52 protein-coding genes are annotated in these 56,040 nt (G+C 61.0%); 28 read left to right on the plus strand and 24 right to left on the minus strand.

Annotated elements, in window-relative coordinates:
• The first annotated feature begins 186 nt into the window (after positions 1-186).
• Positions 187-1,077, plus strand: a complete 891-nt coding sequence (locus tag AC07OF_RS05705; RefSeq protein WP_157191458.1) for a formate/nitrite transporter family protein — start codon at positions 187-189, stop codon at positions 1,075-1,077.
• Positions 1,078-1,086: 9 nt separating this feature from the next.
• Here the strand turns inward: AC07OF_RS05705 and AC07OF_RS05710 are convergent, their stop codons facing one another.
• On the minus strand, positions 1,087-2,187 hold the full coding sequence (locus tag AC07OF_RS05710) for an MBL fold metallo-hydrolase (RefSeq protein ID WP_495072654.1): 1,101 nt from the start codon (positions 2,185-2,187) through the stop codon (positions 1,087-1,089).
• A gap of 126 nt (positions 2,188-2,313) precedes the next feature.
• On the opposite strand from AC07OF_RS05710, the gene AC07OF_RS05715 reads away from it, so the two are divergent.
• Both AC07OF_RS05715 and AC07OF_RS05720 read left to right on the plus strand, forming a co-directional pair.
• Entirely contained in the window at positions 2,314-3,390 is a 1,077-nt protein-coding gene (locus AC07OF_RS05715) for a diguanylate cyclase (RefSeq protein WP_495072655.1), read from the plus strand.
• Between the two features lie 56 nt (positions 3,391-3,446).
• Positions 3,447-6,035 (plus strand): bifunctional diguanylate cyclase/phosphodiesterase, encoded by a 2,589-nt coding sequence (locus AC07OF_RS05720; RefSeq protein WP_495072656.1) that lies wholly within the window; start codon positions 3,447-3,449, stop codon positions 6,033-6,035.
• A 23-nt stretch (positions 6,036-6,058) separates the two neighbouring features.
• Here AC07OF_RS05720 and AC07OF_RS05725 read toward each other — a convergent pair whose 3' ends face one another.
• Positions 6,059-6,382 carry a DUF2025 family protein gene (locus AC07OF_RS05725; RefSeq protein WP_157191454.1) on the minus strand — a complete coding sequence of 108 codons (324 nt, stop codon included), beginning with the start codon at positions 6,380-6,382 and terminating at the stop codon, positions 6,059-6,061.
• A 210-nt stretch (positions 6,383-6,592) separates the two neighbouring features.
• Between AC07OF_RS05725 and AC07OF_RS05730 the strand changes: the two genes are divergently transcribed.
• Entirely contained in the window at positions 6,593-7,807 is a 1,215-nt protein-coding gene (locus tag AC07OF_RS05730) for a GAF domain-containing sensor histidine kinase (RefSeq protein WP_157191453.1), read from the plus strand.
• On the opposite strand, the gene AC07OF_RS05735 is transcribed toward AC07OF_RS05730, so the two are convergent.
• The gene (locus AC07OF_RS05735; RefSeq protein WP_342624478.1) at positions 7,746-8,663 is read right to left on the minus strand and encodes a LysR family transcriptional regulator; all 918 of its coding nucleotides are present in this window, start codon (positions 8,661-8,663) and stop codon (positions 7,746-7,748) included. The genes AC07OF_RS05730 and AC07OF_RS05735 overlap by 62 nt on opposite strands.
• Positions 8,664-8,784: 121 nt before the next feature.
• Here AC07OF_RS05735 and AC07OF_RS05740 point away from each other — a divergent pair, with 121 nt between their 5' ends.
• Complete coding sequence (locus AC07OF_RS05740; protein ID WP_495072657.1) at positions 8,785-9,543, plus strand: SDR family NAD(P)-dependent oxidoreductase; 759 nt, start codon at positions 8,785-8,787, stop codon at positions 9,541-9,543.
• On the opposite strand, the gene AC07OF_RS05745 is transcribed toward AC07OF_RS05740, so the two are convergent.
• On the minus strand, positions 9,540-10,328 hold the full coding sequence (locus tag AC07OF_RS05745) for a LysR family transcriptional regulator (RefSeq protein ID WP_495072658.1): 789 nt from the start codon (positions 10,326-10,328) through the stop codon (positions 9,540-9,542). The two genes, AC07OF_RS05740 and AC07OF_RS05745, sit on opposite strands and share 4 nt — an antisense overlap.
• 100 nt (positions 10,329-10,428) lie before the next feature.
• Between AC07OF_RS05745 and AC07OF_RS05750 the strand changes: the two genes are divergently transcribed.
• Positions 10,429-11,154 carry an SDR family oxidoreductase gene (locus AC07OF_RS05750; protein ID WP_495072659.1) on the plus strand — a complete coding sequence of 242 codons (726 nt, stop codon included), beginning with the start codon at positions 10,429-10,431 and terminating at the stop codon, positions 11,152-11,154.
• On the opposite strand, the gene AC07OF_RS05755 is transcribed toward AC07OF_RS05750, so the two are convergent.
• From AC07OF_RS05755 to AC07OF_RS05780, 6 genes are all read right to left on the minus strand, one after another.
• On the minus strand, positions 11,155-12,024 hold the full coding sequence (locus AC07OF_RS05755; RefSeq protein ID WP_495072660.1) for an efflux RND transporter periplasmic adaptor subunit: 870 nt from the start codon (positions 12,022-12,024) through the stop codon (positions 11,155-11,157).
• Between the two features lie 11 nt (positions 12,025-12,035).
• Positions 12,036-12,242: a DUF1656 domain-containing protein gene (locus tag AC07OF_RS05760; RefSeq protein ID WP_038607973.1), complete on the minus strand. Its 207-nt coding sequence runs from the start codon at positions 12,240-12,242 to the stop codon at positions 12,036-12,038.
• Positions 12,229-14,217 carry an FUSC family protein gene (locus tag AC07OF_RS05765; protein ID WP_495072661.1) on the minus strand — a complete coding sequence of 663 codons (1,989 nt, stop codon included), beginning with the start codon at positions 14,215-14,217 and terminating at the stop codon, positions 12,229-12,231. The genes AC07OF_RS05760 and AC07OF_RS05765 overlap by 14 nt, the downstream gene beginning before the upstream one ends.
• A gap of 178 nt (positions 14,218-14,395) precedes the next feature.
• Positions 14,396-14,512, minus strand: coding sequence for a cytochrome c oxidase subunit CcoM (gene ccoM, locus AC07OF_RS05770; protein WP_038616278.1), 117 nt, complete (start codon positions 14,510-14,512; stop codon positions 14,396-14,398).
• A 134-nt stretch (positions 14,513-14,646) separates the two neighbouring features.
• Positions 14,647-14,808: a hypothetical protein gene (locus AC07OF_RS05775; protein ID WP_198325402.1), complete on the minus strand. Its 162-nt coding sequence runs from the start codon at positions 14,806-14,808 to the stop codon at positions 14,647-14,649.
• A 79-nt stretch (positions 14,809-14,887) separates the two neighbouring features.
• Positions 14,888-15,217 (minus strand): aspartate-semialdehyde dehydrogenase, encoded by a 330-nt coding sequence (locus tag AC07OF_RS05780; RefSeq protein ID WP_157191447.1) that lies wholly within the window; start codon positions 15,215-15,217, stop codon positions 14,888-14,890.
• Positions 15,218-15,419: 202 nt separating this feature from the next.
• Between AC07OF_RS05780 and rapA the strand changes: the two genes are divergently transcribed.
• Both rapA and AC07OF_RS05790 read left to right on the plus strand, forming a co-directional pair.
• A complete protein-coding gene (gene rapA, locus AC07OF_RS05785) occupies positions 15,420-18,266 on the plus strand; it encodes an RNA polymerase-associated protein RapA (RefSeq protein WP_157191446.1) in 2,847 nt (948 codons plus the stop codon).
• A 240-nt stretch (positions 18,267-18,506) separates the two neighbouring features.
• Positions 18,507-20,783, plus strand: a complete 2,277-nt coding sequence (locus AC07OF_RS05790) for a putative bifunctional diguanylate cyclase/phosphodiesterase (protein WP_495072662.1) — start codon at positions 18,507-18,509, stop codon at positions 20,781-20,783.
• Here AC07OF_RS05790 and AC07OF_RS05795 read toward each other — a convergent pair.
• Positions 20,683-21,570, minus strand: a complete 888-nt coding sequence (locus tag AC07OF_RS05795) for an NAD(P)-dependent oxidoreductase (protein ID WP_038607960.1) — start codon at positions 21,568-21,570, stop codon at positions 20,683-20,685. The genes AC07OF_RS05790 and AC07OF_RS05795 overlap by 101 nt on opposite strands.
• 199 nt (positions 21,571-21,769) lie before the next feature.
• Here AC07OF_RS05795 and AC07OF_RS05800 point away from each other — a divergent pair, with 199 nt between their 5' ends.
• Positions 21,770-23,953, plus strand: a complete 2,184-nt coding sequence (locus AC07OF_RS05800; protein WP_157191444.1) for a hypothetical protein — start codon at positions 21,770-21,772, stop codon at positions 23,951-23,953.
• 181 nt (positions 23,954-24,134) lie between these two features.
• Here AC07OF_RS05800 and AC07OF_RS05805 read toward each other — a convergent pair whose 3' ends face one another.
• Positions 24,135-24,440: a DUF2288 domain-containing protein gene (locus AC07OF_RS05805; protein WP_038607954.1), complete on the minus strand. Its 306-nt coding sequence runs from the start codon at positions 24,438-24,440 to the stop codon at positions 24,135-24,137.
• 321 nt (positions 24,441-24,761) lie between these two features.
• On the opposite strand from AC07OF_RS05805, the gene AC07OF_RS05810 reads away from it, so the two are divergent.
• From AC07OF_RS05810 to AC07OF_RS05835, 6 genes are all read left to right on the plus strand, one after another.
• Complete coding sequence (locus AC07OF_RS05810) at positions 24,762-25,889, plus strand: branched-chain amino acid ABC transporter substrate-binding protein (protein WP_157191443.1); 1,128 nt, start codon at positions 24,762-24,764, stop codon at positions 25,887-25,889.
• A gap of 228 nt (positions 25,890-26,117) precedes the next feature.
• Positions 26,118-27,041, plus strand: coding sequence for a high-affinity branched-chain amino acid ABC transporter permease LivH (gene livH, locus AC07OF_RS05815; RefSeq protein WP_028943524.1), 924 nt, complete (start codon positions 26,118-26,120; stop codon positions 27,039-27,041).
• A complete protein-coding gene (locus tag AC07OF_RS05820; protein WP_191830842.1) occupies positions 27,038-28,294 on the plus strand; it encodes a high-affinity branched-chain amino acid ABC transporter permease LivM in 1,257 nt (418 codons plus the stop codon). Before livH ends, AC07OF_RS05820 begins: the two co-directional genes overlap by 4 nt.
• Positions 28,291-29,058, plus strand: a complete 768-nt coding sequence (gene livG / locus AC07OF_RS05825) for a high-affinity branched-chain amino acid ABC transporter ATP-binding protein LivG (protein WP_038607946.1) — start codon at positions 28,291-28,293, stop codon at positions 29,056-29,058. The genes AC07OF_RS05820 and livG overlap by 4 nt, the downstream gene beginning before the upstream one ends.
• Positions 29,059-29,760: an ABC transporter ATP-binding protein gene (locus AC07OF_RS05830; RefSeq protein ID WP_038607943.1), complete on the plus strand. Its 702-nt coding sequence runs from the start codon at positions 29,059-29,061 to the stop codon at positions 29,758-29,760. It abuts the gene before it with no gap.
• A 138-nt stretch (positions 29,761-29,898) separates the two neighbouring features.
• On the plus strand, positions 29,899-30,144 hold the full coding sequence (locus AC07OF_RS05835) for a hypothetical protein (protein ID WP_495072663.1): 246 nt from the start codon (positions 29,899-29,901) through the stop codon (positions 30,142-30,144).
• A 3-nt stretch (positions 30,145-30,147) separates the two neighbouring features.
• Here AC07OF_RS05835 and AC07OF_RS05840 read toward each other — a convergent pair whose 3' ends face one another.
• Positions 30,148-31,056, minus strand: coding sequence for a LysR family transcriptional regulator (locus tag AC07OF_RS05840; protein ID WP_157191440.1), 909 nt, complete (start codon positions 31,054-31,056; stop codon positions 30,148-30,150).
• 108 nt (positions 31,057-31,164) lie between these two features.
• On the opposite strand from AC07OF_RS05840, the gene AC07OF_RS05845 reads away from it, so the two are divergent.
• The 3 genes from AC07OF_RS05845 to AC07OF_RS05855 all read left to right on the plus strand — a co-directional run bounded on the left by AC07OF_RS05845 (position 31,165) and on the right by AC07OF_RS05855 (position 34,229).
• Positions 31,165-31,764 (plus strand): short chain dehydrogenase, encoded by a 600-nt coding sequence (locus tag AC07OF_RS05845; RefSeq protein ID WP_157191439.1) that lies wholly within the window; start codon positions 31,165-31,167, stop codon positions 31,762-31,764.
• A 70-nt stretch (positions 31,765-31,834) separates the two neighbouring features.
• Entirely contained in the window at positions 31,835-32,509 is a 675-nt protein-coding gene (locus AC07OF_RS05850) for a COG3650 family protein (protein ID WP_157191438.1), read from the plus strand.
• 106 nt (positions 32,510-32,615) lie between these two features.
• Positions 32,616-34,229, plus strand: a complete 1,614-nt coding sequence (locus AC07OF_RS05855; RefSeq protein WP_495072664.1) for an NAD(P)/FAD-dependent oxidoreductase — start codon at positions 32,616-32,618, stop codon at positions 34,227-34,229.
• Between the two features lie 62 nt (positions 34,230-34,291).
• Here the strand turns inward: AC07OF_RS05855 and AC07OF_RS05860 are convergent, their stop codons facing one another.
• Positions 34,292-35,386, minus strand: a complete 1,095-nt coding sequence (locus AC07OF_RS05860; protein ID WP_157191436.1) for a PLP-dependent cysteine synthase family protein — start codon at positions 35,384-35,386, stop codon at positions 34,292-34,294.
• Between the two features lie 220 nt (positions 35,387-35,606).
• Here AC07OF_RS05860 and nhaA point away from each other — a divergent pair, with 220 nt between their 5' ends.
• Positions 35,607-36,785 carry a Na+/H+ antiporter NhaA gene (gene nhaA, locus AC07OF_RS05865; RefSeq protein ID WP_157191435.1) on the plus strand — a complete coding sequence of 393 codons (1,179 nt, stop codon included), beginning with the start codon at positions 35,607-35,609 and terminating at the stop codon, positions 36,783-36,785.
• Between the two features lie 69 nt (positions 36,786-36,854).
• Here nhaA and AC07OF_RS05870 read toward each other — a convergent pair whose 3' ends face one another.
• Entirely contained in the window at positions 36,855-37,319 is a 465-nt protein-coding gene (locus tag AC07OF_RS05870; protein WP_157191434.1) for an outer membrane lipoprotein, read from the minus strand.
• Positions 37,320-37,464: 145 nt separating this feature from the next.
• Between AC07OF_RS05870 and AC07OF_RS05875 the strand changes: the two genes are divergently transcribed.
• A complete protein-coding gene (locus tag AC07OF_RS05875) occupies positions 37,465-37,701 on the plus strand; it encodes a hypothetical protein (protein ID WP_157191433.1) in 237 nt (78 codons plus the stop codon).
• On the opposite strand, the gene pdxH is transcribed toward AC07OF_RS05875, so the two are convergent.
• The 5 genes from pdxH to dinG form a co-directional block, all read right to left on the minus strand.
• A complete protein-coding gene (gene pdxH, locus AC07OF_RS05880) occupies positions 37,698-38,345 on the minus strand; it encodes a pyridoxamine 5'-phosphate oxidase (protein WP_157191432.1) in 648 nt (215 codons plus the stop codon). The genes AC07OF_RS05875 and pdxH overlap by 4 nt on opposite strands.
• Positions 38,346-38,363: 18 nt before the next feature.
• The gene (locus AC07OF_RS05885) at positions 38,364-39,335 is read right to left on the minus strand and encodes an OmpA family protein (protein WP_157191431.1); all 972 of its coding nucleotides are present in this window, start codon (positions 39,333-39,335) and stop codon (positions 38,364-38,366) included.
• A gap of 99 nt (positions 39,336-39,434) precedes the next feature.
• Positions 39,435-40,580: a serine hydrolase domain-containing protein gene (locus tag AC07OF_RS05890; RefSeq protein WP_157191430.1), complete on the minus strand. Its 1,146-nt coding sequence runs from the start codon at positions 40,578-40,580 to the stop codon at positions 39,435-39,437.
• A 139-nt stretch (positions 40,581-40,719) separates the two neighbouring features.
• Positions 40,720-42,975 (minus strand): beta-agarase, encoded by a 2,256-nt coding sequence (locus AC07OF_RS05895; protein WP_157191429.1) that lies wholly within the window; start codon positions 42,973-42,975, stop codon positions 40,720-40,722.
• An 81-nt stretch (positions 42,976-43,056) separates the two neighbouring features.
• On the minus strand, positions 43,057-45,201 hold the full coding sequence (gene dinG, locus AC07OF_RS05900; protein ID WP_157191428.1) for an ATP-dependent DNA helicase DinG: 2,145 nt from the start codon (positions 45,199-45,201) through the stop codon (positions 43,057-43,059).
• Positions 45,202-45,298: 97 nt separating this feature from the next.
• Here dinG and AC07OF_RS05905 point away from each other — a divergent pair, with 97 nt between their 5' ends.
• On the plus strand, positions 45,299-45,763 hold the full coding sequence (locus AC07OF_RS05905; protein ID WP_157191427.1) for a CopD family protein: 465 nt from the start codon (positions 45,299-45,301) through the stop codon (positions 45,761-45,763).
• Positions 45,764-45,855: 92 nt separating this feature from the next.
• On the opposite strand, the gene AC07OF_RS05910 is transcribed toward AC07OF_RS05905, so the two are convergent.
• The 4 genes from AC07OF_RS05910 to AC07OF_RS05925 all read right to left on the minus strand — a co-directional run bounded on the left by AC07OF_RS05910 (position 45,856) and on the right by AC07OF_RS05925 (position 48,468).
• The gene (locus tag AC07OF_RS05910; RefSeq protein ID WP_157191426.1) at positions 45,856-46,614 is read right to left on the minus strand and encodes a collagen-like protein; all 759 of its coding nucleotides are present in this window, start codon (positions 46,612-46,614) and stop codon (positions 45,856-45,858) included.
• On the minus strand, positions 46,607-46,882 hold the full coding sequence (locus tag AC07OF_RS05915) for a DUF1145 domain-containing protein (protein WP_157191425.1): 276 nt from the start codon (positions 46,880-46,882) through the stop codon (positions 46,607-46,609). Before AC07OF_RS05915 ends, AC07OF_RS05910 begins: the two co-directional genes overlap by 8 nt.
• Positions 46,883-46,977: 95 nt before the next feature.
• Positions 46,978-47,688: a PA1041 family peptidoglycan-binding anchor lipoprotein gene (locus AC07OF_RS05920; protein ID WP_476446648.1), complete on the minus strand. Its 711-nt coding sequence runs from the start codon at positions 47,686-47,688 to the stop codon at positions 46,978-46,980.
• 90 nt (positions 47,689-47,778) lie between these two features.
• On the minus strand, positions 47,779-48,468 hold the full coding sequence (locus AC07OF_RS05925; RefSeq protein ID WP_157191423.1) for a PA1041 family peptidoglycan-binding anchor lipoprotein: 690 nt from the start codon (positions 48,466-48,468) through the stop codon (positions 47,779-47,781).
• 160 nt (positions 48,469-48,628) lie between these two features.
• Here AC07OF_RS05925 and AC07OF_RS05930 point away from each other — a divergent pair, with 160 nt between their 5' ends.
• The 7 genes from AC07OF_RS05930 (at position 48,629) to AC07OF_RS05960 (ending at position 55,970) form a co-directional block, all read left to right on the plus strand.
• The gene (locus AC07OF_RS05930) at positions 48,629-49,123 is read left to right on the plus strand and encodes a DUF6231 family protein (protein WP_157191422.1); all 495 of its coding nucleotides are present in this window, start codon (positions 48,629-48,631) and stop codon (positions 49,121-49,123) included.
• A gap of 4 nt (positions 49,124-49,127) precedes the next feature.
• Positions 49,128-49,604, plus strand: coding sequence for a YchJ family protein (locus tag AC07OF_RS05935; RefSeq protein WP_157191421.1), 477 nt, complete (start codon positions 49,128-49,130; stop codon positions 49,602-49,604).
• Between the two features lie 5 nt (positions 49,605-49,609).
• Positions 49,610-50,080, plus strand: coding sequence for an LEA/WHy family protein (locus AC07OF_RS05940; RefSeq protein ID WP_157191420.1), 471 nt, complete (start codon positions 49,610-49,612; stop codon positions 50,078-50,080).
• A 6-nt stretch (positions 50,081-50,086) separates the two neighbouring features.
• On the plus strand, positions 50,087-50,281 hold the full coding sequence (locus tag AC07OF_RS05945; RefSeq protein WP_031321030.1) for an SEC-C metal-binding domain-containing protein: 195 nt from the start codon (positions 50,087-50,089) through the stop codon (positions 50,279-50,281).
• 110 nt (positions 50,282-50,391) lie between these two features.
• A complete protein-coding gene (locus AC07OF_RS05950; RefSeq protein ID WP_157191419.1) occupies positions 50,392-52,833 on the plus strand; it encodes a penicillin acylase family protein in 2,442 nt (813 codons plus the stop codon).
• Between the two features lie 186 nt (positions 52,834-53,019).
• Entirely contained in the window at positions 53,020-55,068 is a 2,049-nt protein-coding gene (locus AC07OF_RS05955) for a c-type cytochrome (RefSeq protein ID WP_495072665.1), read from the plus strand.
• Between the two features lie 119 nt (positions 55,069-55,187).
• A complete protein-coding gene (locus AC07OF_RS05960) occupies positions 55,188-55,970 on the plus strand; it encodes a transporter substrate-binding domain-containing protein (protein ID WP_157191417.1) in 783 nt (260 codons plus the stop codon).
• Positions 55,971-56,040 lie beyond the last annotated feature (70 nt).

The raw sequence follows: 56,040 nt of genomic DNA on the forward strand, positions 1-56,040 counted from the left end.
AGTTTTCCGTTCCGACTGCGCCGGAAGTGGGGCGAATTATAGAGAGATCCACAGGCACGTCAAGGACTTATTTCAAATTGGTTTCAGATAGCTATATATAGGTACTTCAACCAATACCCTGCAAGCAGGCAACTAAACGGGTTCGGCGCTGATCTGTAGTAGAGGCACCCCATGTGAGCCACTGCCATGAGCGAGACCGAAAGCAGCAAAACCCCGGGCCTGTCAGCGGATGAAGAGCAGGAAGTCAGCCAGAATCAACCGCCCCGTGCCGCCGTGTTACACGAGATCATCCGCTATCAGGGTGACCAGGAGCTGGAACGCACCCTGGCCGCCCTCTGGTGGTCGGCGCTAGCCGCCGGGCTGAGCATGGGGCTGTCGATGATGGCGATGGGACTGTTCTATGCGCGGCTGCCGGAAGGCGACAGCAGCCAGGTGATTGCCAGCCTGGGTTATTCGGCCGGCTTTCTGGCGGTGATTCTGGCGCGCCAGCAACTGTTTACGGAAAACACCCTGACTGCCGTGCTGCCAGTCATGACTGAACCGACGCTGAACAACCTCGGACGTCTGCTGCGTTTATGGTCTGTGGTTCTGCTCGGCAACCTGGCTGGCACCATATTGGTGTCTTACGTGATGCTGAACCTGCCGATCTTCGACAGCAAGACCGACCAGGCCTTTCTCGATGTCGGTCGCAAGGTGATGGAGAACGACCTGAGCCAGATGTTTGCCAAAGGCATCATCTCTGGCTGGATGATCGCCACCATGGTCTGGATGATTCCCTCCATGGAGCACGCCAAGATCTGGATCATCTTGATGATCACTTACCTGATGGCGCTCGGCGACTTCACTCATATCGTCGTAGGCTCGGTGGAAGTCTCTTACCTCGCCTGGGCCGGAGAGGTCAGCTGGCAGGTGTTCTGGCTGGACTTCGCCGCCCCTACCCTGGTTGGCAACATTATCGGTGGCAGCTTCATCTTCGCCCTGATCAGTCATGCCCAGATACGCAGCGACAGCGGCAAGCCCCCTTCTCCACCCGCGACACAGAACAAGGAAAAAGCGCGCGAACGCTCACGACAGTAACCGGCGCGCCTACAGCTCCTTCATCGCCATCACCCGCTCGCCAGCCGAATGCGGTTGGCGCTGCGGTTTGGGCAACCACCAGGCCGGACCGCTATGGGGCTGGTCGAGGCTGACCCGCTCACCCATCTGCGGAGTACTGAGCGACACCTGAGCGGCATTGGCCAAGGCCAGAATACGATCGAACGGCTCATGCCAGCTGTGAACCGAGAGATCGAAGGTGCCGTTATGCACCGGCAGCAGCCAGCGCCCGCGCAAGTCTTTATGCGCCTGCAGGCTTTGCTCCGGCTGCATGTGCACATTAGGCCACTCAAGGTTGTAGGCACCGGTTTCGATCAGGGTTACATCGAACGGGCCATATTGCTCGCCAATCTGTTTGAAGCCGTCGAAGTAGCCGGTATCGCCGCTGAAGAACAGCCGCAGGTTTTCCTCCAGGATCACCCACGACGCCCACAGGGTGCTGTTGCTGTCGAACAGCCCACGTCCGGAAAAATGCTGCGCCGGGGTGGCAACGAAACGGATGCCCTCGACCTGGGTTTCCTGCCACCAGTTCAGCTGGCGAACTTTGGACGCCGGAACCCCCCACTCGATCAACAGGTCGCCAACGCCCATCGGCGCCAGAAAATGCTCGGCCCGATCGGCCAGCTGGCGTATCGCCTGTTCATCGAGGTGATCATAGTGATCATGAGAAAGGATCACTGCGGTCAGCGGCGGAAGCTCTTCAAGTTTGAGTGGTGGCTGGTGAAAGCGCTGGGGGCCGGCCCATTGCACCGGCGAGGCGCGTTCGGCAAATACCGGGTCGGTGATGAAGAAGCGCTCGTGCAGTTTCAGCAGTACCGTGGAGTGCCCCAGGCGCCACAGGCTGCGATCCGGCGCTTCGAGCAATTGCTGACGGCTCAGAGGCTGCACGGCAATCTCTACATCCGGTCGGGTTCCCGGCGGCTTGCCAAGGAACAGGAACTTGAAGCCGATGCGCAGTTTTTTAAACACGCTGTCTTGCGGCAAGGCCCGCTGGTTGTGGTATCGCCCATCCTGGCGCTGCGCCGGTTCACCGGCCTCGGGGAGCAAAGGGGCCATGAGTAGAAGCACTCCAAGGATAAGGGCTAATTTCATGTTACCCCAAGGTGGCTGCATCAACCGTGAAATGGCTTGTAAGGCCATTTTTCAATAGCCTGCGATTGTTCAACAATATTCACACGTTTTATGCGATAAACGGCGCCCCGGAATAGACCAGCTACCATGATGGATAATAGAAGCGGCAAGGGACTTTCATTTGTCAGGAGAATATACCTGCCGCGCATTATCGGCCTGGGCATCGGCATGCTCAGTGTCATGGCCGGCATTTCAACCCTGCAGATGCCAGTGTGGGTCTGGGGCCTGCTGCTGTTCAATGGCCTGATCTGGCCACACCTGGCGTTTCAACTGGCTCGACGCGCCGCCGTCCCCTATCACGCCGAATACCGCAACTTGCTGGTCGATTCGTTGATGGGTGGATTCTGGACTGCCGCCATGCAGTTCAACCCACTGCCCAGCGTGACCATCCTGGCAATGATGGCGATGAACAACTTCGCCGCGGGTGGTCAGCGCCTGTTCTTCAAGGGGCTCTTTATCCAGGGCCTGGGTGCAGGGCTTTCGATTGCCCTGCTCGGTGCCGGTTTGCAGCTGCAGGCGACGCCTCTGCAGGTTTACGCCTGCCTGCCAATGCTGACCCTGTATCCGATGGCGGTCGGCTGGGTCTGCTACCGGCTGGCAATGAATCTCTCCGAGCATAAACGCCGCCTCAGCGCCCTGAGCCGCACCGACAGCCTGACCGGCCTGCTCAATCACGGTTCATGGAAAGACCTGCTGCAGCTCAAGTTCCAGACCTGCCAGCAACAACATTGCCAGGCGGTGATCGCGCTTATCGACATCGATCACTTCAAAGCCATTAACGATACTTACGGACATGTGGTGGGCGACTGCGTACTGAGTCAGCTCAGCAATGAGCTCAAACTCGGCTTGCGCGAGGACGATCTGGCCGGCCGCTATGGCGGCGACGAATTCTGCCTGATCCTGCCCAACACCAACCTTGAGCAAGCCAGCCTGGCCATGGAGCGCCTGCGCGAGCGGGTTGGCAGCTACCGCAATCCACAGTTGCCGGAACTGCGTATCAGCTTGAGCATCGGCCTTGCCAGCTGCCGCGAGGGTCTGGCTGACGCCCAGGACTGGCTCAACGAAGCCGACAAAGCCCTGTATACGGCGAAGAAAAGCGGACGCAACCAGGTCAATTTCGCCCAACCGGACCTCACAGCGCTGAAGCTGGCCTATCCTGATTGAACGTTCGCCCGGCGGCGCAGCCGCCGGGACGCAACTCACCAAGGATCAGGATGCGTATGGACAGGATCGTCGAGGTTTCGTCTACCAGCCCGCCCCCCACCCTGCAAACGCGTAAGCTCATCGCCAGTATCGCCACGCTGTTTGCCCTGGCCTGCCTGATTGCCCTCGGGGCCTTGTTCAACATTGCCACCTCGCTCAACGCCGACGAACGTGAAAAAAGCAGCTTCTACGCGCACAAAGCACTGGAGCAGCGGCTTGAGGCGGCCAGGCAGTTCCTCTCCAGCTACGCCGTATGGGATGCCGCCTACGAGCACCTCAATGGCGCTGCAGACCTGAAGTGGGCCCATGAAGAAAAGAACGTCGGAGACTCGCTGTACACCGCCAGCGGCTTTGAAGGGGTGTTCGTGGTCGATGACCACAGCACCAAATACGCCTTGTTCAAAGGCCAGCTCAGCAGTGCACCGGCCAGCACCTATATAGATGACGCGCTGGCACCGATCATTGCCCAGGCCCGGAACGTTGCCGCCGAGCGCCAGCAGATCACCCGGCACATATTGTTCAATGGCTGGCCGGCAGTGCTGTCGGCCGCTGCCATCCGTCCTGACGATGAAGAGCTGGGCATTGACCCGCAAACCACCTCGGTAATGATTTTCGTCGACCAGTTGACCCCGGAAAAACTGGCCAATCTGAGCGCCGGCGCTGGACTGACAGGGATGCGCATCGAAAAAACCGGGGCCTTGGCGGCCGACGAGTCGAGCCTGCCCCTGGGCACTACCGGCTACCGTCTGGAGTGGCTTACGCCGCGCCCAGGCGATCAATTGCTCTGGGCTGTGCTGCCGCCGTTGCTCGGCGCCATGCTGGTGCTCGGGCTGTTGATGGTCTACTTCTTCCGCTACGCCTTGCGTACTTCGCGGGAAATCGACGGTACCCTGCAGCGCCTGCAGGCCAGCAACCTGGCTCTGGAAGCCAGCGAACAACGTTTTCGAGCAGTAGCCGAGGCCGCCTCGGACTGGATCTGGGAAACCGACCGCCACCATCGTTTGAGCTACCTGTCCCAGCGTTTTGTCGCGGTGACGGGGTTCAGCACCGAGGACTGGCTGGGACAACCGATCAATCAACTGCTCAGTTGCGAAACCACCCCCCTGACCCTCTGGCTCGACAACCAGGCCGATTCCGACCCGGGGCAAATGGCCAATCTGCGTTGCGGCTATCGCGACCAGAATGGTCAGCTGCGTTTTTGCCGGGTGTCGGCGCGCTCGATCATGATCAAAGGCAAGCTCGCCGGGTTTCGCGGCACCGCCAGTGACATCACCGATGAAGTGGCAGCCCACGCCCGCATCCAGCACCTGTCCATGCACGATGCACTGACTGGTCTTGCCAACCGTAACAAGCTGTCACGCTTTCTCGAACAGGCGCTGCTCAAAGGCCAGGACGCCGCCCCCTTGACCTTGTTGCTGCTGGACCTGGACAGCTTCAAGCCGATCAACGACTCCCTCGGCCATGCCGCCGGCGATGCGGTGCTGCTGGAAGTCGCCACCCGCCTTCGCGAATCGACCCGTGACGGTGACCTGGTGGCGCGCCTGGGCGGAGATGAGTTCGTCCTGGTCATGAACGGCATGGACAGCCGCAACGAAATCGACCGCTTTTGCGCGCGCCTGATCGACAATCTGCACCAGCCGATCCACTTCGAGGAGCAGATTCTGCACGTCGGCGCCAGCCTGGGTGTCGCCCAGACCCGCCTGCAGGGTTTTGATGCCGGCGAGCTGATCCGCTGCGCCGATATCGCCCTGTACCAGGCCAAGGCCGATGGCAAAAACACCTGGCGCTACTTTTCGCCGGAGATGAACGAACAGATCCAGTACCGCCGTCAGCTGGAAAACGACCTGCGCAAAGCGCTGAAGAACAACGAATTCGTCCTCCACTATCAACCGCGCTATCGCCTGGATACCTTGCAGATCGTTTCGGTCGAAGCCCTGGTGCGCTGGCAGCATCCGGTCGAGGGCCTGCTGGGGCCGGATACCTTCATTCCGTTGGCAGAACAGACCGACCTGATCGTGCCTCTGGGGCGCTGGGTGTTGCGCGAGGCCTGCGAGACCGCACGCAGTTGGCCGCAAGAGCTGCTGGTCTCGGTCAATCTGTCGCCCGCACAGTTTTCCCGCAGTGATGTGGTCAGCGACGTCTACAAGATTCTCGTCGACACCGGCTTTCCCGCCCAGCGCCTGGAACTGGAGATTACCGAGAACGTCATGCTCAACGATATCGAAGGCGCGCTGGGCACCATGACGGCGCTCAAGGAGCTGGGCGTGCGCCTGAACATGGATGACTTCGGCACCGGCTATTCGTCACTGGGCTATCTGCGCACCTACCCCTTCGACAGTATCAAGATCGACAAGCGCTTCATTGCCGGCCTGAGCAGTGACGGTAACGACCGTGCCGTGGTCCAGGCGATCATCAACCTGGGTAAGGCCATGGGCCTGACGGTTACCGCCGAGGGGGTGGAAACCGAGCAGCAACTCAAGGCCCTGAGCAAGGAAAAATGCCACGAAGTTCAGGGCTTCTACCTGAGCAGGCCGATCGACAAGCAGGCTTTCGAACAACTGTTGCGCCAACCTGTGGGAGCGGGCTTGCCCCGCGATGCGATGTAGCTGACAGCCCGCTCCTACCGGGATTACGTGCGCAGGCGCCGTTGCGCGGCAATCTCCGGCAGGTCGCGGCGACGCAGGTAAATCCGCAATGGCTCGCTGACATTGAGTCGCTCATCAACATTCTGCGCCAGGAGAATTTCGATCAGTGCGCGGCTCAGGGTCATGACTTCGCCCTCGCCGTCCTGCCAGACGAATTCGCTGCTGGGGGTGATGCTGTCATCGGCGACGTCCATGCCGAAGGAGTCTTCGCTGAAGCGCACGATATGCTTGCCCAGCTTGCGGTGAAAGCCGACAAAACCCTTGAGCTGGTCGGCGGCGGCACAGATATCCTGTGATGTGATGTGCATGTCAAACCTCACTGAAGCATCCACAAGGACGCAGGACGAAAGGGATTGGCACGCGGGGCGATTGTGGTCTCTCTCTGCTGGAGCGACTCGAGGTCCAAGGTTAATGGAAAATCCTGGCCGACGGGTACGGATTTTTTCGGCCGATCCAGGCCGGCTCGCCAGACTTGACCCACACTGATTGTTCAAGTCGCCAGCTGCCGTGAATGATCGATGAACAACGCTATTACCGCCGATATCGCCACGATAGGCCGGATCAACGTGGTGCCGGCCATCTTGCAGGTAATCTGTGAATCCACCGGCTTGCGTTTTGCCGCCGTGGCCCGGGTCAGTGACAACAGCTGGACCGCCTGTGCGGTGCTCGACACCCTGGGCTTTGGCCTCAAAGTGGGCGGCGAGCTGGACCTGACCTCTACCCTGTGCCACGAAATTCGCGGCACTCACCGGACCATAGTGATCGACAAGGCCAGCGAGGACGAGCTGTACTGCAACCATCCCACGCCGCGAATCTACAGGTTCGAAAGTTATATTTCGGTACCGGTGTTTCGTACCGATGGTAGCTTTTTCGGCACTATCTGCGCATTTGACCCCCAGCCTGCAGCGCTCAAAGGCAGTCCCATCCAGCCGATGATGGAGTCCTTCGCACGCTTGCTGTCGATCCAGATAGAAAGCGAGGAAAACGCCCAGAAAACCGAGCAGGCCCTGCAAAAGGAACGGGCCATGGCCGAGCTGCGCGAGCAGTTCATTGCCGTGCTCGGCCATGACCTGCGCAATCCGCTGTTTGCGATCACGGCCGGGGCCGAACTCTTGACTAAACGCCTGCCGGATGAAAAAAGCCGGACCATTGCCCAGCACATCCTCACCAGCGGTCGGCGCGCTACACAGCTGGTGCGTGATGTTCTGGACTTTGCCCGTGGGCGCCTGGGCAATGGCATCACCGTCAATATCCAGCCGTGCCCGGACCTGGGCGATGCCCTCAGGCACGTCGCCTCGGAACTGCAACGTGTTCACCCGCAGCGCCAGATCAGTCTGCACATCGGCGACTTGAGCGGCGTCAATTGTGATCGCGAGCGGGTCTCCCAGTTACTCTCCAACCTGATAGCCAATGCCCTGACCCACGGTGCCCAGGACCAGCCGGTAGACGTCAGTGCACAGATTCGTGATCGAGCCTTCGTGCTCGGCGTGCATAACGTTGGCGCACCGATTGCCCCGCAGGTTCTGGCGCAGCTGTTCCAACCGTTTTCTCACCCGCTGAACGACACGGTGCAATCCGGCCTGGGGCTGGGTCTGTACATCGCCAACCAGATCGCCCTGGCCCATGGTGGGCGAATGGAGGTGATCTCGAGCCAGGAAGCTGGAACCCTGTTCAGTTTCCGCCTGCCGCTTGATCCAGACGAGGCTCAAGCAACGCTGCCAGCCAATCCATGAACGCACGCAGGCGCGGCGGCACATGTTGCTGCCTGGCATAAAGCAACGAAACCGGCATCGGCGGCGGAACGAAATCCGCCAGCAGCGCCACCAGTTCGCCGCGATCCAGATAGCCTTGCAGCCCTGCCGCTGGTGCCTGAATCAGACCAAGCCCGGCCACACAGGCACTTTCATAGGCCTCGGTACTGTTGACAGTAACGGCCCCGGCCATGGGCTGAACCTGCAAGGCACCGGCTTGCAGGTACTCGAAACCCGGACTGCGGCTGCCCAGGTTCTTTACATAGTGGATCAACTGGTGGTGATGCAGGTCGGCCAGACTCTCTGGCACGCCATGACGCTGTAAATAGCGTGGACTGGCGCAGTTGATCTGAGCGAGGAAACCCAGCGGCCGGGCAATCAGGTCCAGGTCACTCAAGGTGCCGATGCGCAGCACACAGTCGAACCCCTCACGCAACAGGTCGACCTGACGATCCGTGCAACTGATCTCCAGCTCGATCCCCGGGTGACAGTCAATGAACTGCGGCAGGTTGGGCAGAATGATACGTCGCGCCATCAAGGTCGGCAGATCGATGCGTAAACGACCGATCAGCGCGGCCTTTTCACTGTGGAACAGGCCTTCGATCTCATCCATGCGCGACAACAGGTCTTTGCTACGCTCGTACAGATGCAAGCCATCCTGAGTGGCCTGGACCCGCCGCGTAGTGCGATTCAACAAGCGCGTACCGAGCAGGCTCTCCAGGGCCCTGACCTGCTCGGAGACCGTTGATCGCGGTAGCCCCAGACTTTCCCCGGCGAGGGTGAAACTCGACAGCTCGCTGACCCGGACAAAGGTACGCAGCAACTCCAGCTTGTTCATGGTTGCAGGCTCGATTGTTCGCAAGTACCGACCAGTATTTCCGAAAACCGTGGATTTATCAGCATTCAGCCGACCAATAGACTTTCTTCGACTTCTCCCCTCTCACCCCGAGGTACAGAGCATGAATCGGAAAATCGCATTGATCACCGGCGCCAGCCGCGGCCTGGGCAAAAATACCGCGCTGCACCTGGCGGCCCAGGGCATCGACATTATGGGCACCTATCACAGCAAGGCGCAGGAAGCCCAGGCGCTGGTGCAGACTCTGGAGCAATCAGGTGTGCGCGCCGCAATGCTGGCACTGGATGTCAGCGACAGTGGCAGCTTCGACAGCTTCGCCGAGCAATTGCGCCAGACCCTCAAGTCGCTGTTTGGCCGCGAGCAGCTGGATTTTCTGGTCAACAATGCCGGTATCGGCATCAACGCGGCGTTCAGCGAAACCAGTGAGGCGCAGTTCGACCAGCTGTGCAATATCCAGCTCAAGGGGCCGTTTTTCCTGACTCAGCGGCTGTTGCCGTTGATTGCCGACCAGGGCCGGATCGTCAATATTTCCACCGGCCTGACCCGCTTCGCCCTGCCCGGCTATGCGGCTTATGCGGCGATGAAGGGCGCCATGGAAGTACTGACTCGCTATCAGGCCAAGGAACTGGGGGCGCGGGGCATCCGCGTCAACATCCTCGCGCCGGGCGCCATCGAGACCGATTTTGGTGGCGGCGTGGTCCGCGACAACACCGAGGTCAACGACTTTATCGCCAGCAATACCGCCCTGGGCCGGGTGGGCTTGCCGGATGATATCGGCGCGGCAGTCGCACTGCTGCTCGGCGAGGGTGGCGGCTGGATCAATGGCCAGCGTCTGGAAGTGTCGGGCGGTATGTTCCTTTAAGCGACCTGCACGCCGCCCAGGGCCTGATGCAGTTGTGCAAGCACTGGCAGTTGCAGAGCCTGAGCAGCAAAACATAGCCCCACCCGGCGGGTCAGTGCCGAACCTTGCCAAGGGCGCCACTGCAGCCCGGGATGGCGCTCGACCAGCGACTGTGGCAACAACGCTGCCCCCAACCCTGCGGCGACCATCGGCACGGCCTGCTGCAGGGAACCGGCATGCCCGACCTGCTCGCCATTGCCATAGAACGCGAGCAGGCGTTGATGGGAAACGTGCTGCGGGCAGGTGATCCAGCGGTCAGTCGTGCTACTGCCTGTGGCCATGGCAAACACGAAAGGCTCATCCCAGAGCGCCAGGAATAACTCATCCTCACAGCACAAGGCTTCGACCCCGAGCCGCGCATCGCCGACACAACCGTCGAGCAAGGTCAGTTGCACAGCGGGGACAGCCTGAATGGCCAAGCGGACAAATGCCTCAACCTGACTGGCGGCGATATCCGCTTCTACACCCAGTTGCAGTGGCAGGCGGTCCTGCCCCTCGCGGAAACGTCGGCTCAAGGCCTGAGCCTCAGCTACCAGGCGTTGCGCCTGTGGGTATAACTGCCGGGCCTGTTCACTGACCTCGACACCACGCGCCTGACGCAGGAACAGCGTGACACCCAGCTCCTCTTCGAGCTGGCGGATGGTGACCGATAATGTCGGTTGGGCGACACACAGCCGTTGCGCAGCCGAGGTGATGTTGCGCTCCTCGAAGACCGCAAGAAACGCCTTCAGATGGCGAACATCCATAGGTAATTCCGATACCAGCGAGAGAAATAAGCCGTTTTTCAGACGAAACCCAAGCAAATACACTTGAGCCATTGAAATCAATTATGCCTTGGAGACCATCATGCACAAACCACTGATTATCATCACTGGCGCCAGTTCGGGTATCGGCGAAGCCACCGCACGCCTGCTGTCGAACGCGGGGCATCCTTTGTTACTGCTGGCCCGGCGCCTGGAACGAATGCAGGCCCTGGCCCTGCCGAACTGTCTGTGCCGTGCCGTGGATGTCCGTGACCGCGGGGCCTTTGTCGCGGCCGTGAAAGAAGCTGAAAGCCTCTATGGCCCGGCCGATGCGCTGGTCAACAATGCCGGCGTGATGCTGTTGGGGCAGATGCACGAACAGGACCCCGATCAGTGGGAGCAGATGCTCGACGTCAACGTCAAAGGGCTGCTCAATGGTATCCATGCCCTTGTAGGCGGCATGATCGAGCGGCGCCAGGGCACGATCATCAATGTCAGCTCGGTGGCCGGACGCAAGACCTTTCCCAACCATGTGGCCTATGTCGGCACCAAGTTCGCCGTGCATGGCATTTCCGAGAACCTACGCGAAGAAGTCGCGGCCCACAATGTGCGGGTGGTGACTATCGCTCCGGGCGCGGTGGAAACCGAACTGCTTGGGCATACCACCGATGCCGGGATCAAGGACGGCTACCAGGCCTGGAAAGCCGAAATGGGCGGTCAGGTGCTCAGCGCCGAGGATGTTGCCGGCGCTATCGCCTATGCCTACCAGCAACCGCAGCATGTGTGCATCCGCGAAATCGTTCTGGCCGCTACACGCCAGCAGCCTTGATCAGCGCTGCACCTGGTCTTCACGCACCTGCACGCTGGCGGTCATGCCTGCGCTCAAGGTTACCCCCTCGGGAACCTGGTCCAGTTTGATCCGCACCGGAATGCGCTGGGCCAGGCGCACCCAGTTGAAGGTTGGCTCGACTTCGGCAAGCAACTGACTGTCGGGGTTGGCATTGCGGTCGGTGATACCGCGGCTGATGCTTTCGACGTGCCCCTGCATGGGCTCGCCGGCGCTCATCAGCCAGACCTTGACCGGGTCGCCGACACGGATGCGCGGCAGTTTGGTTTCTTCGAAATACGCCTGGACGTAGAAGGTCGAGTCGTCAATCAGCGCCATCACCGGCTGCCCGGCATTGACGTAGTTGCCCTCGGCCAGGCGCAGGTTGGTGATATGGCCATCGCGCGGTGCCTTGACCTGGCTGCGGGCCAGGTTGATCTCCGCCGCCTTGACGTCGGCCTGAGCCTGGCGCAATTCACCACGGGCCACTGCGGCATTGATCTGTGCGTTTTCACGCAGTTCGGTGCTGATCGCCTGCGGCCCCAAAGCGGCACGGCGCGAAGCTTCATGCTCGCGCAGGCGTAACTGCTGCTGGCGGGTTTCGGCCACAGCGCTGGCCTTGTCCAGCGCCGCTTCGAAGCGGTCACGATCGATCGACATGAGCAATTCGCCAGCCTTGACCTGCTGGTTGTCCTGCACCTTGAGCTCGCGCACCCAGCCGGAGACGTCCGGGGCAATGATTACCACGTCGGCGCGGATTTTCGCATCGCGGGTCCACGGGGTGAGCATGTAGTACTGCCAGAGTTTCCAGCCGGCAAACACCGCTACTGCCACCAGGCACAAGGTTACTGCGATACGTAGCAATGCACGCATGGTCACTCTCCTTACAAAGGCCCAAGTCCCAGGGTTACCAGGGTCAATACACAAATGAACAATGCGCAATCGAACAACGCCTCATGCCAGACCCAACGCCCCAACGGGGTCAGGCGCAGCAGCAGGCGCACGGCAGCGGTCAGCACCAGGGCCAACACCACGTAAATCAAAAACGGGCTGAGCAACACACCACCCAGCGCCCACTCACGCAACCCCATGAATTTCCTCCTGTCGACGGCACCATTTGTCCCAACTGCGCTGCAACTGCAACACCGCCCCCACCGCCAGGCGTATCGGATCGCTGGGGGGTTGGCGTTGCAGGACCTCGATGAACGCGGCACTGGCGGCATCCAGGCGCTGGCCTCTTCCCGGCGCCGGGCCTCGTGCCAGCACCGCTTCCAGTTGCTGCAGATACTCGCGGTCGGCGCCTGCCAGCGGTGCGCGGGCAACGGCCAGGCAGTGGCGCAAGTGCAACAGCTCATCGCCGATATCCAGGCCATGCACGCCATCATCCCAACGGCCGCGCTCCTGCTCGGTCAATGCCGAGTAATGCCGCGCCAGCTGCAGCAAACGGTCGGCCATACGGCCACCAAACCAGGTATCGGCGCCGCGCAGCTCACGGCGAGTCAAACGCACCAGGTCGTTCTGGGTCGCGGCGCGCAGGCGGCGGCCGTGCCAGGCCGGATTACGCAGCACCAACAGTTTGAACGCCAGCACCGCCGCCCCCACGCCGATCAACATGGCCTGGGCACTGTTGAGAAAGCTCGCAACCTCAAAGCTCATGGCATTGAGTGGCGCTACCAGGACGATGAAATGCAGGCAGTAGGACGTGGCGGTCGCCCCGATACGCGGGTTGGCCATGCCCAGTGCGCCAAAGAACAACGGCACACCCATGGACATGCACAGCATGGGAAAGCCGCTCCACTGCGGCAGCAGGATCTGCCCGACCACAAATGCGACGGGGATGGCCAGCAGGATCCCGCGCAGAAAGCTCATACCGATCTGCGCGCCGTTCTCACGGCTGGCAAACAGGCTGCAGACCACACAGGTCAACACCAGGCCGCCAGGAGCCGCGGTCCAGGCGGTGGCCAGCCAGAAACCGGCCATGGCCAGAAAAGCCAGGGCGCTGCGCGAACCGAACAACAGTGCCAGCGGCAGATCACGATGCGCGGCCAGGCTGTCGGGGACATCCGCGGGTGCCTTGCCCTCCTCCACTGCGCTTAAAGCCAGGGTCGCGGCCATGGCGTTGTCCAGCAGCAAGGTCAGGCGTGCCAGACAATAATGTTCGGCCGAGCTGATGCTGTCATCGTGCGCCGCATCCCAGACCCGTTGACGCAGGCGTAACAGGCCGGCCTGATCGGGTACGGCCAGGGCATCATGCACCTCATCAAGCCAAGGCTGCAGATGTAGCGCCTGGGCTTCGTCCAGCTGTTGCCACTGCCGCCGCACTGAACGGGCGATGCGCAGGAGAATCAGCAATTTCTGACTCAATCCGCGGATTGCCCTGGCACGCTCTCGGCCAAGACGCCCCTCGAACCAGGCATGTTCACGCTGGGCGTCGACGGCAACGATGCGCCCGAGAATTTCCAGCAAGCCCTTGCGCGCCTGAGCTTCACCGGTCAGGGTCGCGCTGGCCGCCTGCAAGCCACTGAGCCAGGCCTGGCGCGCCTGTCCCCCTAGCTGTTGTTCAACGCGCATGGGCCAGAGCAAGGCGCTGGTCACCGTGGCGCAGACAATCCCCAGGCAGATCTCGGTACAGCGCGCCACGGCCTGGTCGAACACCGCCAGCGGATGATTGATCGCCGGCAAGGCGATGATCGCTACGGTGTAACCGGCCAACACGAACGAATAGGCCCAGGCGCTGCGCAGCATGGTCGAGCCAGCGGTGCACAAGGCCAGCCACAGCGCCAAAGCCAACAGGAACAACCAGGGCGTCTGTGCAAACAGCCCCATGAACAGCACTGACATGGCCGTGCCGACCAGGGTCCCGAACAGCCGTGCCAGGCCTTTTTGCAAAACCATGCCCGACAAGGGCTGGGCAACAATAAAGGCCGTCATCAGTGCCCAGGCCGGTTGCTCCAGTCCCCAGCGCAGTGCCAGCCACAAGGCCAGGCCACCGCCCAGCAAAGTCTTGATGGCAAATTGCACGGCGAGTTTGTTCGGCGCCAACAGGGCCTGCAAAGTGATGGGCACGGGACGAACCTTGGCTGACTGTGTTGTAACGATAGACAGGATGGGGTGAAAGAATCAGGAACAGATTATTAGCTAGCTAACTAATAAAAGTCCAGCACAGCGGAAAGGTTTCTTGCGGACAAAAAAAGGGGCGACCGAAGTCGCCCTAAATGCCTTGCGTGCTCGTGTACCGGAAGAATCAGCGCTGTTTGCGCTTGTTCGAGTCCTTCCAGATGAAAATTCCGAATCCGACAAAGAACAGCAGCATCAGGCCGACTGTAATGACTCCAGCGATAACCACATTATCGAAGAACATGTCGGCCTCCATTTGCCTGTACCTGTCTGATGGGCTCAAGGTAACCAATGGATGACGAAAGGAAATTGATCGAGGTCAATAGCGCCCGGAACCGGGCGCGCAAGGCGGGTGCAGGCTTGACCTGCATCAAGTTTTCAACGCTTCTTGGGTTTGCCCTTGGGCTTTTTCTTGGTCTTGCCCAGCGGCATGGCCTGCTCGAACGCCTGGCGCACTTCGTTCAGGCGTTTTTCATTGAGGTCGTGGACACGCCGGGCGCGTTCGGCACCGAGGTCGATCAGGTTGTCATCTTGGCTCATGGTCTGACTCAGGAAGCGGACTGCGATCCGTTCATAATGAAGGCTGTTGCCTGCGCTGACCAGTGACAGCACTGCACGCTCAGACTTCGATATCCACCAACAGCCCCTGACGCGGCTGTTCACCCATCAGTGGCGCAACGGGCACGGTGTTGTCAGCGTTGACTTCATCTCCCGGCAACGGCTGGTAGAGCTCGTCGTCTCTGGCCGACTGGCGTCGGCCCTGGTGGCGTCGCTGCTCTTCACGCAGCAACAGCGCCGATTTTTCCGGGTCGCGGTGTTTCAGGTCGATCGCCCCTTCACTGGACGTTGGCTGCGCAGGCACCACCGGCTTGATGTCGGGGGTCGGCTTGACCGGGTCCAGTTGCGATGTCACGGGTGCAGCACTAAGCGGAATGATGGGCGGCAGCATGGGGTAGATCTCCTGTCGCCACTGTGTCGGCTAGCCAACAGAGGCCTTGAGCCAACAAGCAAGAATATGAGGGGCTGATTACAGCAAGCACTGGCTCGAAGTGTAGCTGCAGCGGTTTTTGTCGCTGATATTGCTAGACTCTTTGGTCTGCACAGTCCTATCCGTTAAGATAGTCGGCTTTTCAAAGCGGGAGTCAGGCAGTATGGCGCAGCAGTATCAACCGGGGCAACGCTGGATCAGCGACAGCGAAGCCGAGCTAGGTCTGGGGACCGTTCTGGCACAGGACGGCCGCTTGTTGACCGTGCTCTACCCGGCCACTGGCGACACCCGCCAGTACTCCCTGCGCAATGCGCCCCTGACCCGGGTGCGCTTCTCGCCCGGTGACCAGATCACCCACTTCGAAGGCTGGAAACTGACCGTTCGCGAGGTCGATGACGTCGACGGCCTGCTGGTTTACCACGGCCTCGACGGGCAGAACCAGGCCTGCACCCTGCCAGAAACCCAACTGTCGAACTTCATCCAGTTCCGCTTGGCCAGCGACCGCCTGTTCGCCGGACAGATCGACCCGTTGCCGTGGTTCTCGCTGCGCTACAACACCCTGGAACACACCAGCCGCCAGTTGCAATCCGCACTGTGGGGTCTGGGCGGCACCCGCGCCCAACCTATCGCCCACCAGCTGCATATCGCCCGCGAAGTCGCCGACCGTATCGCCCCACGGGTACTGCTGGCCGATGAAGTGGGCCTGGGCAAGACCATCGAGGCCGGCCTGGTGATCCACCGCCAGTTGCTCTCGGGCCGTGCCAGCCGTGTGCTGATCCTGGTGCCGGAGAACCTGCAGCACCAGTGGCTGGTAGAGATGCGCCGCCGCTTCAACCTGCAGGTAGCGCTGTTCGACGCCGAGCGCTTTATCGAAAGCGACGCCAGCAACCCGTTTGAAGATGCCCAGTTGGCGCTGGTCGCCCTGGAATGGCTGACCGAAGACGAAAAAGCCCAGGACGCGCTGTTCGCCGCCGGCTGGGACTTGCTGGTAGTCGACGAAGCCCATCACCTGGTCTGGCATGAAGAGCAGGTCAGCCCTGAGTATGGGCTGGTCGAGCAACTGGCCCAGGTCATTCCTGGTGTCCTGCTGCTGACCGCAACCCCTGAGCAACTGGGCCAGGACAGCCACTTCGCGCGCCTGCGCCTGCTCGATCCGAACCGTTTCCATGACCTGGCGGCCTTCCGAGCCGAAAGCGAGCACTATCGCCCGGTCGCCGAAGCGGTACAGGAGCTGCTGGACGAAGGTCGCCTGTCGGCCAAAGCCCACGCCACCATCGAAGGCTTCCTCGGTGCCGAAGGCGAAGCCCTGCTCGCTGCGGTCAACGACGGCGACACCCAGGCCAGCGCGCGTCTGATTCGCGAGCTGCTCGATCGCCACGGTACCGGCCGCGTACTGTTCCGCAACACCCGTGCCGCCGTTCAGGGCTTCCCGGAACGCAATCTGCACCCTTATCCGCTGCCAAGCCCCGATCAATACATGGAGCTGCCGGTTGGCGAACACGCCGAACTGTACCCCGAGGTGGCATTCCAGTCTCAGGGCGACACCGACGAAGAAGAACGCTGGTGGCGCTTCGACCCTCGGGTCGACTGGTTGATCGACACCCTGAAGATGCTCAAGCGGGTCAAGGTTCTGGTGATCTGCGCCCACGCCGAAACCGCCATGGACCTGGAAGACGCCCTGCGCGTGCGCTCCGGGATTCCGGCCACGGTGTTCCATGAAGGCATGAGCATCCTCGAACGTGACCGCGCCGCCGCCTACTTCGCTGACGAAGAATTCGGCGCGCAAGTGCTGATCTGCTCGGAAATCGGCAGTGAAGGCCGCAACTTCCAGTTCGCCCATCACCTGGTGCTGTTCGACCTGCCTGCCCACCCTGACCTGCTCGAGCAGCGTATCGGTCGTCTCGACCGTATCGGCCAGAAGCACACCATCGAACTGCATGTACCGTACCTGCAGAACAGCCCGCAAGAGCGCCTGTTCCAATGGTACGACCAGGCACTGAACGCCTTCCTCGCCACCTGCCCGACCGGCAACGCCCTGCAACATCAGTTCGGCCCACGCCTGCTGCCACTGCTCGAAAGTGGTGACGACGGTGAATGGCAGGTTCTGGTCGATGAGGCCCGCGCCGAGCGTGAGCGCCTGGAAGCCGAGCTGCATAGCGGTCGCGACCGCCTGCTGGAGCTCAACTCCGGCGGCGCTGGCGAAGGTCAGGAACTGGTCGAGGCGATCCTTGAACAAGACGATCAGTTCGCCCTGCCGATCTATATGGAAACCCTGTTCGACGCCTTCGGCATCGACAGCGAAGACCACTCGGAAAACGCCCTGATCCTCAAACCGAGCGAAAAAATGCTCGACGCCAGCTTCCCGCTGGGCGACGACGAAGGTGTGACCATCACCTACGACCGCAACCAGGCGCTGTCTCGCGAAGACATGCAGTTCATTACCTGGGAACACCCGATGGTCCAGGGCGGCATGGACCTGGTGCTGTCCGGTTCGATGGGCAACACCGCGGTGGCGCTGATCAAGAACAAGGCGCTCAAACCCGGCACCGTGCTGCTCGAACTGCTGTACGTCAGCGAAGTGGTCGCTCCGCGTGCCCTGCAACTGGGCCGTTACCTGCCACCGGCGGCACTGCGCTGCCTGCTCGACACCAACGGCAACGACCTGGCCTCACGGGTATCGTTCGAAACCCTCAACGACCAGCTCGAGAGCGTGCCAAAGGCCAGCGCCAACAAGTTCATCCAGGCCCAGCGCGATGTGCTGACGCCACGGATCAACAGTGGTGAAGCCAAGATCATGCCGCGTCACGCCGAACGTGTCGCCGAAGCCCAGCGTCGCCTGGCGGCGGAAACCGACGAAGAGCTGGCACGTCTGACCGCATTGCAAGCGGTCAACCCTAGCGTGCGCGACAGCGAGATCGAAGCGGTTCGCAAGCAACGTGAACAAGGCCTGGCAATGCTGGATAAAGCCGCGCTGCGCCTGGAAGCGATCCGGGTATTGGTCGCCGGATAAACTCAGTCTGTCGATCTCATCGCGGGGCAAGCCCGCTCTCACCAGGATTACATCAATCACGGTGGGAGCGGGCTTGCCCCGCGATGCTTTAGAACCCCCCGCTATTACCCCAATGCCCAAATCGTAGAAGTCAAAGTGCCATTAATCCGCATGGGTTAGTGCCCTCTTTCTATACTCCTGCAGAACAGTCTCCAGACAGGCTTTTGGGGGACGAGTGAAAACTCGACAAAGAGGCAGGCTATGGAGTGGCTGGGGCTACAGATGCTCGTCGATCTTCCGGCAAACGGACAGATCATTCTAGAGTGCCAGTACAACCCTTACCTGGTCGTACTTGCCTTTCTGGTCGCTGGCGCAGGCAGCTTCGCCACCTTGAGCATGGCTGAACGCCTGAACCATGTAGAGCAGCCCGTGGCCCAGCGCCAATGGCGTCTGCTCGGCGCCTGCTGCCTGGCCGGTGGTGTCTGGGCCCTGCATTTCATCAGCATGCTGGCCTTCCAGGCGCCCATTGAGCTCCACTACGACTTCGCCCTGACAGGCTTGTCGTTGATCGTCATGCTGTTCGCCGGCTGGCTGGCGATGAACACCCTGGGCCGCAATGACCTGCGTGTCCGCCATTTCCTCCAGGTGGCCACCTGCATTGGCCTGGGTATCGCTGCGATGCATTACATCGGCATGTCCGCGATGCGCTCCAACGCCGAACAATTCTATCGTCCGGACATGTTCGCCGCCTCGATTGCAGTTGCCATCATCACCAGCCTGCTGGCCCTGTTGCTGGCGCGCTACTTTCGCTATGGCAGCGGCACCCTTCATCTGTTGCTCAAATACGCGGCCAGTCTGTTGATGGCCGGCGGCATGTTCGCCACCCACTTCACCGGCATGGCGGGCATGACCCTGATTATCCCCAACGACGCGGTGGTGGTCCTGCCAGGTACCGACAACAACCTGCAACTGGGCCTGACCATCGCTTTCATCACCCTGCTGGTCAGCGCCAGCAGTATCAGTGCCGCCCTCTCCGACCAGAAGTTGCAAAGCAAGGAGCACGACCTGCGCCGGGTCAATGTCCTGCTCAGCCAACTGGATCAGGCGCGGGTGTCGCTGCAGCAGGCCGCTCATTACGACGCCCTGACCAACCTGATCAACCGTCGCGGCTTCAATCAGGTGTTTGCCGAGCGCCTGGTCGAACAGAGCAGCAATGAAGGCATGCTGGCGGTGATGTTCCTCGATATCGATCATTTCAAACGAATCAACGACAGCCTTGGTCACGATGCCGGCGATGAGCTGCTCAAGGTCATTGCCGGCTACATCAAGGCGGCGACCCGTAGCCAGGACGTGGTGGCCCGCTTTGGTGGTGACGAGTTCTGCATCCTGACTGCCTTGAGCAGCCGCGAAGAAGCCCGGCACCTTGCCCAACGCATCATGCAAAAAATGAAAGAGCCGATCGACCTGGCCGGACGGCGCATGGTCATGACCACCAGCATTGGTATCAGCGTCTTCCCCGACGATGGCCGCAGCTGTGATGAACTGCTCAAGAATGCCGATCTGGCGCTGTATCAGTCCAAAGGCTGCGGACGTAACAGCCTGAATTTCTTCAATAGCAGCCTCAAGACCCGCGCCACGCTGGAGCTGCAACTGGAAGAAGAGCTGCGCATCGCCCTGCTCGAAGAGCGGGGCCTGCGTATTCACTACCAGCCGATCTTCGACTTGCACACCGGTCAGGTGGCCAAGCTTGAAGCCCTGGTGCGCTGGCAACATCCGCAGCACGGTTTGCTCAGCCCGGAGCGTTTCATCGGCATCGCCGAAGCCAACGGCCTGATCGCCGACCTTGATCTGTGGGTGCTACGCCATGCCTGTGAAGACCTGGCGCAACTCAATCGTCATGGTTATGGCAGATTGAAGGTCACGGTCAATTGCTCGGCGGTGACCCTCGGCCGTGAAACACTGGTCAGAGAAGTTGAGGACGCCCTGCAACGGGCAGGGCTTTCAGCCGGTCAGCTGGAACTGGAAGTCACTGAAAACGCGCTGATGGGCAACATTCACAGCACCATCGCACTGCTCAAGGGCATTCGCGCCCTCGGTGTCTCGCTGTCGATCGATGACTTCGGCACCGGCTACTCATCACTGGCCTATCTCAAGCGTCTGCCCCTGGACACCCTGAAGATCGATCGTTCCTTCGTTCAGGATGTACCGCACTGCCGGCAGGACATGGAAATTGTCCAGGCCATCATCGTCATGGCCCATACCCTGCACCTGCAGGTGATCACCGAAGGCGTGGAAACCATGGAGCAATACCAGTTCCTCGCCCAGCAGGGTTGCGATTTCGTCCAGGGTTATCTGCTCAGCCGCCCCGTCCCCCTGGGTGAGCTGCGCGCGATCCTCAGTCAACTTGACCAGCGAGACGAATCGTCGCTGGTCAGCTTCAATCCTTACGCCGGTACAGATCGATCAATGTCGCCGGATCTTTTTGCAGATAGCCCTGACTTCCGTGCAAGCGCATCAGCTGCGCGGCCAGGCCACTGAGCGGCGTTGCCGAACCCTGTTCGCGCGAAAACTTCACTGCTGTATCCAGATCCTTGAGCAAGGTACGTACATGCCATTTGACCGGTTCGAAGCAGCTCTGCGCCATTTGCGGCGCCAGAATCTGCAACGGCCTGGAATCGGCAAAGCCACCGGCCAGGGCTTCAGCAATAAGGCTGGCATCGACGCCGGATTGCTCGGCGAGCGCCACCACCTCGGCAATCACCAAAGCGTTGCAGGCCACGATCATCTGGTTGCAGGCCTTGGTCACCTGCCCAGCCCCGACCGGGCCCATATGGGTAACCCGTTGGCCCAGGGTCAGCAACACCGGGCGCACGCGTTCAAGGTCTGGCGCATCGCCACCGACCATAATCGCCAGACTGCCCGCCTCGGCCCCTGGCGTGCCACCTGAGACCGGCGCATCGAGCCAGCTCATGCCACTGAGCGCAGCCAGTTCCGCGGCCATCTCCCGGGTCGCGGTCGGCTCCAGGCTGGAGAAATCCACCAGTAACTGCCCGGCCTTGGCCCCCTTGGCCACACCTTCAGGCCCGAACACCACCTCACGCACCACCGCCGTATCGGCCAGGCACAAGAGCACCAGATCAGCCGCCTGACACAGCTCGGCCGGAGTCTCCACCTGCCGCGCGCCCGCCTCGACCAGCGCTGCACACTTGTCCGGCGAACGGTTCCAGACGGTCAACGGATACCCCGCCGCCAACAAGCGCCGACACATCGGCAATCCCATCAGACCGATTCCGGCAAACCCCAGTGAAGGACGTGCAGTGCTCATGAACAGCTCCAGACAGATTAAAGAAGTTGAAAGATTGGACGATTCAGTTTGCAGGCGTGGCAAGGAAAACTCCTATAGCACTAGGGCAGACCCCTATCGCTCACGCCAAATGCGCACTGATACAGTCGCGAAACTTATCCAGTGATGGCTCTATGATATCTACTAGAACAGCCACCCACCCCCAGGCAAATGGCGCAAAATGACCTCCAAGACTACTTCTGCCAACGCGGTTTCCGAGCTGACTTCACCCACTCCCGCGTTCAGCGCTCCAGTGCCCAGAGAATTCTACAGCCCGCGAACGCTTAACCCGCAGCAGTACCTGTATTTCACCGAGCCCGATATCCAGCGCATCCTCGACAACCTCGACGGCCTGCGCGATCTGGTGTTTCCGCCCAGTGTCCACGTCGAAGACGATAGCCAGCTACGCCTGGATCAGCAGTTCCCATCAGTCTGCCTGATCGGCCTGGGCCGTTGCGGCTCGAACATCGCCCTCGATGTCGCCGAACTTGTATACAACGCCCGCACCTTCTATCTCAACGAATTCAACAACGAAGATCGCGCCGGCAGCGAGCCCAGCTACAGTCCCGCACGCTGGATCCGCAACAACCTGCGCCTGGTACAGAACAAGGGCAGCAAGCCGGTGTTCCTGGTTGAGCCGCTGGTAATGCTGGGCGACCTGGACAAAGACATTGCCGGTCGTATCCGCTTCTCGCGCAAGGGTGAAAAAAGCGGCTTCATCCGCGACTACAGCAAGATGAAGATCATGGACCTCTCGGAAGTCCATGCCGGGGGCGCCGGTAACGCGCCGATCCTCGGCCAGTACCTGGCCAAGATCATCCTCAACAAGGAAACCCATCGTTTTTCCAGCGCCGACTGGAAGCTGATCCACTCGTATCTGATCGACTCCTGCGGGATCAAGGCCAACCAGTCGCGGTTGTACTTCTACATTTTCAGCGCCGGTGGTGGTACCGGTTCGGGCATGGCCTCGGAGTTTGGCCTGGCCCAGCAGTACTCGTACATGAACAAGACCTTCGACACCAAGCCGGCCGACGAAAACGACGGTAAGAGCGGGCACTCGTTCGTCTTCGAACCGATCTTCACCAGCGGCATCTGCGTGCTGCCGAATATTTCCGATCATCGCAGCGAAATGTCCGAGGCTTTGCACATCAACGCCGGACGCCTGTTGTGCAAGTACCTGTCCGAAGAGTGGGACTTCTCCTACAACTTCGACAATGAAGACAGCAGCGAAGCCAGCGTCATGGGCCGTATCCGCCCTTGGAACGCGATGATGCTGATTTCCAACGACATCATGCGCTACGCCGAAGAGAATGATGACGGCAACATCCAGAACATTGATGTCAATGCCATGGAAAAGCACGCCAACCAGTACATCTCCCAGCAGATCTTCAACATCCTGACCGCCCAGGCGGTGACCACCGACTACGACCAGAATTACTTCCGTCGCGCCGGCATCGACATCGGCGAAACCATTCGCCTGGATGCCAACGACCTGTTCATGAGCCTGGCCGGCCCCGTGGCAATTGCCTACGCCGAGTCCGTGGTACCGGAACAGCCGTCACCGAATTCGGATAAATTCAAAGTGTTCGAGAAGGACCAGCCGCGTCTGAACATCGACGACCTGTTCTTCCGCTCCATCGACCTGCCGCACTTCAACAAGGTGACCCAGGCGATCGAAGGCATCAGCCTGTTGCCGATCGAGTCCAAGCGCTATCGCGCAGCGCTGGAACAGTACAAGGCCTCCGGTTATGACGCGGCAGCCCTGCACGACCTGCACTTCTTCAAGAACTGTTCGTCGGTGGTGTCGATCGTCTCGCTGCCCAAGGACTACAAACTTTCGTACATGGACCTGAACCGGCTCAAGACCCACCTCAACAGCCTGTTCCCCAACACCACCCTCAAGCGTTATGCCCTGGTGATCGGCGCTTCGGCGAACCTGTCGCTGACCACCCTGATCGCCAAGAGCCCGTGCCTGTCGGACGACTTCCTGACCTTGATCGTGGCCTTCATCAAGCGCTGCTTTGCGCGTAACCCGTACCGTTTCGACGACACCCTGGACAACGCCATCCTGGAATTCATCACCAGCGATACCTTCGATGAAGAACGCATCGATGATTTGCTCAATGAATTCGAAAACCCGGCGAAAATCCTCGATACCAACTGGTATGCGATCAAGCCGATGTACGAGAAGAAATACCGCGAGCTGATCAACGACAAGAGCAAGTTCGTCTCGATCAATGACATTCGACTGTCGCGCGAATGCGTGAAGAAGGCCGTGAAGTACCTGCGCGAAATCTTCCGTCACCGGATCGGCAAGACCCGGGTGATTTCGCTGAACAGTCATACTGGAAAAGTGGATTACTGATCAGAAGCATCGCGGGGCAAGCCCGCTCCTACAGGTAATCCTGTGGGAGCGGGCTTGCCCCGCGATCTGTTACCGTTAACGTTAAGCACACTCAACTGTTACCAACAGCCACCCTCGCTGAACAGTCCCGCGCACCAAAATCTCCTCGCTGCTTGTTTTCACGCACCAATCTGGGGCGCACTCAGGCTTTTTTCTTTTCCTGAATCACAATAAACGGCGAAACCACCACCGCCCAGATCTCTGGATCGCGGCTCTGAAGGTCTAGCGCTTGCTCGGCGGACAGCGGGCCAACAGTGCCAGCATTGCGCCATGCAGCGAAGGTTTCGCTGCGGTTCTCGGCCATTGCCTGTGCAACTTCGATCAGGTCCAGGTGCTCGCTGACCCAAATCAGGTCACCTTTGGCCCAAAAACGCTCCAGGGCTTTCCACTCGATTACTGCGGTCTCGCCGAGCAGTTTGGCATAGAGGGTGCTTGGTTGATCAGTCATGGGTTCCTGCCAGAAATAATTCGACTACTGTAAGAGGTCGGTATTTTTGCAGAAAAACCCGGTTTCAAATAAGTAATTGATCGAAAAGGACTTGAAAGCGAAGGATTGCCACGGGAATCAGGGCAAGACCAAGCCGCTTTCTTGTAAGTTTCTGTCAATTAAGCGACACGCGCCGAATTTGCCCCAGCGGGCCTGCTTTTCAAGCGACGAAGCAGCGCTCTACACTGTACCGGTACAGTTGCCAGGGCAAAATCGGAGCACTCCGGTCCTCAAGCTCTGGCCGCAGGACTATAAAAATTACAACAGAATGAGTGGAGCACTATGAGTAAGGCTACTAAGCAGATTTCCAAGCTGTTTGCCGCAATGGTTCTGGCCGGGGTTGCCAGCCATTCGTTTGCAGCCGATACCATCAAGATCGGCATCGCCGGCCCGAAAACCGGTCCGGTTACTCAGTACGGCGACATGCAGTTCGTCGGTGCAAAGCAGGCGATCAAAGACATCAACGCCAAGGGCGGCGTTGACGGCAAGATGCTTGAAGCCAAAGAATACGACGATGCCTGCGACCCTAAACAGGCCGTAGCCGTGGCCAACAAAGTGGTCAACGATGGCGTCAAATACGTAATCGGCCACCTGTGCTCCAGCTCCACCCAGCCCGCCTCCGACATTTATGAAGACGAAGGCGTGATCATGATCACCCCGGCTGCCACCAGCCCGGAAATCACCAGCCGCGGTTACAAGCTGGTGTTCCGCACCATTGGCCTGGACAGCGCCCAGGGTCCAGCCGCCGGTAACTACATCGCCGACCACGTCAAACCGAAAGTGGTTGCCGTCCTGCACGACAAGCAGCAATACGGTGAAGGCATCGCCACCGCGGTCAAGCAGACCCTGGAAGGCAAAGGCACCAAGGTTGCCGTCTTCGAAGGCCTGAACGCCGGCGACAAAGACTTCTCCTCGATCATCCAGAAGCTCAAGCAAGCCAACGTCGACTTCGTTTACTACGGCGGCTACCACCCAGAGCTGGGCCTGATCCTGCGCCAAGCCCAGGAAAAAGGCCTGAAAGCCAAGTTCATGGGCCCAGAAGGTGTCGGTAACGACTCCATCTCGCAAATCGCCCAGAACGCCTCCGAAGGCCTGCTGGTAACCCTGCCGAAGTCGTTCGACGCCGATCCTGCGAACAAGGCAATCGTTGACGCCATCAAGGCCGATGGCAAGGACCCGAGCGGCCCGTTCGTGTTCCCGGCCTACTCCGCTGTCCAGCTGATCGCCGAGGGCATCAAGTCTGCCAAATCCGAAGACACCGACAAAGTGGCTGCTGCCATTCACGCCGGTACCTTCAAGACCCCGACCGGCGACCTGTCGTACGACGACAAGGGCGACCTGAAAGACTTCAAATTCGTGGTCTACGAATGGCATTTCGGCAAACCTAAAACCGAAGTTTCCCCTCAGTAATCCCGTCTGACTACATGACTACAAGCCCACTGTGCGAGCAGTGGGCTTTGTTTTACGAGGTTCATGGGCCTGATTCCCGCGATCCGGGAGCAGGTTCACCTGAAAATCTTAAAACCGTCACCAGCGGTTCGCTGGCAGTTGCCGGTGTCGAAGTGGCTCAAGACCACAAGACCAGGCCGGGGGCAGCCCCACCAGTGAAATGCGTATCAGGTTTTTAGGAGCGCTGTAATGCCTGAGATCTATCACTTCTTCCAACAGCTGGTTAATGGTCTGACCATTGGCAGCACCTATGCCTTGATAGCCATTGGCTACACAATGGTTTACGGCATCATTGGAATGATCAACTTCGCCCATGGCGAGGTTTACATGATCGGTTCCTACGTGGCCTTCATTGCCCTTGCCGGGCTGGCCATGATGGGCATCGATTCACTGCCGATATTGATGACCGTCGCCTTCGTCGCCACGATCTTCGTAACCAGTGCCTATGGCTACAGTATCGAACGGGTCGCCTACCGCCCCTTGCGTAACAGCAACCGGTTGATCCCGCTGATTTCTGCCATCGGTATGTCGATTTTCCTGCAGAACACCGTATTGCTATCCCAGGACTCCAAGGACAAGTCCATCCCCAACCTGATCCCGGGGAGTATCTCCTTCGGCCCAGGCGGCGCAGAGGAAGTGCTGATCTCTTACATGCAGATCCTGGTTTTCGTCGTCACGCTAGTGGCCATGACCGGTTTGACCCTGTTCATCTCCCGTTCCCGCCTGGGCCGCGCCTGCCGCGCCTGCGCCGAAGACATCAAGATGGCCAACCTGCTGGGTATCAACACCAACAACATCATCGCCCTGACCTTCGTCATCGGTGCCGCCCTGGCGGCTGTGGCGGCGGTACTGCTGAGCATGCAGTACGGCGTGATCAACCCCAACGCCGGATTCCTGGTAGGCCTGAAAGCCTTCACCGCGGCGGTGCTGGGCGGCATCGGCAGTATTCCGGGCGCGATGCTCGGCGGGCTGGTGCTGGGGGTGGCTGAAGCCTTTGGCGCCGACATCTTCGGCGACCAGTACAAGGACGTGGTGGCCTTCGGTCTTTTGGTTCTGGTGCTGTTGTTCCGTCCGACCGGCATCCTCGGCCGTCCGGAGGTTGAAAAAGTATGAACAGAAATCTCAAACAGGCGTTCTTCAGCGCCTTGCTGGTCTGGGCCGTGGCTTTCCCGGTGCTGGGCCTGAAACTCAGCATCGATGGCATCCGCCTGATCGTCCATAGCCAAGGGGCCATGACCCTGTGGATCATCGCCCTGTGTTCGGTGCTGATGTTCCTGCGCGTACTGTTCGACAAGCAATGGGGTGCGCTCACCCGCCGCCGCTCGGACCGCAAGCTGATCTCGCCGGCCATGAGCAACTTCCTGACCCTGCCCAAGACCCAGCGCTGGGTGATCATGGGCCTGATCGCGGTTGCCCTGGTCTGGCCGTTCTTCGGTTCGCGCGGCGCAGTCGATATCGCCACCCTGATCCTGATCTACGTACTGCTCGGGCTTGGCCTGAACATCGTGGTCGGTCTGGCCGGTCTGCTCGACCTGGGTTATGTCGGCTTCTACGCCGTCGGCGCCTACACCTATGCCCTGCTATCGCACTACTTCGGCCTGAGCTTCTGGATCTGCCTGCCGCTTGCCGGGCTGATGGCGGCGACCTTCGGCTTCCTGCTCGGCTTCCCGGTATTGCGTCTGCGCGGTGACTATCTGGCCATCGTGACCCTGGGCTTCGGGGAGATCATCCGTCTGTTCCTGCGCAACCTCACCGGGCTCACCGGCGGTCCGAACGGGATCAGCAACATCGAGAAACCAACCTTCTTCGGCCTGACCTTCGAACGCAAGGCTGCTGAAGGTCTGCAGACCTTCCACGAGTTCTTCGGTCTGCAGTACAACTCGATCAACAAGGTGATTTTCCTCTACCTGGTCGCCCTGCTGCTGGCCCTGCTGGCGCTGTTCGTGATCAACCGTCTGCTGCGCATGCCGATCGGGCGTGCCTGGGAAGCGCTGCGTGAAGACGAGATCGCCTGCCGAGCCCTGGGCCTGAACCCGACGGTGATCAAGCTGTCGGCCTTCACCCTCGGTGCCTGCTTCGCCGGTTTCGCCGGTAGCTTCTTCGCCGCACGCCAGGGCTTGGTAACGCCGGAGTCGTTCACCTTCATCGAATCGGCCATCATCCTCGCCATCGTGGTACTGGGCGGTATGGGTTCGCAGCTGGGCGTGATTCTCGCGGCCATCGTGATGATCCTGCTGCCTGAACTGATGCGCGAATTCAGCGAATACCGCATGTTGATGTTCGGTGCGCTGATGGTGTTGATGATGATCTGGCGTCCGCAAGGCCTGCTGCCTATGCAACGTCCTCATATGGAGCTGCGTCGATGAGCCGCGAAATTCTGCAAGTCAGCGGCCTGAGCATGCGCTTCGGCGGCTTGTTGGCGGTCAACGGCGTGGCCCTGACCGTCAAGGAAAAACAGGTTGTGGCGTTGATCGGCCCCAACGGTGCCGGCAAGACCACGGTGTTCAACTGCCTGACCGGCTTCTACAAGCCCAGTGACGGCACTATCTTGCTCGATGGTCAACCGATCCAGGGCCTGGCTGGTCACGAGATCGCCCGCAAGGGCGTGGTGCGGACCTTCCAGAACGTGCGCCTGTTCAAGGAAATGACCGCGCTGGAAAACCTGCTGATCGCCCAGCACCGGCACCTGAATACCAACTTCCTCGCCGGCCTGCTCAAGACCCCGTCCTTCCGCCGCAGTGAACACGAAGCGAAAGAGTACGCACGGTACTGGCTGGAGAAGGTCAACCTGCTCGAGTTCGCCAACCGTCCCGCCGGCACGCTTGCCTACGGCCAGCAACGTCGCCTGGAAATCGCCCGCTGCATGATGACCCGTCCACGGATCATCATGCTCGACGAACCGGCGGCCGGCCTGAACCCGAAAGAGACCGAAGACCTCAAGGCGCTGATCAGCCTGTTGCGCGAAGAGCACAACGTCACGGTGCTGCTGATCGAGCACGACATGAAGCTGGTCATGAGCATCTCCGACCATATCGTCGTGATCAACCAGGGCACTCCCCTGGCCGACGGTACGCCGGAGCAGATCCGCGACAACCCTGATGTGATCAAAGCTTACCTGGGGGAAGCGTAAATGCTGCAGTTCGAAAACGTTTCCACGTTCTACGGCAAGATCCAAGCGCTGCACAGCGTCAACGTCGAGATCCGCCAGGGCGAGATCGTCACCCTGATCGGCGCCAACGGCGCCGGCAAGTCGACCCTGCTGATGACCCTGTGCGGTTCGCCCCAGGCTCATAGCGGCAGCATCAAGTACCTGGGTGAAGAGCTGGTCGGCCAGCCCTCCTCGCACATCATGCGCAAGAGCATTGCCGTGGTTCCTGAAGGTCGCCGGGTATTCGCCCGCCTGACCGTGGAAGAGAACCTGGCCATGGGCGGCTTCTTCACCAACAAGGGCGACTATCAGGAGCAGATGGACAAAGTCCTGCAACTGTTCCCACGCTTGAAAGAGCGCTTTAGCCAGCGTGGCGGCACCATGTCCGGTGGCGAGCAGCAAATGCTCGCGATTGGCCGGGCGCTGATGAGCAAACCCAAGCTACTGTTGCTGGACGAGCCGTCGCTGGGCTTGGCACCGATCATCATTCAGCAGATCTTCGACATCATCGAGCAACTGCGGCGTGATGGCGTGACGGTGTTTCTGGTCGAGCAGAACGCCAACCAGGCCCTGAAAGTCGCCGACCGTGCCTATGTGCTGGAAAACGGCCGGGTGGTGATGCAGGGCACCGGGGAAGCACTGCTGACCGATCCAAAGGTCCGCGACGCCTACCTGGGCGGTTGACCTTCTGCAGCGCAATCGAAAAAAGGCCTACGGGCCTTTTTTCTTGCCCGCTGTAACGCCTCCCGGGCAGCGGACTCTAGTGCTGCAGGTGAGCCACAGCCAGTGGCACTCGCCCTTCTAACCTACTGGAGTCCCACCATGAACAAAACCATCAGCGCCGCCGCCCTCATCCTCAGCCTCGGTTCGAGCCTGGCCTTCCTGCCAGCCGTGCATGCCGCCCAAGACATGAAAACGGACAAGGAAGCCAGCATGGAAAAGGACATGAAAATGGATAAGCACATGGCCGACGACAAGATGGACATGAGCAAAGACAAGATGGACAAAAACATGATGGGCAAAGACGACAAAATGATGAAAGGTGAAAAGCACGACAACAAGATGTAATCCCTACAGCGTCTGCAACGCCTGGCTGCTGCGCTTGAACCAGCGCAGCAGATAGTCGGCCAGTACCTGGACTCTTCTGGGCATCCGGCCCTGATACGGATGCACCAGAAACAGAGGCACACTGCGGGTCTGGTAGTCACGCAGCAGCCACTGCAAGCGGCCATCGGCAAGCTCCGCATGCACCATGTAGGAAGGCAGCCTGGCGATGCCGGCGCCGAGCAATGCAGCTTTCTTCAGCAGGCTGTAGTGATTGCTGGCAAAGCTGCCGGCGACCTGCACCCGCAGCAGCTCATGCTGGTGGTGATACAACCATTCTTCGCGCCCACTGTAGTGGCTGTTGAGCAAACAGCGATGAGCGCTCAATTCCGCCGGCATGTGCGGTTCGCCCTGACGCTGCAGATAGGCTGGGCTGGCGCAGGTCAGTTCCTGCATGGCCAACAGCGGGCGCGCAACCAAGCGTGCATCGTCCTGGACCTCGGTGCGAATCGCCAGATCGAAGCCCTCCGCCAACAGATCCCGGTAACCATTGTTCAGCTCCAGCTCCACCTGCAGATCCGGATAGTCGACGGCGAACTCCAGCAGCAAGCCTTCGAAGAAGGTCTCGCCCAGCGACACCGGTACCGTGATGCGCACCGGGCCAGCCAGTTCGTCCTTGAGCATGGCCAAAGTCTGACGCGCGCCCTCCATTTGCCGCACCAATGCCTGGGCCTGGGGCAGTAACATGGCACCCGCTGCAGTCAAACTCAGACGCCGCGTGGTGCGGTGCAGCAGCTTTACCGAATGACTGGCCTCCAAAGCACTGATGCGCTTGGACAACTGCCCCTTGCTCCACCCCAGTTGTTGCGCGGCCTGGGTGAAGCTACCGGCATCCATCAACACGGCGAAGGCCGCCAGATCATCCAGGTCGCTCATTGATTGTTTCCAGATGAAAACCAAAGGTTGCCTATTAGCACGCTTATCCGCAAAAAAATCCACACTAGACTTGAGCCTTGTCCCCAAAAAACTGCGAGGAACGGTTCAATGAAAATCCTGTTGATCGGCGCCAACGGCACCATCGGTTCGGCGGTGGCCAAAGAGCTGGAACAACGTCATGAAGTGCTGCGCATCGGCCGCAGCAGCGGCGACTATCAGGTAGATATCAGCGACAGCGCTTCGATTCGCCGCCTGTTCGAACAAACCGGGCGTTTCGATGCCCTGGTCTGCGCAGCCGGTAATGTCACCTTCGCGCCGCTGGACGAGATGACTGCAGAGCACTTTGCCCTGGGCCTGAACGACAAGCTCATGGGCCAGGTCAACCTGCTGCTGATCGGCCGCGAGTTCATCAACGACGGTGGCTCGTTCACCTTCACCACCGGCATCACCAGCCACGACCCGATCCGTACCGGTGCGTCGGCCAGCCTGGTCAACGGCGCCATTGATGCCTTCGTCAAAGCGGCAGCCATCGAGTTACCCCGTGGCCTGCGGGTCAACTCGATCAGCCCCAACGTACTGGTCGAAGCCATGCCGGCCTACGCCCCGTATTTCCGCGGGTTCAAACCGGTACCGGCGGCAGATGTGGCGCTGGCCTATGCCAAGAGCGTCGAGGGCCTGCAAACCGGCCAGACCTATCATGTCGGCTGAGGCCTTGTGATCAGCGTCCAGCCTGCGTAACGTGGCGGCACCTTTCGGTAGAGACCCTGGAGTTTGCTTGATGCGTGCCGCCCCTTCGTTGTTGCTTGTCGCCCTGTTGCCGCTGTTCGCCGGCTGCCAGATGCTGGCGGAAAAACCGCAGGCAGCTTCTACCGCAGGCATGACCCGGATGCAGGGCGAATTGACTGCCAAGGGCGGCCAGCTGTTGTTCAAGCCATGTACAGAAAGTCGCCACTTTGCCGTCTTCGATAGCGGCAACACCGGTGTGTTGCAGGAAGCCGCTGCCCTGGCCGGCGAACCGGGCACGCTGTTCGCGGACATCAGCGGTAACCTTTCCGCAGGCCAGAATGCCGGCAACGACGGACAATTGAATGTCCAGCGCCTGTATCGGATCGAGAACTCCAGCAGCGCCTGCAGTGATCCCAACTTCAAGCGCCTGACCGTGCGTGCACACGGCAACGAGCCGGACTGGGACCTCAAAGCCAGCGGTAAGGGCATGGTCCTGACTCGCCCGGGCGTGCCGGAACTGGCCGTGCCGTTCCTGGAAGAACAATTGCCTGATGGACGCTTCAGTCTCAGCACCGAAGCCAACGGTCAGCGTGTCGATCTCTGGGTCGCTCCGCAACGCTGCGTCGACACCATGAGTGGTGCAGTCAGCCACCTGAGCGCCGAGCTGCGGGTGAACGGCCAGACCCTGCGCGGTTGCGCCTACTACGGCGGCTCACGTAACGACTGATCATCGGCGCCCGCGTTAATCCTGCCTGCAAAGGCGGCGAACAGCTTATACTTGGCGGTTTGTGTAAAGCCGCCGGCCGTTCATGGCCGGGATACTGGACCCTGCCATGTTACGAATCACCGAACTGAAGCTGCCGCTGGATCATCCTGATGAAGCCCTGCGCGAGGCCATCGTGCAACGCCTGGGAATCAGCGACGACCAGTTGCTGGACTTCACCTTGTTCAAGCGCAGCTATGATGCGCGCAAGAAGAACAGCGAAATGCTGTTCATCTACACCATCGACCTGACGGCCAGCAACGAAGCCGAGCTGCTACACAAGTTCGCCGACGACCATAACGTCAATGTCGCGCCGGACGTCAGCTACAAAGTGGTCGGCCAGGCCCCTGCCGACCTGCAAGAGCGCCCCATCGTGGTCGGCTTCGGTCCGTGCGGGATTTTCGCCGGCCTGCTGCTGGCGCAGATGGGCTTCAAGCCGATCATCCTCGAGCGCGGCAAGGAAGTGCGTCAGCGCACCAAAGACACCTGGGGCCTGTGGCGCAAAAGCGTGCTCAACCCCGAGTCGAACGTACAGTTCGGTGAAGGTGGCGCCGGGACCTTCTCCGACGGCAAGCTCTACAGCCAGATCAAGGACCCGCAGCACCACGGCCGCAAGGTGTTGCACGAATTCGTCAAAGCCGGCGCGCCGGAGGAGATCCTCTACGTCAACAAGCCGCACATCGGCACCTTCCGCCTGACCGGCATGGTCGAGAACATGCGCCACGAGATCCAGGCGCTGGGCGGCGAAGTGCGCTTCGAAGAGAAAGTCACCGACCTGCTGATGGACGATGGCCAGCTCAACGGCGTGGTGCTGCAGAGCGGTGAACAACTGCACTCGCGTCACGTGGTCCTGGCCCTGGGCCACAGCGCCCGTGACACCTTCCGCATGCTGCATGCGCGTGGCGTGTTCATGGAAGCCAAACCGTTCTCCATCGGTTTCCGCATCGAACACCCGCAATCGCTGATTGACCAGGCTCGCCTGGGCAAATACGCCGGGCACCCGAAACTGGGCGCGGCGGATTACAAACTGGTGCACCACGCCAAGAACGGCCGTTCGGTCTACAGCTTCTGCATGTGCCCGGGCGGCACCGTGGTTGCGGCCACCAGCGAGCCGGGCCGGGTGGTCACCAATGGCATGAGCCAGTACTCGCGCAACGAGCGCAATGCCAACTCCGGCATCGTCGTCGGCATCACCCCGGAGCAGGATTATCCGGGCGGTCCGCTGGCAGGTATCGAGTTGCAGGAACAGCTTGAAGCCCATGCCTATGTACTCGGCGGCAGCAATTACCAGGCGCCGGCCCAACTGGTCGGTGACTTTGTCGCCGGCAGGCCATCCACCGCCCTGGGCAGTGTCGAGCCGTCGTACAAGCCCGGCGTCAATCTTGGCGACCTGGCCCCGAGCCTGCCTGACTTCGCCATCGAAGCCATCCGTGAAGCCTTGCCGGCCTTCGATCGGCAGATCAAGGGCTACAACCTGCATGACGCGGTGTTGACCGGTATCGAAACCCGTACCTCATCGCCGCTGCGCATCACCCGTGATGCCAGCATGCAGAGCCTGAACCTCAAGGGCCTGTTCCCGGCGGGTGAAGGTGCAGGTTATGCCGGTGGCATTCTGTCGGCGGGTGTCGACGGGATTCGCATAGCCGAGGCGGTGGCTCGCAGTATGCTGGGCCTGGAAGGCTGATAGAGCAATCGCGGGGCAAGCCCGCTCCCACATGTGGGAGCGGGCTTGCCCCGCGATACGCTTCAAATCCCCGCGCGCAATACCGTCTCAGGCAAAGCCTCGCCCCGTTCCACACAGGCTGTCACTGCCGCGATCAAGCCCTGCAGCTGATACCCCTGCGCTACCAGCCAGTCCTGGTCATAATAGGTGGTCGCATAACGATCGCCGCCATCACACAGAATCGCCACGATCGATCCCGCCTCCCCCGCCGCTTGCATCTGCCGTGCCGCCATCAGCGCACCGATCAGGTTGGTACCGCTCGAACCGCCCACCCGACGCCCCAGGCGTTCAGCCAGGTAATGCATGGCCGCCAGGGACAGTGCATCGGGCACTTTGATCATGGCGTCGATCACCTGAGGCAGAAACGAGGCTTCTACCCGTGGCCGGCCAATACCCTCGATTCGCGATCCACAATCGAGCAACAACGAGCGGTCACCGCTGGTATAGCTGTCGAAAAACACCGAGCGCTCGGCATCGGCACACAGCACCCGGGTGGCATGCTGGCGATAGCGAACATAGCGCCCAAGGGTCGCGGTAGTGCCGCCAGTGCCCGGGCTCGAAATCAGCCAGGCAGGCTCCGGATGCCGCTCGAAACGCATCTGGGTAAAGATCGATTCGGCAATATTGTTGTTGGCGCGCCAGTCAGTGGCGCGCTCGGCGTAGGTGAACTGGTCCATGAAGTGACCGCCGGTTTCCCGCGCCAGACGTTCGGATTCTGCGTAGAGCTGCGTAGGGTCATTCACCAGATGGCTCTGACCACCGTAGAACGCGATCTGGGCAATCTTTTCCTGAGAGGTACTGGCGGGCACCACGGCGATGAAGGGCAGGCCGAGCAGGCGCGCGAAGTAGGCTTCGGAGATTGCCGTCGAGCCGCTGGAGGCTTCGATCACCGGCGCCCCTGGACGTAGCCAGCCATTGCACAGGGCATAGAGAAACAGCGAGCGCGCCAGGCGATGCTTGAGGCTGCCGGTGGGGTGGCTGGATTCGTCCTTGAAGTACAGCTCGACCTCGGGAAAACCCGGCAAGGGCAGCGGGATCAGGTGTGTGTCGGCACTGCGCTGGAAGTCAGCCTCGATGATACGGATTGCTTCACGTGCCCACTGGCGGTGATCGTTCATGGTCCAGTCCCGAAAAAGTTCGATTTATAAGGGAGCATGTTAAGAAACTCCCTACATCTCCAACAGATACAGCAAGGCAAAATATTCCCACCCAACTGCTAGGCTGCCTTGGCCAGGTTAGTCACAGCTTATAACAAAAAAGAATATAGTTTTTGTTTTAATGCATATCCTCACAAGGTAGGGTGTCCCCCTATCGGAATCCTCAGGATGGAGAGCGCCCTTGCTGCGAAGCACCTTCACACGTTTCTTTCAGTTGGAAGCGGCCAGCGGTCTATTGCTGATTGCTGCTGCCGCCCTGGCCCTGATCATCAACAACTCGCCCTTGTCATACCTGTACAACGGCTTGCTGGATGTACCTGTGGTCGCCCAGATCGGCGCACTGAAAATCGCCAAACCCTTGCTGCTGTGGATCAACGACGGCCTGATGGCCCTGTTCTTCCTGCTGATCGGCCTTGAGGTCAAGCGCGAGATAATCGACGGTCACCTGTCCAAGCCTTCGCAGATCGTCCTGCCGGGTGCTGCCGCCATTGGCGGCATGGTGGTACCGGCGCTGATCTACTGGTTCCTGAACAAGGACAACCCGGCCGCCGTTGCCGGCTGGGCCATTCCCATGGCCACCGACATCGCCTTTGCCCTGGGCGTATTGGCGCTGCTGGGCAAGCGCGTGCCGGTGTCGCTCAAGTTGTTCCTGATGACCCTGGCAATTATCGATGACCTGGGCGCAATCATTGTCATTGCACTGTTCTACTCGGGTGAGCTGTCGAGCCTGTCGCTGATGCTGGCCGGCGCCTGCTTGCTGGCGCTGATCGCGATGAACCGGCTCGGGGTGGTCAAACTCGGCCCGTACATGGTGATCGGCCTGATCCTCTGGGTCTGTGTACTCAAAAGCGGTGTCCACGCCACCCTCGCCGGGGTCACCCTCGCGCTGTGCATTCCATTGCGTACACGCAACGCCGAACCTTCTCCGCTGCTGACGCTGGAGCATGCCCTGCACCCCTGGGTGGCTTACGGCATCCTGCCGCTGTTCGCGTTCGCCAACGCCGGGGTATCGCTGGCCGGGGTAACCCTGGAAAGCTTCACCCACTACGTGCCAATGGGTATTGCCATCGGCCTGTTGCTGGGCAAGACCGTAGGGGTGTTCGGCCTTACCTGGATCGCGGTCAAGCTGGGCTTGGCCGCCTTGCCTGGCGGGGCCAACTGGGGCCAGGTGCTGGGCGTGGCCATCCTTTGCGGTATCGGCTTTACCATGAGCCTGTTCGTTGGCTCGCTGGCCTTTGTTCCGGGCAGCAGCGAGTACGCCGGCATGGACCGCATGGGCATTCTTACCGGGTCGATCCTCGCCGCCCTGATCGGCTACGGCGTCACCGCACTGGCGAGCCGCAAGGCAGCCGTCGCCTGATCCGGCCCGGGCAATAAAAAACCCCGACCGGCACTGCCGAGTCGGGGTTTTCTTTTTACAGCTGAAGTATCAGTGGCTGACCCGACTGGTTCCGTCTACGGTCATGATCCGGACACGCTCGCCAACGCGGAAAATCTCGTTTTCCTGGACCGCCTGTACATAGGCACGCATGCTGCCGTCGTCTTCACGCACGGTAATCTCAACGCCCTGGGTGCGGGTCAGGCCTTCTTCAGCGGCAGAGCCTGCCAGGCCACCGGCCACGGCACCAATCACCGCGGCAACGATGCTGCCGCGACCACCGCCGATGGCACTACCCGCTACACCACCGACAACGGCGCCAGCACCACCACCGATAGGCGTTTTGGTACCTTCGATTTTCACCGGCCGCAGTGCTTCGATGGTCCCCATGCGCACGGTTTGCACACGGCGAGCTTCATCGCGCGTGTAGGTGTCGCCGGTCAGGCTCGAGGCACAACCGCCGAGCAGCAGCGACAGGGTAGTGAAGCTGGCAACCAGCAAAACAGATTTACGCATAGGATGACCTCCATAAGACAGGTGTTCATTAGACTCCGCGCATTGACGACTGTCACGACCGATGCGGGGTAAAATTGATTCCATTCAGCTTCCATACAGCCTGTGTCACCGATGCAGCCTGAAAACCTTTAGCGCAAGGATAGACATGGATTACTTCATCGTCGTCATCACGACTCTGGCTGGCCTGTATTTTCACTGGTGGTTGTATGTGCGCATCCGCCGCTGGATGGACCGCGACCTGGCGCTGTCAATGGCCGGTACGGACGCAGGCAAGAAAGCCTACATGCTTGAATGTCTGGACAATGCCAAGGCACAGAAGATCAAACGCGCCGAGCTGGCGACCTGGCTGGAACGCGAGGCCGCCGCTTACCGGGCCGATTAGGGCGCCAGACGCTCGCGCAGCCAGTTGCCTTGTTGCAGGCGGTAGTTGAGACGGTCGTGCAGGCGGCTGGCACGGCCCTGCCAGAACTCGATACGCTCTGGCAGCAAACGGTACCCCCCCCAGTGCTCGGGGCAATGCGGCTGGGTATCGCTGAAACGCTGTTCGGTGGCCTTGACCAACCCTTCCAGCTCGGCGCGATCAGCAATCACCTGGCTCTGCGGTGAGGCCCAAGCGCCCAGGCGACTACCCATCGGGCGCACCTGGTAATACTCGTCCGACTCTTGCGGCGTGACCTTGACCACCTTGCCTTCGATCCGCACCTGACGCTCCAGGGCCGGCCAGAAGAACGTCATGGCCGCAAATGGATTGGCCTGCAGTTGCTGACCCTTGGCGCTGTCGTAGTTGGTGAAGAAGGTAAAACCCTGGTCATCCAGGCCCTTGAGCAACAGGATCCGGCAATGCGGACGGCCATCGGCGTCTACCGTTGCCAACGTCATGGCGTTGGCTTCCACCGGTGGCTGCTCAGTCTTCACCGCGTCGTCGAACCATTGGCGAAACAATGCGAAAGGCTGGTCCGGGGCCTGAGCTTCCGCCAGGCCATCACGGGTGTAATCGCGGCGCATATCGGCCAGGGTCTTGGTCATTGCTGCGTTCCTTGACGATCAGTTGGTCTTCGCAGGGCTGGTGTTGGCGGCCACTTTCTTGGCAGCAGGCGCAGGCTTCTTGGCCGCGGGTTTGGCTGCAGGGGCTTTCTTCTTGGCGGTCGTGGCTTTGGCCGGGGCGGCTTTTTTGCTGCTGCTGGCCTTCTTCACCGGAGCCTTGGCGTCAGGCTTTACCGCGGCCTTGACCGGAGCCTTGGCATCCTGCACCGCGACCAGCTCGGCCGGGCTCGGCGTCGGCTGCTTGTACTTGGCCAGCAACGCGACCATGGTGTTTTGCGGGGTCAGCACCAGTTCTACCCGACGGTTCAGGGCGCGGCCCTGCAGACTGTCGTTGGCCGCACGCGGCATTTCCGAACCCATGCCGCGCAACATCAGGCGATCACGCTCCAGACCACTGAGGCGGAAGATCGCTGCTACCGACTGGGCGCGCTCCTGGCTGAGCTTCTGATTGCCGGCGGCGGCACCGCTGGTGTCGGCGTGGCCGAGCACCAGTACGGCGGTCTGTTTATCGGTTTCGATCGCTTTGGCCACACGGGTGATGGGGCCGAGGGTGACCGGCAGAAGCATGGCCGGACGATCCGGGTTGTAGGAGCTGTCTACCGGTACGGTAACGATCAGCACGTCTTCACGGCGCTCAAGTTCGAACTTGCTGTCCTTGATGGCTTCACGCAGGCGCGGTTCGTAGCTGTCCAGCCAGGCCTGGGTGGCCTTGTGGTCGATCTTCGGCACGGCCGCAACCTTGGCCTTGTCGCTGTCAGCGAACGGCCACCACCAGCGGCTGCTGCTCTCGGACTTGGCATCGGCTTTGGCGACTTTCTCGACAACCACTTCCTTCACTTCCTGGTTGGCAACCTTGTCCGAGCCAAAGGGCCACCAGTCGATGCCACTGTCGGCCGCACCTTTCTGGGAGTGCTGTGCACAACCGGTCATGGCCAGGCACAGGGCAATAGCTAAGGTTTTATGTGAAGACATCAGTGATACACCATGAAAATGAAAGAAATTCCGCCCAATTGCGCTAATCGTTGGAAGCCAGAATAGACAAAGGGTTCAGGTAACATTGGGGCTAACCGATCAAAGGCAGGTTGCCAGGACACGCACCAGCTTCTGGGCACGCGGGTCCATCAATACGTAAGGGCCCAGAGTATTGGTGACAAAACCAAAGGCCACATCGTACTCCGGATCGGCAAAACCAACAGAGCCGCCGGCGCCCGGGTGACCAAAGGCCTTGCTGCCCAGACCAAAGGTGGCGTTGGCCACGGTCGGTTGGTCGAGCATGCAACCCAGACCGAACCGGGTCTGGGTCAGCAACGTCTTGTCCTGGCCCAGGCTGTGCTCACGGGTCAGTTCGTCGAGCAATTCCGATTCCAGCAGGCTGCCATCGAGCACACCGGCATAAAAACCGGCGAGGCTGCGGGCATTGCCATGGCCGTTGGCCGCCGGCTGCTGCATCCGCCGCCATTCCGGCTTGTTGGTACTGGTGAGCATGCCGGGCGGGTTGGTAAACGCGCGAGTGGACAGCGCCTGCGGCTCACGCATGGTCACCTGAAGCAGGCGCTGGGCCGCTTCATCGCCCATGTTGCCCTTGCCTCGGGCAATATGCGCGACCCGGTGGAACTGATCGTCAGCCAGGCCGATGTGAAAGTCCAGACCCAGCGGGCGGGCGGTGCGGGCTACGATCGACTCGCCAGGGCTGCGACCGTCGGCACGTCGAATCAACTCACCGATCAGCCATCCATAAGTGATAGCCGCATAGCCATGAGCAGTACCAGGCGTCCACCAGGGCGCCTCGGCAGCCAGCGCCTGAACCATGGTTTGCCAGTCGTAAAAAGCCTCTGCGGGCATCAGCTCGCGAAGCGCGGGTACCCCGGCCCGGTGGCTGAGCAACTGGCGCAGGGTAATCGCCTGCTTCTCAGCCTGGGCAAATTCCGGCCAGTAACGCGCAACCGGAACATCCAGGGCCAACTTGCCCTCACCCACCAGTTGCAAAGCCGTCACCGCGGTAAACATCTTGGTACAGGAGAACAGGTTGGCGATGGTGTCGCTGTGCCAGGCCTCGGCGCCGTCCTTGTCAGCGGTACCGGACCAGAGGTCAACGACGGTTTCCCCGCCAATCTGGATACACAGCGCCGCGCCACGCTCCTGAGGATCGTCGAACAGCGCCGCAAAGGCCTCGCGCACGGCTTCGAACTTAAGCTCGTAATGACCCTGAATCTGCACCCAGCCGCTCCCCGCGCATACTGCTATCGAAAATGGCGTGCATTGTTTCAGCCTGCGGCGGTTTTGGGAACAGACACTGGACAGAGCGTCGTCCAGCGGGCCCGAGGCAATTCGCCTGCCTCAGGCCGCCACGCCTTCGCTACGGGGCTTTTGCGGCGTTTTCGCTGATGCCCGTCTTGCCGATCTGCTCCTGTGCTTGCAGATTGCTCTTACGCACGCTGTCGACAAAACCCTGGAATGGCAGGTCGGTGATACCCACCAGCCCGAAGTGACCGTTCTCGCCATCGAGCAAGCGACCGCTGGCAGGCTGGTCCAGGTACTGGAACCAGTGCACACCGACAATCGACGGTTCGGCCAGGGCGGCCTTGACGAAAGCGGCATAGGCCGGGGCCCGTCCTTCTTCCTTGGCCACTTCCATAGGCCCTGGCCAGAACGGCCCGCGGTCACGTGAGCCGAACTGGAACTCCGACACCAGCACCGGCTTGTCCAGGGCATTGAGCTGGCTGAAGTCGTAGCCGTCCTGGGGTTTGGGCGTATAGAAGTTGAAACTCAGAACGTCACAGAACTCGGCACAGGCCGCCACCGCCTCAGGTGTGCTGACCGCGTATCGGCCGCCCAGCAGCAAGTGATTGGGCGCATGCCACTTGAGCGAGTCCGCGATGGTCTTGAAGTAGGTTTCGGCAAAGACCTTCTGGAAGTACTTGAAGTCGGCTTCGATCTCGGGGTGTTCCGCGCTCGGCAGCGGCGGCTCGAAACCAGGATCTTCCATCAACTCCCAGGCGGGCAGATCAATCCCCCAGGCTTTGGACAGCCCGGCCTGGTTGCGGTATTTGTCGCGCAACTGCTTGAGGAACGCCCGTTTTGCCGGCACGTCGGTGGTCAGGCGCAAGGTGCCATAAGCCAGGGCGTAACGGGCCTTGGGGTCATCCCCGGGAGCTGCCCAGGCCAGTTCGTTGTCGGCGAAATAGCCGATCAGCCAGGGATCGTCACGGTGGTCACGGGCAGCGATGGCCACGGCACGCTCGGTGGCCATGGCAAAGCGCGGATCGAACGGATCAGGCATACGCCCCCACCAGTCCATCCCGGTGCTGATGCTGGTGTAATCGCCGACGATCGACAACGGCAAGGTATAAGGCAGACGGTTGGCCTGCCCCAAGGCCGGCTCGCTCCAGTTGCCCAAGGTATTGAAGCCCCAGGCCTGCAGACGGTCGAGGGTATGTCCCTGCCAGCGCTTGAGGTCCAGCGCCGGCACTGGGCAGTCCACAGCTGCCGTGGTGTCGGTCGCCGCCACCGGCGTGCAGGGTTTGCCATGGCTGCGCTCAAGGTTGGCAGCATAGAAGTCGAACCAGCGCCCCTGATTGAAGTTGCGCCCCGTAGCCGAGCCGTTACCGTCGTTGTTGTTACCCTCGCCATAGAACTGCGCCAGCGGCTCGCCCGCTTGCGGCAAGGCGGTAAACATCGACTCGCGCCCGGCTACGTAGGTGCGGCCGCCGTCGGCTGCCACGGTGTTGACGCCCAGCGAGTAGAACGGATGGCCTTCAGGGGTGACCAGATACCAGCGTCCATCACGTTTTTCGGTACGGAAGAAGCCCTTGGCATCGAAGCCAGGTCCTGTCGTCACGCCGCCAAATTTGTCGCGCGGCAACTGAGTGCGTTCAGCCAGCCAGCCCTTGAGTTGCTGCTGTTCACGGGTCGCGGCGGCTTTGAGCTGGTCATCGCTGACGATTTTTTCCGGCCAGCGGCCGCGGGTTGATTGGCCATAGCCATCAATCAAACCGGTATACGCAGCCTTTTGCAGCTGGTCGTCGTCCTGAATGCCAACGCGTTCAATCAAAAGGCTCTGGGCGACATTGGGCTTGTTCATCGACAAGGTCACCGACACCACTTGCTTCAAGTCCAGCGCACCGCTGCTACCGGTCAGCACCCAGCGCTGGCCTTCATGCACCCAGGGCATCGGTGGCCCGGCACGCATGCCCTGGCTCAGTGGCGAGCTGGCCGTCAGTGGCACCCATACCGTCTGTGCCGGCCCGGCGGGCAGGTCGATACGACTGGTGAGGGTCTTGCCGTCACCACTCAACACCGTGACATCCACGGTCAACGGCCAGTCCATGCCACTTTGCAGGCGCAAGGTCAGGGCTGTGGCCGCCGACCAGTCCCAGACACCGGTTTGCGGGCTCAGCCGCAGGCTGGGGCGCTGCACCGGGTTGAACACTACACGCCGCAATACCTCACCCTCGGCCGTCTGCTCTGCGTTGTATTGCGGCAAGCTGGCATCTTCGGTCACCACGTTGACCACGGCGGCCGGGCGCACAAAGCTGAACAGCGTCTGTTGCCCGGCCAGCAGCGGTGTGCTGAACAACAGTGCGAAGACAGCAGGCAAGGTACGGCGAATCATAGGGCTGGAGCTCTCCTTGGGGGCCCTTGCGGGCCTTGAACTGAGACATAGACAACGCCCCGGAGCAATGATCCCCGGGGGTCAGGAAATTTCCCGTCGAAACGGCGGCAAGGCATTGAGAATAGCCTTACCGTAGCGCTGGGTGACCACACGTCGGTCCAGCAGGGTGATGGTGCCGCGGTCCTCTTCGGTACGCAGCAGGCGGCCGCAGGCCTGGATCAGGCGCAGCGAAGCGTCTGGCACGGCGATTTCCATGAACGGGTTGCCGCCGCGCGCTTCGATCCACTCGGCCAGGGCCGCCTCGACCGGATCATCCGGTACCGCGAAGGGGATCTTGGCAATTACCACGTGCTCACAGTAGGCGCCCGGCAAGTCGACGCCTTCGGCAAAGCTTGCCAGGCCGAACAGGACGCTGGAATCGCCGCCATCGACACGCGCCTTGTGTTTGTTCAGGGTTTCCTGCTTGGACAGGTTGCCCTGGATGAACACCTGCTTGCGCCAGTCGCGATCCAGGCCATCGAACACGTCCTGCATCTGCTTGCGCGAAGAGAACAGCACCAGCGAACCACGCGAACCCTCAACCAGCTCCGGCAGATCACGAATGATCGCCGCGGTGTGTGCCGCCGCATCCCGAGGGTCGGCACGCAGGTCCGGTACCCGTAGCACACCGGCATCGACATGATGGAAAGGGCTGGGCACAACGCTGGTGACCGCATCCTTGGGCAGACCGGCGCGCATGCGGAAGCGATCGAACTTGCCCAGCGCGGTCAGGGTTGCCGAGGTAACCAGCGCACCATGGGCAACGTTCCACAGATTGCGCCGCAGCATTTCAGCCGCGAGGATCGGGCTGGCGTTGACCTCGATGTCGAACAGCGCCCCGCTCTCGGCCAGGGTCAGCCAGCGGGCCATGGGCGGGCTGTCTTCCGGGTCTTCTGCGGTGAAGGCGGTCCACAGTTCCCAGTTGCCCTGGGCGCGCATCAACAGGCTGCCGAACAACGGGTACCACTCTTCGGCCTGATGGCTGGCAATACCGATATTGACTTCGGCATCCATACCTTCTTTCAGCAATTCGGTCAGCCGGGTGAACAGATCGGTCAGGCGCGAGAAGCCCTTCTTCAACTCGATCCCCATCTCGCGCATGTGCTCGGGCACCACACCGCCCTCGAAGCGGTGACGCGGCCGCTCGCGGCCCTCCATATCCTCGCCGGGACGGAAATCGGCCACCTGCTCACAAGCGCTGAACATGAACTGTTGCTGGGCCTTGATCTCCCGCGCCAGTTCCGGCACCTGCTCGATCAGCTTGCCCAGGTCGCCCGGCAACGGGTGCTGGGCCAGCAGCTTGGTCAGGTTCTTGGCAGTTTGCTCGAGCCAGTCGGCGGTGGAGCGCAAACGGGTGTAGTGGGCGAAATGGCCAATGGCCTTGTCCGGCAGGTGATGGCCTTCGTCGAACACATAGATGGTGTCGCGCGGATCAGGCAACACCGCGCCACCGCCCAGGGCCAGGTCAGCCAGGACCATATCGTGGTTGGTGACGATGACATCGACCTTACCCATGCCCTCACGGGCCTTGTAGAAGGTGCACTGGCCAAAGTTCGGGCAATGGCGGCCGGTGCATTGGCTATGGTCGGTGGTCAGGCGTGCCCAGTCCTGGTCTTCCAGGGCTTGCGGCCAGCTGTCACGGTCGCCGTCCCAGCGGTTGCCGGCAAGCTTCTCGATCATGCTGGTGAACAGCTTCTGGCTGGCTTCGTCGACCTCGATCCTGAAGCCCTCTTCCTCGAACAGCTGCGCAGTGGCCGATTGTGCATGGCCCTCCTGCAGCAACAGGTCGAGCTTGGACAGGCACAGATAGCGACCACGCCCCTTGGCCAGGGCGAAGGTGAAGTTCAGGCCGCTGTTGCGCATCAGGTCGGGCAGATCCTTGAAGACGATCTGCTCCTGCAGGGCTACCGTCGCGGTGGCTATCACCAGACGCTTGCCGGCGGCCTTGGCAGCGGGAATCGAGGCCAGGCTATAGGCAACCGTCTTGCCAGTACCGGTACCGGCCTCGACCGCCACCACGGCGGGATCGCCGGCGCGCCGACCTTCATCGTCACAGGCGATATCGCCAAGCACCTTGGCCACTTCGGCGATCATCAGACGCTGGCCGTAGCGCGGCTTGAGGCTCTTGGCTTCGAGAAAACGCGAATAGGCGCCCTGAATCGTGGTTTTGAGTTCGTTGCTGATCATGGTGTCGGGGCGCCCGAAGGGCTGGATAAATTTTCAGTGTTTCGATTGGGTCGCTATCATACCCCGCTATTGCCCTTTGCGCCGAATGGAGATCCCGATGAGCGCCTTTAGCCTTCCTTATAGCCTGCACGTCCTGGCCGCCCTGGTATGGGTCGGCGGGATGTTCTTCGCCTGGCTGATCCTGCGGCCTGCGGCGGTTGCAGCCCTTCAAGGGCCTGACCGTCTACGCCTCTGGGTAGAAGTGTTTCAGCGTTTTTTCGTGTGGGTCTGGGTAGCCATCGCGGTCCTGGCGATCAGCGGCATAGGCATGCTGCACCTGCGTTTTGCCGGCCTGGACGCGGCACCGCGCTATGTACAGGTGATGATTGGCGGCGCTATTGCGATGATCGCGCTGTTCATTCGTGTGCAGTCGTTGCTGCTGCCGGAGTTACGTAAAGCGGTGCAGGCGCAAGACTGGCCGACGGGCGCGGTGGTGTTGGGCAAGATTCGTCGCTTGGTGGGGATCAACCTGTTGCTCGGGATTGCCGTGGTGTTGGTGGCAACTACACGCCTGCTGGTGTAACACACAACCGGTGGGAGCGGGCTTGCCCCGCGATGCGATGTGGCTGACAGGCCGCAATCGCGGGGCAAGCCCGCTCCCACCGACAATTACACCTACAAGCGCTGCAGGATCAACTCGCCGGCATTGCCAGCCAATCCTGGCTGACCGGCAACCCCTGGTTTCCCGGGGGCGCCCGCAGCCGTCCGGTAGACCAGGCAACCCTTGCTCGCGCCCCCTGCTCCCGGCTTGCCCGCTGCACCCGCTACACCTGGCGCCCCGCCGTCGAGCTGGACCTTGATCCGTTCTGCGGGAAAGTCCGCCGGCAGCGCCAGTCGTACCCGACCGCCCGCCGCGCCATCATGGCCATCGCCACCGTTGTCACCATTGGCACCACGGCTTGCCTCGCCCCATGTGCATCCGCCAGCCTTGCCGTTGGCCCCGTCAAGCCCGACGTACCCTGGCGCCCCAGCACCTCCGCGGGCATCGATCGCCAGCAACGGCGCCTGCACGGCATGCAACTGCAGATCAAGGTTGCGCCCGGCCAGCGCTGCCCGCTCATAAGTACCCGGAGCGCCACGCGCGGCGATCTGACTGCCCTCACCCAGCTGTGCCCGCGCCACTTCAACGCGCAATGTGCTCTCGGCCGGGGCAATGGCAATGCGCGCCTCCTGGCCCAGCTGCAGCTCGTCCACTTTCAGTTCGACCAGACTGGCCGGCAACAGCAGCGTTGCGGCATCGGCCACGTGCAGACGCTGCAGGTGCACGACACTGGATTTATTCGGCAAACGCAGCAACGAGTGCGGCGCGACACTGATCGACTCCGCCAGCACCAGGGGGCTGAACAATGCAGCCAGCAAGACCAACTTACGCATGTTTAGTCTCCTGACGGGGCGCTGGAATCGAAAGGACATGAAAGATACCGACCAGCAGGATTTGCAAGCGGTCAAACCAGCGATGGCTGCGCCCACGCAGACGGCCATTGAAAAACAGCACTTCCAGCAGGTGCAGGCCGAGCAATGCTGCGCCGGCCAAAGCGATCAATCGATTGAAGGGGAATTCCTGGGGAATCAGCAAATTCACCAGCACCACCCACCAGAACACTACCGTCAGGGCTTTGCCCAGCCCCAGTAAGCCCTTCATACGCGCCCCCTGCTGTTATTTTTTTAGGCGATGCCAGAAGCCCTGGCATCGTCTGCAACAGTAACGGCTGGCACTGCCGCGCACCAGAGGCAGGTTCAATTGAGGTGCAGTTCTACCCTGCGGTTCTGCGCGCGCCCGGCGTCGGTCTCATTGTCGGCAATCGGCTCACTTTCACCGCGGCCCTGGCTGGTCACTTTCGAGGGGGCCAGGCCCTGGCTGATCAGGTACTCGGCGACGCTGCTGGCGCGCCGCTCGGATAGCGCTTGGTTATAGGCATCCGAGCCCTGGCTATCGGTATGACCGATCACCTTGACGCTGGTCACACCGGGCGCATTGAGCTTGCCCATCAGCCCCTGCAACTGGCTATGGGCGCTGCTGGTCAGTTCGGCGGAGTCGTAGGCGAACATCACCGAGCCCTGGTCATTGAGGGTGATGACTTCAGGCTCGGGCGCTGCCTTGTCGGTGACCGGGTATTGCGGGAGCGGGCAACCTGTGTGGCTGACCGGCGTGTTGGCCGGCGTATCAGGGCAACGATCACGGCGGTCGAACACACCATCCTCGTCCTCGTCGCCGTCCTGGGCATAGCAGATCAGGCCGCCGGCAATGGCCCCGGCAACACCACCACCGGCTGCCCAGGCAGAACTTTCGATAGCCCCCAGCCCGCCACCTACCAAACCACCAAGCAGGCTGCAGACTGGCCAGGTCCTTTGATTGAGTGGGGCGCTGCCATCGCTGTGGGTGGCGCAACCGGAGATCAGGCTTGCAGTCACCAGCACCGGTACTGCGGCCTTGGAGAAAACACTCATGGGAATTGCTCCTGTGTCACCGGCGTCTACCGGTCACACAGGAGTAAAGACTGGCCTGCGGCACTTCTCAAGCCGCAGGCCGGTTGCGCTTCAGCGCTGGATACGAATCTCCACACGGCGGTTCGTTGCCCGCCCTTCAGCGGTCGCATTGTCAGCTTCCGGCTGCGACTCGCCTGCACCCTGCACCGAAACAAAACTGGCTTGCGGCACGCCGCTGCTGACCAGGTAGTCGGTGACCGATTGGGCACGTTGCTCCGAGAGTTTCTGGTTATAGGCATCGCGACCGACGCTGTCGGTGTGACCGGTGACACTCAGTCTGGCCGTCGGCGCCTCGTTTTTCAGGCGGGTTGCAATGGTGTTCAGGCGTTCCTTGTCGGCCGGCGTCAACCGGGCAGAGTCGAACTCGAAGTGAACGTCGCGAATGACGATGACCTCTTCCTTGACCACGACCGCTTCTTCGACCACCGCAGGCTCAGGTGGGCAGCCATTGGCATCGACCTGAACGCCACGCGGAGTACCCGGGCACTTGTCGCGGCTGTCCGGTACGCCGTCACCATCTTCATCGCCATCGCCATGGGCCCAGCAATAGCCTGCCGCCAAGCCGGCGCCAAGCAATGCGCCCCAGCCAGCCCAGCTCGAACTTTCTATGGCGCCCAATCCCGCGCCGCCCACACCCCCGACGGCAGCACATATCGGCCAGTCAGTTTTTTGCAAACCTGCGCAACCAGTTAAGACGCTGGTTAGCAGAACCAGAGGTAATGCTGTGCGTACTATGCTCATTTTGTTGCGTCTCCTAGGGGGAATCGGTTTAAAACCGATGCTATGGGAGTAAAGACCGCGCAAACCGACTCCGCCAGCAATAAGCCATGATGCGGCTGTCAGACACTATGCCTGACGGCCCGAGATCGTTAGTCTTGACGCATCTGACCGAGGATTCCCGATGATTGACGGATTTTCCCAACGAACCCCGCAGCAAGCCCTGGCGGCGCTGCTTGAACGCCATTCACCGCAACGTCTGCTGCTGGTCGGCACGCGTTTTCCAGCTCTGGAGGCCTTTGCCCAGGCGCACCCGCAGGTCGAAATTGCCCAGGCCCAACCGGGCCCGTTGCCAGAGAATCTGGCCGCTCAACGCTTCGACCTGGCCTTGCTGGTCGACTGCCTGGAGCATCTGCCCAAACGCAAAGGCCTGGAGTTGCTCGGCGGCATCCGCAACCTCAATGCCAGCCGCGTGGCAGTGCTGGCCGACCTGAGCGCCTGCGGCTGGCAAGACACCGATTTCTTCGCCCTGGCCCTGCAAGCCAACGAAAAGTTTCAGCGCGATGATCAGGTCCTGAGCCTGTTCACCTATGATCTACGTGAATACAAACAGGTCCCGGACTGGCTCAATGCCAAGTTCTGGGCCAATCCGCAAAATTTTGGCAAGTACTGGTGGTGAAACAATGAGTGTCTCGGTTTGTCCCTGCGGCAGCGGTAATCTGCTCGACGCCTGTTGCGGACACTATCACGCCGGGCATCCGGCCCCCGATGCGCAGACGCTGATGCGTTCGCGCTACAGCGCCTATGTGCTGGGGCTGATCGATTACCTGGTGAACACCACCCTGCCCGCGCAGCAGGCCGGCCTTGACCGCGCTGCGATTGCCGCCTGGAGCGCGCAAAGCACCTGGCTGGGCCTTGAAGTGGAAAGCGCCGAAGTATTTGGCGGCAAGCCTGAACATGCCTTCGTCACCTTCACTGCCCGCTGGCACGATAATGACGGTGAACATAGCCATCGCGAGCGTTCGGCCTTTGTGCAGAATGACGGGCACTGGTATTTCATCGACCCGACAGTCGGCCTGAAAGCCGGACGCAACGACGCCTGCCCATGCGCCAGCGGGCAGAAATTCAAGAAGTGCTGCGCCAGTTACCTGGGGAGCTAACGCCTATGACCCGTCTGTTGCTGTTCAGCTTTCTGATACTGCAACTGACCGGGTGTGCCAGTTGGCTGGACAGTGACTACCGCGATCCCGAGGTTCGCCTAGTCAAGGTCGAAGCGGTCAAGATGCACCTGCTGGAGCAAGAATTCGTCCTTCATGTACGCGTCGACAACCCCAACGACGGACGCCTGTTCATCCGCTACCTGAGTTACACCGTGCACCTGAACGATCTGTTACTGGTCGAGGGGGAGGAAAGCCTGTGGCGCAGTGTCGGCGGACACGCCCGGCGGACCTTCAAGATCCCCGTGCGCACCAACCTCTGGAAACAGGTCAAACCGCTGGCGAAAATGCTCAAAAACACTGAACTTCCCTTGCGTTACCGCCTCGATGGCGAGCTCAACAGCGGATTATTCTTCGCCCGCGAACTGCACTTATCGCGCAGTGGTGAGATAATTCCCGGCGATCTTTTACCGGAGTAACCCGCAATGACTCAACAACCCCATGTTCATGGCCCTGACTGCAACCACGATCATGATCATCATGACCACGGCCATGTTCACGGTCCGCACTGCAACCACGGTCACCAGGAGCCGGTGCGCAACGCCCTGAAGGATGTCGGCCGCAACGACCCGTGCCCATGCGGCAGCAACAAGAAGTTCAAGAAGTGCCACGGGGCCTGATAGTGGCCTTTGAACAGCCTGAAAAATAAAGGCTGTGCCCCGCTTGCATGGCGTGGTCGGGCTCACTAACGTAGCGCCTTTTAGACGCCACGCCCTGCAGGAGCCCGACCATGGCCGCGCCAGCCTTCCCCCCTTTCCTCCCCCGGTTCGGCGTAGCCGCAGCGGTGTTCGGCGTGCTTGCCCTGAGCGGCTGCCAGATGGGTGGCTATCGCGACAGCGTGCCTCCGGCCAGCGGCGTACAACCCCTTAAAGGCCTGGCGCAGAACGTCTCGGTACGACGCAATGCCATGGGCATGCCGTTGATCGAAAGCAGCAACTTCCACGACGCCCTGTTCGCACTGGGCTATGTGCATGCCGGTGACCGCATCGGGCAAATGGTCGGCATGCGCTTGCTGGCCCAGGGTCGCCTGGCCGAGATTGCCGGCCCGGATGTACTGGAAGTCGACCGGCTGATGCGTGGCGCCAACCTGAAACAGACCGCCAACCAGCTTTACGCCGATGCCTCGCCACGGCTCAAGCGCTTCTTTGAAGTCTATGCCCGTGGCGTCAATGCCTATCTGTTCCGTTACCGTGACCGGCTCCCGGCGCCGTTGGCGCAAAGCGGCTACCGCCCGGAATACTGGAAGCCTGAAGACTCGGCACTGATCTTCTGCCTGTACAACTTCAGCCAGTCGGTCAACCTGCAGGAAGAACTCGCCGCGTTGACCCTGGCGCAGAAAGTCGGCAGCGACAAACTGCCGTGGTTGTTGCCCAGCTACCCTGACGAACCCCTGCCGACCGCTGAAGCCGACAAGCTCAAAGGCCTGAGCCTGGGCAACGCGCTGGCCGGGCTGGCACCGCTGAGCGCCGCCAGCGAACAGTTGGCTACCCTCAACCTGTTGGGCACGGCCGGTTCCAGCAACTGGGCGATTGCCCCGCAACGCAGCCGTAGCGGCAAGAGCCTGCTGGCCAGCGACACCCTCGGAGCCTGGGCAATGACGCCGGTGCAGATACGCGCACCTAAATACCAGGCCGCGGGTGTAACCATTGCCGGCCTGCCTCTGCTGCTTTCCGGCTACAACGGCAAACTGGCCTGGAGCGCCAGTGCGGTCATGGCCGATAACCAGGACCTGTACCTGGAACGCCTTAAACGCGAAGGCAGCCGCCTGATGTACCAGGCCGACGGTAAATGGCTGCCAGCTCTGGCGCGCAACGAAACCTTCTTCGTCAAGGGCCAGCGCCCACAGCGCGAAACCCTGTACGACACCCGTCATGGCACGCTGCTCGGCCAGGCGCAGAACGCCAGCCTGGGCCTGGCCCTGCAACTGCCACAGCTCAAGGGCGACCAGAGCCTGGATGCATTTTTCAACCTGTCACGGGCGCAGAACGTCGAGCGGGCCTTCGACAACACCCGCGAAATCGGCGCCGCGGCGTTGAACTTCGTCTTCGCCGACGCCAGCAACATCGGCTGGCAGGTCAGCGGCCGCTTCCCCAACCGTCGTGAAGGCCAGGGGCTGCTGCCCTCGCCGGGCTGGGACGGGCGCTACGACTGGGATGGCTACGCCGACCCGATGCTCCACCCTTACGACCAGGACCCGCCGCAGGGCTGGCTTGGCAATGCCAACCAGCGCAGCGTGCCCAAAGGTTACGGCATGCAGTTGTCCAACAGCTGGTACTACCCCGAGCGCGCCGAGCGCCTGGGGCAGCTGGCCGCTAACGGCAAGCATGACAGCCGCAGCCTGATCACCATGCAAAACGACCAGACCACCCTGTTCGCCGCCAAGCTCAAGCAGATGTTCGAAGCACCCGGCATGGCTCAGCCGCTGAAACAGGCGATCGACGCGTTGCCCGGCGATCAGCGCAGCAAGGCTCGTGAAGCCTATACGCGGCTGATGGCCTTCGATGGCCGCCTGAGTACCACCTCGGCCGACGCCGCACTGTATGAACTGTTTCTGCAGGAAAGCGCGAAACAGACCTTCCTCGATGAGCTCGGCCCGGAGTCTTCGGCGACCTGGCAGGCCTTCGTCGGTAATGCGCGGCTGTCCTATTCGGCACAGGCCGATCATTTGCTCGGCCGTGAAGACAGCCCGTTCTGGAACGACCAGCGCACCGCGCAGCAAGAAGACAAACCAGCGATCCTCGCCCGCAGCCTGGCTGCAGCAGTCACTGCCGGTGAAGCGCAACTGGGCAATGACCGCCGCGCCTGGCAATGGGGCAAGCTGCACCAGTACCGCTGGCCGACAGCGACCTTCCATGGCCTGGGTGATGCAGTCAGCCGTGGCCCGCAGGCCAGCGGCGGTGACCACAGCACCCTGAACCTTGCGCCCTATGCCTGGGGCAAGGATTTCAACGCCCAGCTGGCGCCGTCGCTGCGCATGGTCGTGGACTTCGGCCAGATCGAACCGCTGCAACTGCAGAGCAGCAGCGGCCAGTCCGGCAACCCGGCCAGCCCGCACTTTGCCGATGGCCTGGACGCCTGGTTCAAGGGCCGTTACATGAGTTTGCCGCTGCAACCGCAAAACTTCGACCGCGCCTATGGCAGCAAGCGTCTGACCCTGGTGCCGGGCAAGTAATCCTCTCGCACCCCGCAGCCGGTGCAATGCCGGCTGCGCTGATCCACATCAACTGTACCCACCTGCAAATCCTCTACAACAACACTGGGACGAGCCTCGCTCCCAGTGCTGCCTGATGAATCATAAAAACGATTGCACACCTGCGCCCAAGGGACCACCCAGGCCGGGTGACTAAAGGAATTTGCAATGGCTTCCGTACTTTCACGCCTGGCCCTGTGCGCCACGACGTTGCTGCTGATACCCGCCCTTCACGCCAGTGAGCCAGACATGGCAGCGGCGCAAACCACCGACAAGTCACTGCTCGAACGTGGCCGCTACGTTGCCCAGCTCGGTGACTGCATCGCTTGCCACACCGCCCCGCAAGGTCCGTTGATGGCCGGTGGGCTGCAACTGAAGACGCCCATGGGCACGATCTACTCAAGCAACATCACCCCGGACCCGGAAACCGGTATCGGGCGTTACAGCTTCGAGCAGTTCGACAAGGCCATGCGCGAAGGGGTGAGCGCCGACGGCACCCATCTGTATCCCGCCATGCCCTACCCGTCCTACGCCAAAATCAGCGAGGAGGACATGCAGGCGCTGTACGCCTACCTGATGCAAGCGGTGGAGCCGATCAGCCAGTCCAACCAGGCCGCCGACATGAGCTGGCCGTTCAACATGCGCTGGGGGCTGGCATTCTGGAACTGGGCATTTGTCGATGATCAACCGTTCGAACCCGACCCGGACCGTGATCCGCTGATCAATCGCGGCGCCTATCTGGTGCAGGGCCTGGGCCATTGTGGCGCCTGCCATACCCCGCGCGGCATCGCCTTTCAGGAAAAGGCCATGAGTGACACCGGCAGCAGTGGCAAGCACTTCCTCGCCGGGGAAACCGTCGAGCACTGGCGCGCTCTGAGCCTGCGCAATCTGTGGACGGTGCCAGACACCGTACAATTGCTCAAAACCGGACAGAACCGCTTCGCCACGGTCTCCGGAAACATGGCCGACGTGATTCATCACAGTACTCAGCACTTCAGCGATGCCGACCTGACCGCCATCGCCAGCTACCTCAAATCGCTGCCGCCGGGCGAAAACGACCTGCCCATGCCCGCCGTGGCACTGACGCCGACCGCGCCACCGGCCGATCTGTTCAGCAGCCGGGGTGGCCTGGGTTACACCCAGTTCTGCAGCGACTGCCACCGTACCGACGGCGCGGGCGTGCCCGGCATGTTCCCGCCACTGGCCGGCAATCCGAGCATCGCCTCCAGGGACCCAACCTCGCTGCTGCACATTACCCTGACTGGCTGGGAGACCGCGCAGACCGCCACCCATTCGCGCACCTACACCATGCCCGGTTTCGCGCGCTTATCGGATCAGGAAATCGCCGAAATCCTCAGTTTCGTGCGCAGCCGCTGGGGCAACGACAGTTCAGCGGTCATCCCGGAACAGGTGAAAAAGCTGCGCGCTCAGCTCAATCCGCAAACCACTGATTCGACTGCCTTCGAGACCCCGCGCCTGGCCGACCTGCTCGCCGCCGCCAACGCCGATCAGGTGATCCGCGGTATGCGCCTGCACCTGCAGACCAAGGAACTGCTGCCGGACAACGTCGGCAATGCGCTCAATTGCACAAGCTGTCACCTCAACGCCGGTACCGTAGCCGATGGTTCGCCCTTTGTCGGCGTGTCGGCGTTTTTCCCCGGGTACGCGCCGCGCGCCGGCAAGGTGATTACTCTGGAAGAGCGCATCAACGGCTGCTTCCGCCGCTCCATGAACGGCAAGCCGATTGCGCCGCAGTCAGCTGACATGCAGGCCATGGTCGCCTACTTCGAGTGGATGAAAAACAACACCCAGCCCGGCGACAAAGTGGCTGGACGTGGTGTTGGCAAGATCGATCCAGCGATCAAGCCCGACCTCGATAACGGCCAACAGGTCTACGTCAAACAGTGTGCGGTGTGTCATGGCGCCGATGGCCAGGGGTTGGCCCGTGCGGATGGCAGCCTGGTGTTCCCGCCACTGTGGGGCGAGCAGTCCTTCAACATCGGTGCCGGCATGGCGCGGACCTACACAGCTGCCGCATTCGTCAAACGCAACATGCCGATCGGCTTTCATGAGCGCTTTCCCCTGGGCCAGGGTGGCCTGAGCGACCAGGAAGCGGTGGATGTTGCCGCCTGGTTCTCGCAACAGCCGCGACCGGACTTCCCGGACAAGGTCAAGGACTGGCCCAACGGCGGCAAGCCGGTGGATGCGCGCTACTGACAGCGCGGGACAAGCCCGCTCCTGCGACATGGTGTGAAAATTGCTGTCATTGTGATGTCAGGCACTGGCCGGTAACGGCCCAGTGCCACCCCACTAGGTTACAAATCCAGGGACACACAATGAAAAAAGCATGGCTGACGTTTTCTGCACTTGCACTGTGTCTGGCTGCGGGCAATGCCCTGGCCAAGGAATACAAGGAGCTGCGCTTCGGCGTCGATCCGTCGTATGCCCCGTTTGAATCCAAGGCCGCCGACGGCAGCCTGGTGGGCTTCGACATTGACCTGGGCAACGCCATCTGCGCCGAGCTCAAGGTCAAATGCAAATGGGTCGAGAGCGACTTCGACGGCATGATTCCGGGCCTCAAGGCCAACAAGTTCGACGGGGTGATCTCGTCCATGACCGTCACCCCGGCGCGGGAAAAAGTCATCGACTTCTCCAATGAACTGTTCTCCGGCCCGACTTCGCTGGTGTACAAAAAAGGTTCCGGACTGAGCGCCGATCCGGCTTCGCTCAAAGGCAAGACGGTCGGCTATGAGCAAGGCACCATCCAGGAGGCCTACGCCAAGGCCGTGCTGGACAAAGCCGGGGTCAAGACCCAGGCCTACCAGAACCAGGACCAGGTCTATGCCGACCTGACCTCCGGCCGTCTGGATGCCTCCATTCAGGACATGCTCCAGGCTGAACTGGGCTTTCTCAAGTCGCCCCAGGGTGCAGGCTATGAAGTCAGCGCACCGGTAGAAAGCGAATTGCTACCGTCGAAGACCGCGGTGGGTATCAAAAAAGGTAACAAAGAGCTCCAGGACCTGATCAACAAAGGTATCAAAGCGTTACACGATGACGGTACCTATGCCGAGATCCAGAAAAAACACTTCGGTGATCTGAACCTCTACAGCGGCAAATAACAGTAGGAGCGGGTTTGCCCCCGCGAGGAAGTTCCGCCCTCATCGCGGGGCAAGCCCGCTCCCACAGCCA

The sequence above is a fragment of the Pseudomonas sp. GW821-FHT10B02 genome (assembly GCF_059415665.1).

Bases quoted from the DNA above. Each gene is read 5' to 3' on its own strand.
- AC07OF_RS05940 (WP_157191420.1), top strand. From the start codon at position 49,610: ATGACCCGTCTGTTGCTGTTCAGCTTTCTGATACTGCAACTGACCGGG.
- AC07OF_RS05960 (WP_157191417.1), top strand. From the start codon at position 55,188: ATGAAAAAAGCATGGCTGACGTTTTCTGCACTTGCACTGTGTCTGGCT.
- AC07OF_RS05895 (WP_157191429.1), bottom strand. From the start codon at position 42,975: ATGATTCGCCGTACCTTGCCTGCTGTCTTCGCACTGTTGTTCAGCACA.
- AC07OF_RS05905 (WP_157191427.1), top strand. From the start codon at position 45,299: ATGAGCGCCTTTAGCCTTCCTTATAGCCTGCACGTCCTGGCCGCCCTG.
- AC07OF_RS05910 (WP_157191426.1), bottom strand. From the start codon at position 46,614: ATGCGTAAGTTGGTCTTGCTGGCTGCATTGTTCAGCCCCCTGGTGCTG.
- AC07OF_RS05860 (WP_157191436.1), bottom strand. From the start codon at position 35,386: ATGAACGATCACCGCCAGTGGGCACGTGAAGCAATCCGTATCATCGAG.
- AC07OF_RS05870 (WP_157191434.1), bottom strand. From the start codon at position 37,319: ATGCGTAAATCTGTTTTGCTGGTTGCCAGCTTCACTACCCTGTCGCTG.
- ccoM (WP_038616278.1), bottom strand. From the start codon at position 14,512: ATGTTCTTCGATAATGTGGTTATCGCTGGAGTCATTACAGTCGGCCTG.
- AC07OF_RS05830 (WP_038607943.1), top strand. From the start codon at position 29,059: ATGCTGCAGTTCGAAAACGTTTCCACGTTCTACGGCAAGATCCAAGCG.
- AC07OF_RS05795 (WP_038607960.1), bottom strand. From the start codon at position 21,570: ATGAGCACTGCACGTCCTTCACTGGGGTTTGCCGGAATCGGTCTGATG.
- AC07OF_RS05750 (WP_495072659.1), top strand. From the start codon at position 10,429: ATGCACAAACCACTGATTATCATCACTGGCGCCAGTTCGGGTATCGGC.
- AC07OF_RS05805 (WP_038607954.1), bottom strand. From the start codon at position 24,440: ATGACTGATCAACCAAGCACCCTCTATGCCAAACTGCTCGGCGAGACC.
- AC07OF_RS05945 (WP_031321030.1), top strand. From the start codon at position 50,087: ATGACTCAACAACCCCATGTTCATGGCCCTGACTGCAACCACGATCAT.
- AC07OF_RS05710 (WP_495072654.1), bottom strand. From the start codon at position 2,187: ATGAAATTAGCCCTTATCCTTGGAGTGCTTCTACTCATGGCCCCTTTG.
- AC07OF_RS05925 (WP_157191423.1), bottom strand. From the start codon at position 48,468: ATGAGCATAGTACGCACAGCATTACCTCTGGTTCTGCTAACCAGCGTC.
- AC07OF_RS05855 (WP_495072664.1), top strand. From the start codon at position 32,616: ATGTTACGAATCACCGAACTGAAGCTGCCGCTGGATCATCCTGATGAA.
- rapA (WP_157191446.1), top strand. From the start codon at position 15,420: ATGGCGCAGCAGTATCAACCGGGGCAACGCTGGATCAGCGACAGCGAA.
- AC07OF_RS05715 (WP_495072655.1), top strand. From the start codon at position 2,314: ATGATGGATAATAGAAGCGGCAAGGGACTTTCATTTGTCAGGAGAATA.
- AC07OF_RS05720 (WP_495072656.1), top strand. From the start codon at position 3,447: ATGGACAGGATCGTCGAGGTTTCGTCTACCAGCCCGCCCCCCACCCTG.
- livG (WP_038607946.1), top strand. From the start codon at position 28,291: ATGAGCCGCGAAATTCTGCAAGTCAGCGGCCTGAGCATGCGCTTCGGC.
- AC07OF_RS05930 (WP_157191422.1), top strand. From the start codon at position 48,629: ATGATTGACGGATTTTCCCAACGAACCCCGCAGCAAGCCCTGGCGGCG.
- AC07OF_RS05915 (WP_157191425.1), bottom strand. From the start codon at position 46,882: ATGAAGGGCTTACTGGGGCTGGGCAAAGCCCTGACGGTAGTGTTCTGG.
- AC07OF_RS05935 (WP_157191421.1), top strand. From the start codon at position 49,128: ATGAGTGTCTCGGTTTGTCCCTGCGGCAGCGGTAATCTGCTCGACGCC.
- AC07OF_RS05950 (WP_157191419.1), top strand. From the start codon at position 50,392: ATGGCCGCGCCAGCCTTCCCCCCTTTCCTCCCCCGGTTCGGCGTAGCC.
- dinG (WP_157191428.1), bottom strand. From the start codon at position 45,201: ATGATCAGCAACGAACTCAAAACCACGATTCAGGGCGCCTATTCGCGT.
- AC07OF_RS05810 (WP_157191443.1), top strand. From the start codon at position 24,762: ATGAGTAAGGCTACTAAGCAGATTTCCAAGCTGTTTGCCGCAATGGTT.
- AC07OF_RS05760 (WP_038607973.1), bottom strand. From the start codon at position 12,242: ATGGGGTTGCGTGAGTGGGCGCTGGGTGGTGTGTTGCTCAGCCCGTTT.
- AC07OF_RS05845 (WP_157191439.1), top strand. From the start codon at position 31,165: ATGAAAATCCTGTTGATCGGCGCCAACGGCACCATCGGTTCGGCGGTG.
- pdxH (WP_157191432.1), bottom strand. From the start codon at position 38,345: ATGACCAAGACCCTGGCCGATATGCGCCGCGATTACACCCGTGATGGC.
- AC07OF_RS05775 (WP_198325402.1), bottom strand. From the start codon at position 14,808: ATGAGCCAAGATGACAACCTGATCGACCTCGGTGCCGAACGCGCCCGG.
- AC07OF_RS05740 (WP_495072657.1), top strand. From the start codon at position 8,785: ATGAATCGGAAAATCGCATTGATCACCGGCGCCAGCCGCGGCCTGGGC.
- AC07OF_RS05705 (WP_157191458.1), top strand. From the start codon at position 187: ATGAGCGAGACCGAAAGCAGCAAAACCCCGGGCCTGTCAGCGGATGAA.
- AC07OF_RS05755 (WP_495072660.1), bottom strand. From the start codon at position 12,024: ATGCGTGCATTGCTACGTATCGCAGTAACCTTGTGCCTGGTGGCAGTA.
- AC07OF_RS05745 (WP_495072658.1), bottom strand. From the start codon at position 10,328: ATGGATGTTCGCCATCTGAAGGCGTTTCTTGCGGTCTTCGAGGAGCGC.
- AC07OF_RS05725 (WP_157191454.1), bottom strand. From the start codon at position 6,382: ATGCACATCACATCACAGGATATCTGTGCCGCCGCCGACCAGCTCAAG.
- AC07OF_RS05790 (WP_495072662.1), top strand. From the start codon at position 18,507: ATGGAGTGGCTGGGGCTACAGATGCTCGTCGATCTTCCGGCAAACGGA.
- AC07OF_RS05820 (WP_191830842.1), top strand. From the start codon at position 27,038: ATGAACAGAAATCTCAAACAGGCGTTCTTCAGCGCCTTGCTGGTCTGG.
- AC07OF_RS05885 (WP_157191431.1), bottom strand. From the start codon at position 39,335: ATGTCTTCACATAAAACCTTAGCTATTGCCCTGTGCCTGGCCATGACC.
- AC07OF_RS05735 (WP_342624478.1), bottom strand. From the start codon at position 8,663: ATGAACAAGCTGGAGTTGCTGCGTACCTTTGTCCGGGTCAGCGAGCTG.
- AC07OF_RS05850 (WP_157191438.1), top strand. From the start codon at position 31,835: ATGCGTGCCGCCCCTTCGTTGTTGCTTGTCGCCCTGTTGCCGCTGTTC.
- AC07OF_RS05955 (WP_495072665.1), top strand. From the start codon at position 53,020: ATGGCTTCCGTACTTTCACGCCTGGCCCTGTGCGCCACGACGTTGCTG.
- AC07OF_RS05800 (WP_157191444.1), top strand. From the start codon at position 21,770: ATGACCTCCAAGACTACTTCTGCCAACGCGGTTTCCGAGCTGACTTCA.
- livH (WP_028943524.1), top strand. From the start codon at position 26,118: ATGCCTGAGATCTATCACTTCTTCCAACAGCTGGTTAATGGTCTGACC.
- AC07OF_RS05780 (WP_157191447.1), bottom strand. From the start codon at position 15,217: ATGCTGCCGCCCATCATTCCGCTTAGTGCTGCACCCGTGACATCGCAA.
- AC07OF_RS05840 (WP_157191440.1), bottom strand. From the start codon at position 31,056: ATGAGCGACCTGGATGATCTGGCGGCCTTCGCCGTGTTGATGGATGCC.
- AC07OF_RS05730 (WP_157191453.1), top strand. From the start codon at position 6,593: ATGAACAACGCTATTACCGCCGATATCGCCACGATAGGCCGGATCAAC.
- AC07OF_RS05875 (WP_157191433.1), top strand. From the start codon at position 37,465: ATGGATTACTTCATCGTCGTCATCACGACTCTGGCTGGCCTGTATTTT.
- AC07OF_RS05920 (WP_476446648.1), bottom strand. From the start codon at position 47,688: ATGAGTGTTTTCTCCAAGGCCGCAGTACCGGTGCTGGTGACTGCAAGC.
- AC07OF_RS05835 (WP_495072663.1), top strand. From the start codon at position 29,899: ATGAACAAAACCATCAGCGCCGCCGCCCTCATCCTCAGCCTCGGTTCG.